Here is a 54,949-nt window from a genome sequence, read left to right as displayed (position 1 = left end):
TGGGCAGCTTGACCGGCGGTATCGTCGGCTTGGTGGTCAACCTGGCGGTCTTCCTCGCCGCTGCCGCGCTGATCGGCACCGACGACGCCGACAAGGCCCGGGTCGACGAGATGTTCGAAGCCGCCAAGACCAAGATGCGCATCGCGGCGCCTACCGCGCCGGTATCGCTGGAGGACCAGGTGCACGAACTGGCAGAAGAGAGCCGATGACCTCAGGCCTCACCGACTCCGGGTTTCTCGCCGATTTCGCCGCGCTGTCGGCGATCGGCGCGACCGCGGCAGGCGGGGTGGACCGGGAAGCGGCCACCACGGCCGACGGGCAAGCCCGGGAGTGGTTGCGCGACTGGTTCATCGAACACGGGCTGGATTGCCGTGTCGACGCCGTCGGCAACATGTACGGCTGCGCCGAGATCGTCCCGGGCGCACCGTATGTCCTGCTCGGCTCTCATCTCGACAGTCAACCGACATCCGGTCGGTTCGACGGCGCCTACGGGGTACTGGCCGGAGCCTATGCCGCGGCCTCGGCCGCGAACCAGCCTGAGGGAGCCCGCTACAACGTCGCGGCGGTCAACTGGTTCAACGAGGAGGGCTCGCGCTTCTCGCCGAGCCTGATGGGCAGCGCGGTGTACACCGGCAAGCTGACCGCCGACGCCGTCCTCGACACCGTCGGAAAGGACGGCGTCACGGTACGGGAAGCGTTGGACGCCATCGGTTTCCACGGCAGTGATGCCCCGCCGCAGGCCGGCGCCTTCGCCGAGATCCACATCGAACAGGGCCGCACGCTGATCGACCAAGGCCTCGATATCGGGGTGGTGACCGGCAACTGGGCGGCCTACAAGTACGCCATCACCGTGCACGGCGAACAGTCCCACACCGGCGCGACGCATATGCGCTACCGGCGTGACGCGCTGGTGGGTGCCAGCCAGGTGGTGCTCGCGGTCCGAGCCGTCGCCGACGAGTTCGGCCCCGACACGGTGCTCGGCTCGGTCGGCAGCTTCACCGTCGAGCCCAATTCTCCCGTGGTGGTGCCGGCGCGGGTCCGGCTCGCGGCGGATCTGCGCGCTCTCGACGGCGGAACCGTCGAAGCTGCGCACCAGTCGTTCCTGCAACGGGTTTCGGCGATCACCGAGGCCGGTGAGGTTCGGGTCGATATCGAATCGGCGACCCTGCGACCCTCCACCGGCTATCAGCAGGCCGGTATCGCCCTGGCCGGTGGCGTCGCCGACGATCTCGGACTGCGGTGGCGGACGCTCCCGACGATGGCCGGGCACGATTCGGTGAACCTCAAGTCGCTGGTGCCGACGGTCATGCTGTTCGTGCCCAGTGTCGACGGCGTGTCCCACAACGAGAACGAGTACAGCACCGATGCCCACCTGCTGGCCGGCCTGCGTATGCTGACGGCCACCGCGCAGAAGATGGTGACCGGAGCTCTCGAGGCGGCCGCACTCACATGAGCGATTCGATCCTGGACGCCCACGCCGATGCCCTCCGCGACGAGTACCGCAGCGGTGCAACGAGTCCGGTAGAGGTCCTGGAGTTGACGCTGGCGCGTGTCGAAGCCCGCAATCCGGCCGTCAACGCCATCGCCCACCTGGACACCCCGGGTGCGCACGCCGCGGCGCAGGCCTCGGCACGACGCTGGGCCGACGGCACGCCGCTGAGCCCGTTGGACGGTGTGCCCGTCACCATCAAGGACAGCGTCAACGCGATCGGGATGCCGTGGCGGCACGGCTGCGCCGCCAATGCGGACCTGCCCGACGCACGCGTCGACGCCCCGCCGGCTGCCCGGCTGAAAGAGGCCGGTGCCGTCATCCTCGGTAAGACCACCATGCCCGACTTCGGCATGATGGCCGCCGGTGTCAGCTCGTTGTACGGCATCACCCGCAACCCGTGGGACACGTCGCGCAGCACCGGTGGGTCCAGCTCCGGTGCCGGCGCCGCGCTGGCCGCCGGTATCGGGTTCGGTGCCGTCGGCAGTGATATCGCGGGGTCGGTCCGGCTGCCCGCCGGGCACTGCGGCCTGGTGGCTCTCAAACCCACCCAGGGCCGGATACCGCACACCGCGCCGTCGACCATGCGCTCCGCCGGACCGATGGGCCGCACCGTCGACGATGTGATGGACATGTTCGAGGTGCTGAGCCGGCCGGACACCCGTGACCTGTGGAGCCTGGCGCCCGAGACGTCTCCGGACTCACGGGAAGTGCTGTCGCCCAAAGGTCTCCGCATCGGTGTACTCACCGAGCTGGGGGCCGGCTTCGGCGCCGACGATCAGGTGCTGTCGGTGGTCGAGGATGCGGCGGCGATATTGCGCGACGCCGGCGCCGACGTGTCGGCGATGCCACCGGTGTTCTCCGATGACCCTTACCCGGCCCTGGACCGGCTGTTCCAGGTGCGCGCGGCGACCGAGCTCGAGTCGATCCGTGCCGATCTACAGCCCCTGGTGCATCAGGCGATCCGGCAGTGGTGCGCTCCCGCCGCCGGATACCGCGCAACCGACTTCGCCCGCGACGGTGAGGCGGTCGCCCGCTCGGCCGAGCGGATGCGGGTCGCCTGCGCGTCGTTCGACTACGTCATAGCACCGGTCCTACCGGTGGTGGGATTCGCCGCCGAGGACTGCGGTCTGGACCCGGCATATCCGCTGGCGCACTGCGGTTTCACCGCGTGGTTCAACCAGACCGCGCAGCCGGCCAGCGCGCTGTGCTTCGGTATGAGCACCGGTATGCCGGTCGGCATCCAGGTGATCGGCCCGCGTTTCGCCGACCGCGAGGTGTTGCGACTGACGAAATGGCTCGAACAGAACCGTCCCGTCACCATCGCCTGGCCTGCGCCTGTTGCGGCCGTTTCCACCGGAGGAGGCAACTGACATGAGCGCCACCGCACCGCCGATAGCGCGGCCGTTGCGGGCCATGGGCCTGTTCACCGGCGCCGTCACGGCCGATCCCACCCCCACGATGGCCAGCCCGAGTTGGTGGGGTGCCGACTCCGAATGTTTCGACGTGCGCGGCACCGACGAGTCCGGCTCGGTGTCAAGCGCTTTCGTGAAGTCGATGATCGGCCACGCGGGAGCCTATATCGACATACCGCACGCATTCGCCGCCGCAGCAGAGGCCGGACAGCGCGGCGTCGGTCCCGCGGTGTACGCGGCCGACCCCACTGCCGGAATCCTGGTCCTGGAGAACCTGGTCGACAGCTCCTCGACGGCGACCCTGGATGTCTTCGACGACGATGCCCGGCTGGAACAGCTGATCGCGCTGCGGGCGCAGGTACGCGAATTCGGCGCGATAACCCGCACGGCCACGGTGTTCGACGATATCCGTACCTTGACCGAACTGGCCACGACCAATCGGGTGACCCTGCCGGCCGACTTCGACTGGATGCTGCGCATGCTGGATCCGGCCGAGAAGCGGATAGCGGCAGCCGGTTTCGATCTGGTGGCATGCCACGGTGACGGCAACGTGTCCAACGTATTGCTTGCCGACGACGGCCGGATGCTGCTGGTGGATTGGGATGTCGCGGCGCTGATGGACCCGCTGCAGGATATCGGCGTTCTGCTGGCGGAGGTCCGTCCGTTCGACTCGACGGCGCGTGAGGCGTTCACCGCGGCCTGGGGGAGCTTCGATCAAGCGTTGTTCGATCGTGCACGGGTCTACGGTGTAGCCGACTGTGTCCGTTGGGGACTGATCGGGGCCTACGCGGACCACGCACGACCGGGCACCCTCGAATACTCGAAGCTCTCCGACTGGCAGTTCCTGCGGGCACGGGCCGGCCTCGGTGAGAGCGCCTTCTACGATCGGGTGAACAACTTATGACCGCCGCACCGACCACACGCGACACCACCGGTAACCGACTGCTCGGCAGCGCGCGCAACGACGTCGAACGGCGCGTGGAAGCCGCGTTGGCGGCGATCGAGATCTGGCGTGGCAAGCACGTCGAGTACGCCCCGGTGCTCGGTGGCCTGCAGAACAGCAACTGGCGCATCACCGTCGCAGGCAGCGACACCCGTTACTTCCTCAAGATCCCCGGCGACGGCAGCGACACGTTCATCGACCGGGTCCTGGCCAACGAAGCCGCGCGACGGGCCGGTGAAAAAGGGATCGGCGCGCAGCTGGTGTATTTCGATGTCGACACCGGTGTCGAGGTGATCGAGTTCCTGGAAGGCTATCGTGCCTGCACCAACGGCGATTTCAAGGATGTCGCCGTCGCCCACCAGATCATCGACATCTACCGGGTGCTGCACGACGGCGGGCTGCTCAGCGTCACCAAGACGATGTTCGACATGATCGACGAGCACCTGGCTCAGGCCGGTGAGCTCGATGTGCGGCTGCCCGCGGATGCCGAGCTGATTCTCGGCGAGTACCAGGTGGCCAAGTCGGCGCTCCTTGCCTCCGGGCTGGATCTTGTTGCCTGTCACAACGACCCGATGCCGGGGAACTTCCTCGTCGCCGACGACAGGCCGATGAAGCTCGTGGACTACGAGTTCGCCTCGAACAACGAGCGCGCCTACGAGCTGGCGTTGCTGACCACCGAGATGTTCTATACCGAGGAACGAATCATCGAACTCGTCGAGGACTTCTACGGCCGCAGCGATTTCGGCCTGCTCGCGCGGGTGCAGGTCTGCGGGGCGCTGGCCGACACCAAATGGGGTCTCTGGGCATGCGTCAACCAAAAGCTGAGTTCGGCATGGGATTTCGACTATCACAAGTACGGCTGCTGGAAACTGATGCGGGCCCGGTTGAAGATGGCGGACCCGCGTTGGCCGTTCTGGCTCAAGTCGCTCTAGACGGCCGGCCTGGTGTCGGCCCACGGCCGGGCCGCCTCGTAGTTGGCCGCGGCACGCAGGACGGCGGCATCGGCGCGGTGTGCTCCGGCGATCTGCAGCCCGACGGGCCGGCCGTCGGCGGTGAATCCCGCGGGCACGGTGATGGCGGGTGTGGTGGTCATGTTGTACGGGTAGGTGAGCAGCCAGCCGAGGAGCTGGCGTTGCAGCGACTGCCCGTCGAGCCACTGCGGGGCGAAGCGCTCCAGCGCAAATGTGGGGGTCGCCAGCGTCGGGCTGACCAGAATGTCATAGGTCCGCATGAATTCGCTGAAGGTGTCCCACATCCGGCCGCGGAATGCCTCCGCCCGGCCGATCTCCACAGCGGTGAGAGTCTCGGCCTGCTCGAAGATCTCGATCAGGTTGTCGTCCACCTGCCCCTGCTGGGATCTCCAGTCCAGGACGTCGTATTCGCACGAATACCCGGGAACCCACAGTCCCTTCCACATGGCCTCCTCCGGATCGCCCCATGCCGGGGTGGCCTCTTCGACGGTGGCGCCCAGAGATTCGAAGGCCCGCACCGCTTCCGCACACACCGCCACCACTTCCGGGTCGACGTGGCCCAGGCCGAGATCGGGCGACCAGGCAACCCGCCACCCCGTGACGTCACCGGACGTGGCTGCCGCATAGTCGATTCCGTCGGCGGGCACACTGTTCGGGTCGGAGTCCGACGGCCCCGCCATCACCGAGAACATCAACGCGGCATCGGCGACCGTGCGGGTAATCGGTCCGTGGAAGATGTGGGTGTAGTGCCGGCCGTCCAGCAGTGTGTGCGGGATGCGGCCCAGCGACGGTTTGAAGCCCACCACGCCGCACATCGCCGCCGGTATGCGCACCGATCCGGCACCGTCGGCACCTTCGGCCAGCGGCCCCAGGCCCGCCGCGACGGCCGCGGCCGCACCGCCACTGGATCCACCCGCGGTGTGTCCGTGCTTCCACGGGTTGTGCGTGGGGCCGTAGAGGTGACTGTCGGTGCCGCCGTAGTAACCGAACTCCGGGGCATTGGTCTTGCCCAAGAACAGCCCGCCGGCCTCCTTCAACCGTGTCACCACGGTGGCATCGTGACTGCCCACCTGCCCCGCCAGTGGTTTGAGCGAGGAGTCGAACGGCAGTCCCGCCATGGTGGTCAGGCCCTTGATGGAGAACGGGACGCCGTGCAGGGGCCCGCGCGGCGTGCCGTCGGCCAGCTCCTCCTGCAGTGTCGCGGCGTCGGCCAGTACCTGGTCACGGTCGAAGTGGATGTAGGCGTTCAGGCCGGGGTTCACCGACTCGATGCGGTCGGCGAACGCGGTCGCGATCTCGGTGGCCGTGATCGAGCCGGTACGGACGGCGTCGGCGAGTTCGGTCGCGGGGGTCCAGCACAATTCGTCATCGGGCATGCTGACAGCGTAGGGCGTGGACCGCCCATTCGCAGCACGAAAGATAGTGTCCGGCAATCGATTACGTTGTGCTTGCCGGGTCGTCGGGCTGCGCGCACACCCGCCCGTCGCAGGGCGGCGGTCCCCGTCTTCTACCCGCAGGCAGCGTGAGGCCCACCCCGGTGCAGCAGGGATCTTGGTTCCGCATGCCACACTTTGGCCATGCTCCGGCGACGAATCTTCGACGACCCACCGGTCGAACTGACATCCGCGCAGGAACTCTCCGCCCGGTACGCCGCCCAGCGTGCCGCGCGGGAGGCGCGGCGGTCGCTGCGGACCGCCCGTGGGCAGTACCGGCGCTACCGGGCTGGCGCCGGGACGGTCTACCTGGACTGGCCGCGGTGGCACGCCGAGTACGTCGCCGAGTACCGCGGCGATGGTGGCCCCTCGGGAAGCGGTTCCGATATCGGCACCACCGTGCCGGGTGACGCCATCTGAGACGTCCGTCACGTCTGCGTTTACCTAGCCCACCAAAACGGTATTCACGTTCCTGTTCAGCGTGTTTGGAGACAACCCGCTTGGAGAGGAACGATCGATGAGGATCAAGAACGTGTGCGCCGGTGCCGTCGTGGCTGCCGCCCTGTTCGCCGGGCCCGTCGTGCTGGCCGGCACTGCCAGCGCCGAGCCCGTCCCGCCGCCCCCGGTCCCGCCGGCCGGCCCCACCGTCGCCTCGCCGCCGGCGTGGGCACCGCCCAAGCCCGTCGATCCCGTCTGGGCCAACGGCAACCCGCAGGTGTGGGATGCCGGCTGGAACCACTGGGGTGTCTGGGTCAACGGCACCTTCATCCCCACCTTCTGACCACCTCCCGCGAGAAAAGCCCGGGCCGCCGACGCCCCGGGCTTTTCTTATGCCGTCAGGCGGGCAGCCGTCGGTTGCGCGTCAGCGACGTCACCGCCGACGCCACCGTCACCAGCACGGCCAGCCGCAGCCAGCCGGCGCTGGCGTCCCCGGGCACCGTTTGATACCCGATCTGCTGCTGCAGCGTGTCGTAGACCCCGTTGAGCTGGTCGAGGTTCGACGCGTGGAACATCTGCCCGTCGGTCAGTTCGGCGATCTTCTTGAGGGTGGCATCGTCGACCGGCACCGGCTGACGGATGCCGTTGAGCTCGACATAGCCGTCCGGGGTGCCGAACGAGATCGTCGAGATCGGCACCCCCTGGTCGCGGGCCGCCCGGGCCGCGGTGAACGCACCCCGCGGCTCATCGGGATCCGAGGGCACCGTCTCCTTGCCGTCGGACTCCAGCACGATGCGTGCCGGCGGTGGGCCGTCCCCACCGCCGATGACCGCATCGGCGGTCGAGATCACCTGCAGTGCGGTGAAGATCGCCTCGCCGGTGGCGGTGCGTTCCTCCGGCTTGAGACCGTCGATGGCGTTGCGCATCTTGGCGCGGTCGGTGGTCGGCGCCACCAGCACCGTCGCCGAACCGCCGTAGGCGATCAAGCCGAGATTGATGCCCGGGGTCAGTCCATCGGCGAACTTCTTACCGGCCGCCTGCGCGGCAGCCAGCCGGTTGGGCGCCACGTCGGTGGCACGCATCGACTCCGACACGTCGATCACCAGCATCACCACCGCCCGATCCCGGGGGATCCGCACATCGTGGGTGGGCCCGGCCAGCGCGCAGGTCAACAACAGCAGGGCGGCCACCAACAGCACCGCCGACACATGCCGCCACCGGTCCGGGCGTACCCGCGCCACCTGCTCCAGGATGTGCAGGTTCGCAAAGCGCAACACCCTGGTTCGCCGCCGGCGCAGCATCACCACGTACAGCACCGCCACCGCCGCGGCGACCAGTGCGAACAGGAAGAACCAGGCGTGGGCGAAACCCGCCAGCGTGATCGGGCCCAGGAATGGCAGCGTCATCGCTGCGCCAGGCTAGGGCGGTGGGCTGACGGTTGACTCCGGGGCGAGTGTCAACCGGCTGTGACCTCAATTCACGCAGGGCGTGCGGTCCCCGCTGACCGGCAGGCCATGGTCGGGGGTCGGGTCGTTGTCGGTGCCGTCCTCGGTGCCGAACCACGGCGAGTGCGACGCCGTGGTGGTGGTCGTGGACGTCGTCGAGGTGGTGCTGCTGCTGGAAGTTTCGGACTCCGACGCCGTCAGCTTGGCCGGCACCAGGTAGCCGTTGCCGATCACCACGCGGACCTGGCCGGCGGGCAGGTCCGTGCCGGGTACGGTGACCACGTCGCCGAGCAGCCCCGACAGCCGCTGGGCCACATCCCCGGCGCCGGCCCCGTAGCTGATGGTGGTCAGGGACGGCTTGTCCTCGAGCTGCACATCGGGCTTCTCCACCTGGAATCCGCGCTTCTGGAGCGCGCTCGCCACCGTGGACGCCGTCCAGTTGCTGTCGGCGTTGACCACCTGCACCGGGTTGGTCGGGACGTCCCCAGTGGTGGTGACCGGGTTGCCGTCGGAAAACGCTTCGCGCACCTGGGTTTTGATCGCGTCGGGATCGATGATGTTGACGTCCTGGCCGTTTCGGGTGTCATAGCGCAGCACCGGCAGCGTCTTGTAGACGACATCGGAGCCGCTGATCGCGCCCAGTCTGCGGAACAGGTCGGAGTCCCAGCCGCTGGACAACACGATGTCCTTGTGCGCGATGGCCATCAACTCGTTGAGCTTGCCGATATCGGTGAAGGCGCCGGAATCCTGCAGCTGGCGCATCACCGCGACCAGGAACGCCTGCTGGCGGTGGGTCCGGTCCAGGTCCCCGTTCTCCAGGCCGTGCCGCTGCCGGACGAAGGCCAGGGCCTGGGCGGCGTTCAGGGTCTGATGGCCTGCGGGGAAGTCGGCACCCGAATACTCGTCGTGCACAGCATGATTGAGGCACACCTGGATACCGTCCAAGCTGGAGGCCAGATCGTAGAAGCCGGCCAGGTTGATCTCGGCAAAGTAATCGATGGGCACGCCGACCAGGTTGCGCACCGCGCCCAGGGTGGCGGCCCGGCCCGCCTCGCGGCCCGCCATCTCCAACTGTTCGCGGTCGTCGACACCCTGTTCGGCCAGGTGCTGCTCGGTGTAGAACTTCGTCAGCCCGTACGCCTCTTTGATTTTGATGTTGGTGTAGCCGGGCAGGCGGTGGAATTCGACGTAATCGTCTCGCGGGATCGAGAACGCGGTGACCTTGTTGCCGGCGTCGATGTGCACCAGGATCAGCGTGTTGGTGTTGTAGCCGCCGGTCTCGGAGTCGCCGGCGTGCAACTGGTCCAGCACCTCTTGCGGTAGATCGTTGCCGTGCTGATCTTTCCGCGAGTCCAGGCCGATGAGCAGAATGGTGATCGGCCCGCCGTTGGTGTGAGCGGTATCGGCCAGCGCATGCGAGACGGTGAATCCGGTCAGCACGCCGCGCGTGGTCCACCATGCCGCCCCGGACACCGCCACCAGCACGGTGGAAATCACGGCAAGGACGACGCGGGCCCAGCGGAGCCGGCGCCGAGGCGGTTCGGGCATTCGGTGCCGGGCGGCGTCGGGCATATCAGGCGAAGTGTACGACCGAGGCCGCTCCCGCGATAACGCAATAGACGGCGAACGGCAGCAGGGTTCGGTGCTGGAAATAGCGTGTCAGAAAGCGCACCGACAGGTACGCCGTGGCCGCCGCGACGGCCGACCCGGCCAACACCTGACCGCCGATGCCATGCCCGGCTGGGCCGGCCAACTCGGGCAGCTTCAGCACGCCGGCGGCCAAGATTATCGGCGTGGCCAGCAGAAACGCGAACTTCGCGGCATCCTCGTGGTCCAACCCCCGCAGCAGTCCACCGACGATGGTGACGCCCGACCGGCTGATCCCGGCCAGCAGGGCCAGGCTTTGCGCCAGGCCGATCCCGGTGGCCTCCACCGCCCGCAACTCATCGATGGTGCGGGTACCCCCGCGCCGACGCTGCAGCACCTCGCCTATGGCAAGAATCACACCGTTGAGGGTGAGGAACACGGCGGCCACCAGCGGGGTGGCGAACAGCGTGCGCAGGGGATGCTCGAAGGCCAGCCCCAGCAGACCGGTCGGCACCGTGGCCAGCACCAGCAACCAACCCAACCGCTGCGCGGACGTGTCGATCCGGCGGGTGCGCACCGACGTGACCAGCGCGCCCACGATCCGCACCCAGTCCCGCCGGTAGAACACCAGCAGGGCCAGCGCGGTGGCCACGTGCAGCCCCACCACGAACGCCAGGTAAGGGGTGTGGCCGTTCGAATTTCCCTGGGTGACAAGGTCGCGCCACGACCCGCCGAGCCATGCCGGGACGAGCACCGAGTGCCCGAGGCTGGAGATGGGGAACAGTTCGGTGACACCCTGTAGGGCGCCGATGACGACGGCTTGGAGATAGCTGAGCATCGATGCCTATTCGGTTGTGCGGCGGTGGAATCGGTCCCGCAGCTGTGGATCGGCCTCCCACCACAGCGCCGGGGCGGCGGCCTCGGGCTCGGCGTCCAGTTCGGCGTCGATCACCGCGGCCTGTTTCTTTTCGTCGGAGGACATCGCGCGCATGAGCACCAGGAGGAACGGCACGCCCAGCACATCCCCGAGGATCCACAGGATGCCGGCGCCGACCGATTGGTCCACCCGCGGGCTCGGCCCCCAGGTGCGGTTGACGGCCAGGTAGTAGTCGGTGGCGATCAGCGGGCCCAGCCACAACACGATGCCGAGCAGCCCGTCGCCCAGTGTCTCGGCGATGCTGATCACCATCGACAGCACCTGCGGGTAGCGACGCGGCACGGGGTCGGCCTGGATGCGCGCATAGAAGTAGCCGAAACCGATGAGCACCAGAACGATTCGGGTCAGTGCGCCGAGTGTCGCGTTCTCCAGCGATGCGACATACCAGGGGGTCAGGTACAGCAGCCAGGGGGTGGCCAGCATCAGCACCGAGGTGGTGGCCGGGTGGGTGAGGGCCCGCGCGGTGCGCCCGGCGAGCACCCGGTCGACGGCGGCGGCACCGCCGGCCTGGCGCAGTGCCGTCAGCGGGGTGCCCAGCGCGAGCAGCATCGGGACCACGAACAGCAGCAACAGCACCTGCAGCGCCCGCACCCAGAACAGCACCGGGGCGTACACCCCGATCATGCTCATGGTGGCCACCACCCAGAGCGCGATGCCGGCCCAGAACGCCGCCCGTCGCGCGGCGGGCATGAACGCACGGTGGCAGCACCATGCGTAGGCGCCGCCCGCCAGCAGGAGCGGCGCCGCCGAAGCCGCGTCGACCGTCCACGAGGTGAACACGGTGGACAGCGTCAGCGGAGCCACCGCCGGATACATGGCGGCCAGTATGCGGGTGCTCGCTGTGCATCACCTGCGCGTTGCCGGGCAGTACGATGACTGCCCGATATGAGGTGGACCTGGTGACGACCGAACCCGCTGCGCCCGACTTCCGGCAGCGACTGCTCACGGCCTTCGAGGAGTCGATCGCCGAAACCGGTTATGCCAAGACGACGATCGCCGACATCGTGCGGCGGGCCCGCACTTCCCGGCGCACCTTCTACGAGCACTTCGCCAGTAAGGAGGAGTGTTTCGTCGGGCTGCTCAGCGAGGCCAATGCCGAGCAGGTGCGCCAGATCGCCGCGGCGGTCGACCCGGCGGCGCCGTGGCAGCGGCAGGCCCGCCAAGCCATCGAGGCGTGGATCGCCTCGGCCGAGGCCCGGCCCGACCTGACGTTGAGCTGGATCCGCGACGGCCCCTCACTGGGCGCCGCCGGGCGCCAACTCACCCGGGACGCCATGGAGCAGTTCGTCGGCATGGTGCACGGCCTGGTCGACAGCGAGATGTTCCGGGCCGCCGGCATCGGTCCCATCTCGCGGCAGCGGCTGATCATGCTCTTGGGCGGGCTTCGTGAGCTCACCGCGGTCACCGTGGAGAACGGCGGTGCGATGAGCGATTTCACCGAGGAGGCGGTGGCCGCCACCATCGCGCTCATCACGCCGGCGTCGTAAACTCCCGCTTGTGGGCCGCGGTACATCAGCGTACCGTGTTCGGTACATCGCAGTACCGACATGATGGATGTGAGCATCGTGAGCAGATCCCCGCGGAGAACCATCAGCGGCCGCACCGCCGTCATCAGCGGCGCCGCCTCCGGCATCGGACGCGCACTGGCGCAGCGCCTTTCGGCGCACGGCTGCCCGGTGGCGATCTCCGATATCGACGAGGCCGGGCTCAAGGAGACCGACGCCGCGCTGCCCGGCCCGGTGCTGAGCAGGGTGCTCGATGTCGCCGACGCGCAGGCGCAGCGCGATTTCGCCGCCGAGGTCGCCGACTGGGCGCCGGTGCCGATCGCCGCGGTGTTCAACATCGCCGGTGTGGCGGTGGCCTCCAGCGTGCTCGACGCCGACCCCGACGACGACAACTGGTTGTGGAACATCAACTTCCACGGTGTCGTCAACGGCACCCGGGCGTTCCTGCCCATCCTGGTCCGGCAGGATTCCGGCGTCGTCGTCAACACCTCCAGCGTGTTCGGCCTGGCCGGCATGCCGAACCAGAGTGCCTACTGCGCAGCCAAATTCGCGGTGCGCGGCTTCACCGATGCGTTACGTCAGGAACTGCGCGGCACCGGGGTATCTGCGGTCAACGTGCACCCGGGCGGCATCAACACCAACATCGTGCGCAACGCCCGCTTCCGAAAGGATCCCGACGGCCGCGGCCGCACGCACGATCAGATGGTGGCCGAGTTCGCCGCGCTCACCATGACCGAACCGGACAAGGCGGCCGCGATCATCCACCGCGGCGTGGAGGCCGGCAAGGCCCGGGTGCTGGTGGGCCCGGACGCGTACGTGTTCGACGCGCTCACCCGGATCACCCCGACGCACTACTACGACGTGATGGGCCGCATCGAGTCGGTGCTGCGCCGCCGCGCTCGCCGGTGAGCCGTCGGGCTGCCAAAGGGCGCCGTTTGTCACCTTGAGGTGCCGAGCTAGTGCTGCGGTACGTTGAAATGATGGTCCGGCCAGCTCAAACGGCGCGCAGCGAACGCACCCGCGAAGCGCTCCGGCAGGCCGCCCTGGTCCGCTTCCTGGCGCAAGGCGTCGAGGACACCTCGGCCGAGCAGATTGCCGCCGATGCCGGCGTGTCACTGCGGACCTTCTATCGACACTTCTCGTCCAAGCATGATCTGCTGTTCGTCGACTACGACGCCGGCCTGGAATGGTTCCGAGCAGCCCTTGCCGAACGATCCTCGGGCGAGTCGATCGTGGAGTCGGTGCACTCGGCGATCCTGGCCTCGCCGTACGACGTGGAGGCGGTGGCCAAGATCGCCGAGCTGCGTGCCGAGGAATTGGAACCGGGCCGGATCGTGCGCCACATCCGGCAGGTCGAGGCCGATTTCGCCGAGGTGGTCGAGGAGCATCTGCGCCGCGACCATCCGCCCCGGCCGGGAACCGATGACCAGCTGCGGGTGACGGTCGCGGCCCGGTGCATCGCGGCCGCGGTGTTCGGGGCCATGGAGGTGTGGATGCTGGGCGAGCGGTCGCTGCCCGAATTGGCACGGCTGTGCAAGACGGCGCTGAACTCGCTGGAAACGGGCATCCTGCCGACATAGTTTTGTCAATATTGACAAAACTTGCTCCGGCTGCGAGCCTCGATTGATGCCGGATTCCACGGATTTCGATGCCATCGTCATCGGTGCGGGCCACAACGGTCTGGCTGCCGCCGCGCTGTTGCAACGCGGCGGACTGCGCACGGTGTGCCTGGATGCCAAGCTCTACGCCGGCGGGATGGCTTCCACCGTCGAACTGTTCGACGGATACAAGTTCGAGATCGCCGGGTCGCTGCAGTTCCCGACCTCGGCGGTGGTCAGCGCCGAACTCGGGCTCGACGAGTTGGCCTGCGTCGACGTCGACGTGATGTCGGTGTCACTACGCGGGATCGGCGATGATCCGGTGGTCTATTACACCGACCCGATGCGGCTGCTGACCCACCTCAACGAGGTGCACGGCGCCGAAGCGGTCAACGGCATGGCCGGGCTGATGGCGTGGAGCCAAGCGCCCACCCGGGCGCTCGGCCGCTTCGACGCGGGCCGGCCACCGCGCACGCTCGATGAGATGTATGCCTGTGCCACAAACGAATTCGAGCGCTCCGCGATCAGCGACATGCTGTTCGGCTCGGTCACCGATGTGCTGAACCGCTATCTGCCGGACGGCGAGAAACACGGCGCGCTGCGCGGCATGTTGTCCTTTCTCGCCGTCAACACCACCTACCGCGGCCCCGCCACCCCGGGCAGCGCCGCGGCGCTGGCCTTCGGTCTCGCCGTGCCCGACGAGAACGCCGTGCTGATGAAGAAACTGCGCGGGGGTATCGGGGCGCTCACCGGCCACCTGCAGCGTCGGCTCACCGAGGCCGGCGGCGAACTGCGGCTGCGAGCCAAGGTCGACCAGATCCTGGTCGACCGCGGCCGCGTCACCGGGGTGCGGCTGGAGGACGGATCCACCGTCACCGCGCCGGTGGTGATCTCGGGTGTCGCCCCCGACCTCACCGTCAACGAACTGGTCGACCCCGCCGTCATGCCCGCCGATATCCGCGAACGCTTCGCCCGCATCGACCACCGCGGTAGCTACCTGCAGATGCATTTCGCGCTGGACGGCATCCCCACCTTCGCCGAGCCCTACGGCATTCTCAACGACCCCGAGATGCAGTCGGCCATCGGTCTTTTCAACACCCCTGAGGAACTGCAGCAGCAGTGGGAGGACAGCCGGCGCGGCATCGTGCCCGCCGACCCGGCGATCGCGATGCAGCTGCCGTCGGTGCACGACCCCGACCTCGCGCCACCGGGCAAGCATGCGGTGTCGGCGTTCTCGCTGTGGTTTCCCATCCAGGACGGCAGCGAGTCGACTTCGGCGTCCTACGGCGAACTCAAAGCCGAGATGGGGCGCCGCGTCATCGAGAAGCTCACCCGGATCGCACCGGATTTCGAGAAGCTCATCACCCGGCACACCACCTTCACGCCCAAGCACATGGGCACCATGTTCGGTGCGCCCGGCGGTGACTACTGCCACGGCCTCATCCATCCCGAACAGATGGGGCCCAACCGTCCCGGCCCGCGGGGTTACCTCGATCAGCCGATCCCGATCGAGGGACTCTATCTCGGTAGCGCGGGTTGCCACGGCGGGCCGGGCATCACCTTCATCCCGGGTTACAACGCCGCCATGGCGGTGTTGGGCTAACGGTTCTGTAGCTGCTCCATCCAGTCTCTGGGCACCCGCCCACGCGGGCCCGGCACCGGCTGATCGAGCGGATGGCTTTGCGGGGCAGCCAATTCCGGGCCGTCATAATAGGCGTTGGTGTCGTAGTTCCAGAACCAGTCCTCATCGGGCTCGAAGCTGCGGATGATCGGGTGGCCGGTGGTGCGCCAATGCGCCTGCGCATGCCGCGCCAGGGAGTCGTCGCAGCAGCCGATGTGCCCGCACGTGGTGCACCGGCGCAGGTGCACCCACCAGCCCCCGGCCTCGTCACACTCCACACATCCGGTACCGCTGGGTGGCACGTTCGGGTCGACGGCGGGCGTAGCAGGGTCCATGAGTCGAGCTTACTGGTGGGGTCAGCCGTCAGACGGCCGAACGTGACCTCGCGTGCGAACTCGACGCGAAACGTCCATCACAAGGCGACGTTCGGCCGTCGACGCTAGGTGTGGTTGTTCTCCCGCCACGCCCGCTCGAAGGGCAACCGCCACGCGTTCGGCGCGATCAATTGGTGGATGGCGTTGGGGCCCCACGTGCCGGGCTGGTAGATCTTGGCCGGCGGCGGGTCCTCCAGGAGTTGCACCGAACGCTCCCACAGCGATTCGATGCCCTCGGCGGTGGTGAACAGGGTGTGGTCGCCGCGCATCGCGTCCAGGATCAGCCGCTCGTAGGCTTCCAGCACGTCGCCACCGGTGGCGATTTCCCGCGTGGAGAACTGCATGGACATCTTGTCCAGCTTCATTCCCGGGCCGGGACGCTTGCCGTAGAACGACAGTGACACCTTCGAGTTGTCGGCCAGGTCGAAGGTCAGGTGGTCGGGCCCCTGCGCACCGACCCCGGACCCGGCCGGGAACATGGTGCGCGGTGCCTCCTTGAAGGCGATCGAGATGATCCGCATGCCCTCGGCCATCCGCTTGCCGGTGCGCAGGTAGATCGGCACACCGGCCCAGCGCCAATTGTCGATGCCGACCTTCATCGCGATGAACGTCTCCGTATCGGAATCCCTTGCCACCCCGTCGAGTTCGCGGTAGCCGACGAACTGGCCGCGCACCACGTCGGCGCACTTGATCGGCAGCATGGAGCGGAACACCTTGTTCTTCTCCTCGCTGATGGCCCGCGGCTCCAGCGCGGTCGGCGGTTCCATCACCACGAACGCCATCACCTGGAACAGGTGGGTGACCACCATGTCCTTGTAGGCGCCGGTGCTCTCGTAGAAATTGGCACGCTCGTCCAAGCCGAGCATCTCGGGGATGTCGATCTGGATGTGGTCGATGAAGTTGCGGTTCCAGATCGGCTCGAACAGCCCGTTGGCGAACCGGAACGCCAGGATGTTCTGCGCCGCTTCCTTGCCAAGGAAGTGATCGATGCGGAAAACCTGGCGTTCCTTGAAGGTCTCGTGCACGAAGTCGTTGAGCGCGACCGCGCTGGCGAAGTCGGTGCCGAACGGCTTTTCCATCACCACGCGGGAGCGATCCACCAGGTCGGCCTCCCGCAGCATGGTGATCACCGCGCGCGCGGCCTTCGGGGGTACCGAAAGATAATGCAGCCGTTGGGCATTACCGCCGAGTCGGGCCTCGGCCTCGGCCACCGCCGAAGCCAGTGCCGCCGGGCCGGCGCCCTGCGGCACATAGGTCACGATCTTGGCGAAGTTGGCCCATTGCTCGTCGGTCAGTTTGTGCGTGCCGAATCGCTCGATGGACTCCTTGGCCAGCGCGCGGAACTCGTCGTCGGTGAGGTCTTCCAGCGAGGTACCGACCACCTGGATGTGGGGTGCCAACTCCGACTGGTCCAGATACGCCATGCCGGGCAGCAGTTTGCGTTTGGCCAGGTCACCGGTCGCCCCGAACAGCACGATGACGTGGGGCTCGAGGGGATCGGTGTCTCGGCGATGCGGGCGAGCGCCCGGCGCTGGGTAGGCGATGGTCTGCGGGTTGTCTGGCTTGGAGGCGGCCACCCCGGTGATGTTTCCACCGGTAGGTGAACTCTGCACGACATCGAGGCGGTCAATTGCCGCTTGTGCGCCCCGCCCGGTGGTTACTGTCGGCCCATGGCAACCAGTGACTCCCGCGAAGTGGTCATCGAAGCGACACCGGAGGACATCCTCGCCGTGGTCGCCGACGTCGAGTCGACCCCGACATGGTCGCCGCAGTACCAGAAGGCCGAGGTCGTCGAGACCGACGACGAGGGCCGGCCCCGGATCGTGAAACAGACCGTCAAGACCGTCGGCATCACCGACGAGCTGACCGTCGAATACACCTGGGAGCCCGCCAAGGTCAGCTGGGTGCTGCTGAAAGCGAGCCAGCTGAAGGCACAACAGTGCAGTTACACGCTCACTCCGCAGGGCGACAAGACGAAAGTCCGGTTCGACATCACCGTCGAACTGGCCATTCCGCTGCCGGGGTTCCTGCTGAAGAAGGTGATGAAGGGCGCGCTCGACGTCGCGACCGACGGGTTGCGCAAACAGGTGCTGAAGGTCAAGAAAGGCTGACGAGCAGCATTTTGCATACCGTTTGATTCGACCGTCGACAACCGGCCCGTGGTGAACTGCGTCGAAACGTGATCGTCACCGTCGCTAACAAGCCCGCAATGCAGAACGGTATACCGTTTGCCGTGTGAGTCTTCCGATCCGCATCACGCGATGACGCGTCATACCCGGTACGCCGGTGCCGGCAGAGCAGGTGCGGCTGACGCCACGACGCCCTCTTCACGCGGCCTTCACGCAGATGTGCCCGCAGCCGAGGGCTGAAGCAGCCGCGAGGGTGCCATGACAGCGCTTGCCGTTCCGCGCCGCCGCCTCTCGCCGTTGCAGCTCGAACTGCACGGACGGTTCAACCACGCGATGGTGGCGCTCCTGGCAGTGGTCACCGTGCTGGTCCTGGTGGCGCCGTGGATCGCGCCGTATGACCCGGTGCAGCCGGTCGGCGGACTGAACCTGCCGCCGCTCAGCCCGGGCCATCTCCTGGGCACCGACGGGGTCGGGCGGGATGCGCTCAGCCGCACCCTGTTCGGTATTCGCACCAGTTGGCTGTCGGCGCTGCTCGTGGTGATCATCGGCCTGCTCGTCGGCGGAGCCGTCGGACTGGTCGCCGGGGCGACGGGGCGCTGGGTGGACGGGATCCTGATGCGGGTGACGGACCTGTTCCTCTCGCTGCCGGGAACGTTGGTCGCAATCGCCATCGTGGCCGCGCGCGGTCCCGGCTTGGCGAACACCCTGATCGCCATCTCGATCGTCTGGTGGCCGTATTACGCACGGGTGGTCCGCGGTGAGGTACGTGCCCTGGCGGTGCGTCCGCACGTCGAGGCGGCCAGACTGGCCGGTGCCGGACGGATCCGGGTGCTGCTGCGCCACCTGTTGCCCGGTGTGCTGCCGACCTCGGTGGTGGCGGCAAGTCTGGACATCGGCAACGCCGTGCTGTTGCTGGCGGGCCTGTCCTTCCTGGGGCTGGGCCAGCGTGAACCGGCACCGGAACTCGGCTCGGACACCGCGGCGGCCTTACCCCAGCTGCTCGGCGAATGGTGGGTACCGGTGATCCCGGCGGCCACCGCCCTGCTGCTCAGCCTGGCGGCCAACCTGGGTGGCGACGCGCTGGGCAAGATCCTCGGCGAGAAGTCATGATCCGCTTCGTCATTCGCCGCTTCTGCTGGGCCGTGCTGCTACTGGCGGTGCTGTCCGGGGCGGTGTTCGTGCTGCAGAAGATGAGCCCGGGCGACGGCGTCAAGGCCTATCTCGGCGGCAACGCCTCCCCGGACGCCGTCGCCGCCGCCCGGCACCGGCTGGGACTGGACCGGCCGATGCTCCAGCAGTACCTCGACTATGTGTGGCGGGCCCTGCACGGCGACTTCGGCACCTCGATGCGCAGCCGCGACGCGGTGTCGGCCGATCTGCTCACCTTCGCACCCGCCACCGCCGAACTCGTCCTGTGCGCCTTTGTGATCGCAGTGGCGCTGGCGCTGGTGTTCGCGCTCTCCGGTGCCGTCCGGATCCCGGGTACGGCGTGGTATCGCGGCGCGCTGTTGGTCGGCGGGTGTGCACCGCCGTTCCTGGTCGCGATGGTCGCCCTGATCGTGTTCTACCGCAACCTGGACTGGCTGCCCGGTGGCGGCCGCGGGCAGTCCGACGGGCCCACCAACATCGTTCTGCTGGACAGCATTCTGGCAGCCGACCCGGACCAGTGGTGGTCGGGTGTTCAGCACCTGATCCTGCCGGCCGCGACCCTGGCGATCGCGCCCGCGCTGGCCATGGGCCGGGTCCTGCGGACCAGTCTGGAGTCGACCATGAAGGCCGACTACATCCGCAGCGCGCAGATGAAGGGCCTGCGCCCGGCTTCGCTGCTGGTGCGGTACGTGCTGCGTAACGCCGTCAACCCGGCGCTGTCGATGGCCGGCCTGCAACTGGGCTTCATGTTCGCCGGTGTCGTTGTGGTGGAACAGATCTTCAACTGGGCCGGGATCGGCAACTACCTGGCCGCCAGTATCCCGGTCGACGACTTCCCGGCCATCGCCGGGGTCACCCTGCTGCTGGGCGCCATCTACATCGTCGCCAACGCCGTCGTCGACATCCTCCAAGCCATGGCTGACCCCCGAATCGCCCTGTGATGCGCGCCCGGAGAATGCCAAAGATCTTCGAAATCAAGGAGAATCGCGTGATATCGCTGACATCGGGCGGCGTGCGCGCCGTCGCCGCCGCGCTCTGTGCGGTCTCGGTGCTCGTCGCGGGCACCGCCTGTGGCGGCAAGAACGCCTCCGGTGGGGGCTCGAAGGCGCCCACCGACGGCGTGTTGGTGCTCGGGCTCAACGGCGATATCGGGCAGCCGCCCGACCCGGACATCTACTACGCCAACAACGGTGTGGCGATCATCCAGAATGTGTACGAGGGCCTGGTCAAGTACAAGGACGGCGCCGACAGCCCGGAACTCGCGCCGGCGCTGGCCACCGCATGGACGGTGAACCCACAGAACACGGTCTTCACCTTCCAACTGCGTGACGGTGTCACCTTCCACGACGGCACACCCTTTGATGCCTCGGCGGTCAAGGCGTCGTTCGATCGGCGCACAGCCGTCAACGGTGGACCCGCCTACATGGTGGCCGGTGTGCAGAGCATCGCGACCCCGGATGCCCACACCGCCGTCGTCACGCTCAAAGAACCCAACTCGGCCTTCCTGGACTACCTCGCTTCACCATTCGGGCCGAAGATGGAATCACCTGCGGGACTGGTCAAGTACGCCGGATCCGACCACGGCCAGGACTATCTGAGCAAGCATGACCTGGGTACGGGTCCGTATGAGCTGAGCAAGGCCGAGACCGGCCGGCAGTACGAGCTCACCGCATACCCGGGCTACTGGGGCCAGAAGTCGCCCTTCACCACGGTGCGGTTGACGGTCTACAACGATGTCTCGGCGCTGCAGCTGGCCCTGGAGCAGGGTGATGTGGCCGGCGCGGTGAATGCGCTACCGTCGTCGAATCTCAAGCGCTACCAGTCGATGTCGTCGGTGAACAATTACTTCCTGCCGACGCTGGGAGCTGCCCTGCTGACGCTCAACCCGAGCAAGGACTTCTTCCGGAACCAGCCGGCGCGGATGGCCTTCCTGCAGATGATCGATCAGCAGAAACTGGTCGGCGAGGTGATGGGGGAGACCTCGGAGGTGGCGACCACCATGTACGGCAAGGGCATGATCCCCGGCGGTGCGGACCACCAGCGCGTCAGCTACGACCCGTCGGTCATGGCGGCGTACGCCAAGACACTGCCCGCGGGTACCGAGATGACGCTCGGGTATGCGACCGGCAACGAGAACGCCCAGAAGATGGCCAATCTCATTGTCGCGCAGCTACAGACGATGGGAGTCCAGGCCGCGGCGCAGGCCTATCCGACCGCGACGGTGTTCTCCTGGCCGAACGACCCGACCAAGGGTCCCGATGCCTTCGTCGACGGCAGCAATGGCCCCGACGGCGGCAACCCGTACATGTGGGGTCATGTGTTCTGGGACAAGTCCGGCGGCATCAATTACTTCCTCTGCGACAGCCCGGAAGTGGACGGCATGCTCGACGACGCCGTGAAGACCGGGGACATCGCTACCTACGTGAAGGCCGGCGATTCCTACGGCGCTACCGGGTGCTACCTGAACCTCGCCTACAACAAGGACTGGGTGGTGGCACAGAAGTGGCTGGGCAACGTGGAGAAGGCCCACAACATCGGGTCCTTCGAGCTCAACTTCAACCAGCTCACCATCAACGGTTCGCAGGGCTGACCCGAAAGCCAGTGGAGGAATGACATGAACGACAACACCGCCGCGCAGATCAGCCCCAGCGCGGAGTACATGACCACCTCACGCATCGCGGAGGTGGCCAGCAGCGGCATCGTCGATGTCGAAACCGTCGACCTGACAGGCTCTCTGGGGGCCGGTGCCACCGAGGCCCGGCTCGCCGAGGTGGCCGACGAACTGGTGGCCGCGTTCGGCCGCACCGGATTCGCCGTCGTCACCGGGCACGGAGTTCCCCAGGACGTCTTCGACGACTTCTGCGCGACATCGATGGAGTTCTTCGCGCTGCCGGTGGCCGAGAAGATGAAGGTGGCCTTCCCGGCCCCGGAGATCATCCGGGGCTACGAACCGCTTCCCGACATCACCGGCGCGGTCCGAGCCCCGAACGCCATGGAATCCCTGCTGATCAACCGGCTCGACGCCGTCGGCGACTACCCGCCGGGCAGCCCGCAGGCCCGGTTGTGGCGGTGGCCGAACCTGTGGCCGGAGCGGCCGGTGAACCTGCGGCCGGTATGGGAGCGCTACTACCGCGAGATGGAGTCGCTGGGAAATCGGTTGCTGGAGTTGATCGCCGTCGGGTTGGGGCTGCCGCCCGACTGGTTCGCCGACAAGTTCGACCGGCATTTCAACAACCTGGCGTCGAACTTCTACCCGCCCCGCCACGATGTCGGTGACGGCTTCATGATCCCGAACGGCACCCATACCGACCACGGCGCGCTGACCCTGCTGTACCGACCCGCCGAGCCGGGCGGGCTGGAGGTCTTCGCGCAGGACAAGTGGTGGAACGTGCCGTACATCGACGGGTCGCTGGTGCTCAACGTCGGGGATGTACTGGAGCACTGGACCGGTGGACGGCTGCCGGCGACACCGCACCGGGTGGTGTGGGCACAGGGGCCGGCCGCGCGCCTGGGCCGCCAGTCCGTGGCGTACTTCCAGCAGCCCAATCCCGATGCCCCGCTGGCGGCCGCCCCGGGGCTGGGCGGCGCCGCCGGGCCGGGGGTGACGGCGGGCCCGCACATCTCACGCAAAGAACTCGGACAGGCCACGCTGGACGTCCTGGGTGTCTGAACGGGGCGACGGGTAGCGTCGAGCGACAGTCAGGACGGGAGAGATCAAGACGGGAGAGACAATGCCGAGCGTGAAAACCGAAGCCCCCCGGTCGTTGTCCTCGAAGATGATCTACGACTCGTTGCGGGAGGGCATCATCCGGGGCACCTATCCGCAGGGCGCGCGGCTGGCCGAACAGCGGCTGGCCGCCGAGTTCAACATCAGCCGGGTCCCACTGCGGGAGGCGGTCCCGCGGCTGGAATCCGACGGATTCGTGCGGACCCTGCCCAGGCGCAGTGCCGTGGTGAACTCGTGGACGGTGCAGACGGTGCACGAACTGTTCGACCTGCGGCTGTGTCTGGAGGTCGGTGCGGCCCGGTACGCGGCCCGCCAGGTGGCGGCCGGCGCGTCCACCGACCGGCTGCATCGCGCCCTCGACGACGCGACCCAGGGGCTGCAGACCCGCGACGTCTACCTGGTCGCCGAGCAGAGCACCGAATTCCACGAGGTGATCGCGGATCTCACCGGCAACGAGCTGATGCGCTCGATGATGCGATCGCTGGCAGGCCGGATGATGTGGCTGTTCTACATGACCTCCGACCTCGACAACGTGGCGGCCCATCAGGACCACGCCGATATCGTCACCGCCATCGAGACCGGCAACGAGCGGCTCGCCGAGAGCGTCGCCTACGCCCATATCGAGCGGGACCGGCAGGAGTCCGTGCAGGTGCTCAAACGGCACGGTCTGCTCGTCGGCTGACGCTGGCAGCAAAGTGATCGGCCGGCCTGGGCCGCGCTGTTGCGGACGCGTCGGCCGGGCGCCTGTCGCGGATCTCCCTCCGACGGCGTACAACCGGCCGGCGCGCCACCGTAAGCACGATGCCGACCGACCGGATCGCCCGGTGACGATTCGCCTACGTTTCGGACAAAATTAGCCCTCGGAAGCGCTGCAGGAGGCCGAATCGCGAATTAGATTTGCCGATATGGCCGTCAGGGCAACCCGGGAAGTCGTCTTCGACGCCCTTCCCGAGGAGATACTGGACGCTATCGCCGATATCGACGCGGTCCCGTCGTGGTCGTCGCTGCATCGGGAAACCGAAGTGGTCGACCGGCACCCGGACGGACGCCCGCACCACGTGCGGGCAACGCTCAAGATCATGGGCTTCACCGACAAGGAGCTGCTCGAATACCACTGGGGTGAGAACTGGGTGGTCTGGGACGCCTCGGATACCCTCACCCAGCGCGGCCAGCATGGTGAATACAACCTCACCCGCGAGGGCGACCGCACCCGGGTCCGCTTCGACATCATCATCGACATCGCCGCGCCGATCCCGGAGTTCATCATGCGGCGCGCCAAGAAGATCGTGCTCGACACCGCCGTGGACGGCTTGCGCCAGCAGGTGACGGATAAGTACTCAGCCTGAGCCGAACGGAATCTCCGCGGTCGGCGGCCGGTTGTGACCAGTATGCCGACCGGAGTTGTGCTCGATCCCGACCGTACCGCCCTCAACCACGTGGCCGCCGCCATCGACCAGGCCCGCCGCGCCTACGACGCGGGCATCCGGCAGTTGTGGATCGCCCAGCAGTTCGACCATGACGCCATCTCGCTGGCCGGCTATGTCGGGGCCGCCGTGCCGGGACTGGGCGTCGGCACGTTCGTGGTGCCCATCAACCCGCGCCACCCGCTGATCGTCGCCGCGCAGGCGCAGACCGCGCAGGCGGCCACCGGCGGCAACTTCAGCCTCGGGCTCGGGCTCGGCGCGCACGCGCCCGAGCAGGTGGCCTTCGGGACCGCCTGGTCGAACACCGTGGGGCGGCTGCGTGAGCACCTGCAGGTGCTGCGGTCCATCCTGGATACCGGCACCGTCGACTTCCACGGCGACCAGTTCACCGCGGCGCCGGAATGGCCGGTCGCGGTGGCGGGCGGTGCGCCGCTGCCGATCTACGTTGCGGCCATGGGGCCCAAGGCCTTACGCGTCACCGGCGAGCTGGCCGACGGCACGCTGCCCTACCTGGCCGGCCCGCGCACGCTCGAGGAGTTCATCGTGCCGACGATCTCGGCGGCCGCCGCCGACGCCGGCCGGCCGGCACCCAAGGTGATCGCCGCGGTGCCGGTGCTGGTGACCGACGACGTCCAGCAGGGACGGGCTGCCGCCGCCGAGGTCCTGGAGTTCTACGGCGCCATCCCGTCGTATGCGAAGGTCATCGAACGCGAGGGTGTCGATTCGGTCGTCGAACTGGCCGCCGTGGGCACCGCGGCCCAGGTGACTCGTCAGTTGCAGCGTTACCGCGACGCCGGGGCCACCGACATCGTGCTGAGCCCGCTGGCCCGGACCCGTATCGCGGTGCTGGAGCCGATCTGGGAGGTGGCGGCCGCGCTGTAAGCGGCAGGAAACAGGGCCGCAACACCGGTGTCCTACCCTGCGCTCATGCGGCCTCAACGGCGATCGGCGCTGCTCGACCATCTGGTGGCCGACCGGGCGGGCTCCTCACAGCAGGCCGTGCTGGGGGAATTGCGTCGGGCCATCCTCGACGGCGGTGTCCCACCCGGGACGCCGATCCCGCTGGCCGAGGTGGCCGAGGTGTTCGGTGTCAGCCAGATACCGGTGCGGGAGGCGTTGAAGACCCTGGTCGGTGAGGGGCTGGTGGGACAACGGCACAACGCCGGCTACGCCGTCGCGCTGCTGACCGCCCAGGAGCTGCGCGAGATGTACATCGTGCGGGAGACGCTGGAGTCGGCCTCGCTGGCGGCGGCCGTCGCCAACGCCACCGACGCCGATCGGGCCGCGGTGATCGCCGCCAACGACGTCATGGAACAGGCGGTTCGGGACGACGACGGGGTGGCCTACCACCGCGGCAGCCGCGCCTTCCATGCGGCGCTGACCAGGCCCTCGCGTATGCACCGGCTGCTGCACATGCTCGAAGCGGCATGGAATGTCACCGAACCCGTGCAGTCCATGGTGCACGTCGGGCGCGAGGACCGCGCGCAGTTGCACGCCGATCACGGCGCCATGCTGACGGCCTTCCTGGCCGGGGATACCGAACGGCTGCTGGCAACCTCCGAGGAGCACGCGGCGCGGCTCAACGCCGTGATCGCGACGCTGCCCACCGACACCGGGCTCCTGGCCTGAGATATATTTTCTTCGCAATCAATCCATAGTCGTTGTGAAACGCCAGGGAAACACCTGGTTTCTAGCGTCACCGACTATGACCGATACCGTCATCCCCAAGGACGACCTGCCCCCCGGCGCCGTGGTCGGCGCCGGTGACATCGTGGAAGCGGCCGGTCACCCGGTCGGCGGTGGTGAGATCAAGCCCGGATACGACCCGCGGCTGACCAATGAAGACCTGGCCCCCCTGCGCAAGCAGACCTGGGGCTCCTACAACATCTTCGCGTTCTGGATGTCCGATGTGCACAGTGTGGGTGGCTACGTCACCGCGGGCAGCCTGTTCGCGCTCGGCCTGGCCAGCTGGCAGGTGCTGGTCGCGCTGCTGGTGGGTATCAGCATCGTGTACTTCCTGTGCAATCTGGTGGCCAAACCCAGCCAGTTGGCCGGTGTGCCGTATCCGGTCATCTGTCGCACCGTGTTCGGCGTCCTGGGCGCCAACATCCCGGCCATCATCCGCGGCCTGATCGCGGTGGCCTGGTACGGCATCCAGACCTTCCTGGCCTCGGCCGCACTGGACATCGTGTTGGTGAAGCTCTTCCCGGCGCTGGCGCCGTACGCCAAGGTGGACGACTACGGGTTCGCCGGGCTGTCGCTGCTGGGCTGGGGCAGCTTCCTGCTGCTGTGGGTGCTTCAGGCGTGTGTGTTCTGGCGCGGTATGGAGTCCATCCGCAAGTTCATCGACTTCTGCGGCCCGGCCGTGTACGTCGTGATGTTCATCCTGTGCGGCTACCTGATCTTCAAAGCCGGTTGGGGTGCAATCGATCTCAACCTCGGTGACGTCACGTACACCGGATGGTCGTCGGTCCCGGTGATGCTCGGCGCGATCGCGCTGGTGGTGTCCTACTTCTCCGGGCCGATGCTCAACTTCGGCGACTTCTCCCGCTACGGCAAGACGTTCGCGGCGGTCAAGAAGGGGAACTTCCTGGGTCTGCCGGTGAACTTCCTGGTGTTCTCGGTGCTGGTGGTGGTGACGGCGTCGCTGACGCTGCCGGTGTTCGGCGAGCTGATCACCGACCCGGTGACCACGGTGGCCAGGATCGACAGCACCTTCGCGATCGTGCTGGGCGCGTTGACGTTCACCATCGCCACCATCGGTATCAACATCGTCGCCAACTTCATCTCGCCGGCGTTCGACTTCTCCAACGTCAGCCCGCAGCGCATCAGCTGGCGTGCCGGCGGCATGATCGCCGCGGTCGGTTCGGTGCTGATCACCCCGTGGAACCTGTACAACAACCCGGAGGTCATCCACTACACGCTGGAGACTCTGGGCGCGTTCATCGGCCCGCTGTTCGGGGTGCTGCTGGCCGACTTCTACCTGGTCCGCAAGCAGAAGGTGGTGGTGGACGATCTGTTCACCATGGAGGAGTCCGGAAAGTACTGGTACACCAAGGGTTACAACAGGTGCGCGATCATCGCCACGGTGGTCGGGGCGGTGCTGGCCATGCTGCCGGTGTTGCTCGGCGGCAGCGTCTACGGCATGCACACCGCGGCCCAGTACAGCTGGTTCATCGGTTGCGGTGTGGCGCTGGGCGTGTACTACCTGCTGGCGAAGCGCGACACGCTGGTGGCAGCATCGGTGGCATGAGCCGAATCTGGGTGATCAACCCGAACACCACCCGGGCCATGACCTCGACCATCGAGGCATGCGCCCGGGCGGTGGCCGGCCAGGGTACCGAGATCACCGGTGTGACATCGGAGTTCGGGCCACCGTCCATCGAGAGCCACTACGACGAGGCGATGAGCGTGCCCGGCCTGCTGGACGCCATCCGCCGCGGTGAAGACCAGGGTGTCGACGGCTACGTCATCGCGTGTTTCGGGGATCCCGGCCTGGACGCCGCCCGTGAGCTGGCCCGCGGGCCGGTGATCGGCATCGCCGAGGCCGCCATGCACACCGCCAGCCACCTGGGCCGCGGTTTCAGCGTGGTGACCACACTGGCCCGCACCATGGGCCGCGCCGCCGATCTGGCCGAACACTATGGCATGCACCGGTTCTGCCGCGGTATTCATGCCTGTGAGATCGCGGTGCTGGACCTCGACACCGATCCCGATGCCCGCAAGATCATCACCGAGGCCTGCCGGGAAGCGCTGGAAACCGACGACTCCGATGCCATCGTGCTGGGCTGCGCCGGGATGGCGGACATGTGCGCCGCGATCTCGGCGGACCTCGGTGTGCCCGTGATCGACGGGGTGGCCGCCGCGACGCTGACGGTGCAATCGCTGATCACCCTGGGGCTGCAGACGTCCACGCGCGGCGAGTTCGCCGCACCGCCGGAGAAGCAATACACGCAACGTTCGATGTGCTGATCGCGCAGTTGTCGGACCCACACGTCCGGCCTAACGGCGTGCTCTACCCGGGGGGTGGCGGACTCCACTCGTGGAGCGACCGCGACGGCCTGGTCAGCCACACGGTGCAGCTCGGTACCTTCGCGGGACCGGACCCGTTCGCGTAGCAGCACTCGAATGTGATTCCGCTGCGGCGGCTGGGCCGAATATCCGCAGACGACTCACACTCGCCGCGACTTCAGCGCCCGCAACGTCGCCAGGTCGGCGCTGGGCGCCTGCGCCAGCACGTCCGCGATCCCGAACGCACCGCAATCCAGTCCGCGCAGCACCACCGCGGCCAGCGCCTCGGCGGTGGCGGGCTCGTCGACCACGGCCCCGCCGCGGCGGTCCAGATACGCCTGCAGGCGCGGCGCGGCGGCGGCCAGCGCGGACCGGAAGAAGCTGAACGTCGCCAGCCACCGTGTCACCAGGTGCCCCGGATGCATATCCCAGCCCTGGTAGTAGCCGCGCTCCAAGGACCGGGTGACCAGCCGGTGATGTCGCCGGATCGCCTGTTGCACTTGGGTTTCGGAGCCCACCGGATTCACCTGGGTGGATCCGTCGGCGACCCACACCCCGGTCTGGGCGGCGGCGGTCAACATGACGGCCTTGGCGTGATCGGCCACCGGATGCTCCAGCGACTGGTGCTGCGGGGTGATACCGCATGCCGCGCTGTAGTCATAGGTGCCGTAATGCAGACCGGTGCACCGCCCCTCGGCCAGATGCAGCGCCCGGGCCAGTGTCGCGGTGCCGTCCGCGCCGAGCACCGCCTGCGGGCTCTCGATCTGCAATTCGAACCGCAGTGCCCCGGCGGGCAATCCGTGCGCATGCTCCAGCGCTTCACACACCCACACCGTCGCGGTGACCTGTTCGGCGGCACGCAGTTTGGGCACGGTGAAGACGAATCCGTCCGGCAGGCCGCCGTCGAGCACCAGTTCCAGGGTGCGCACCGCGCGCGGCCGGTCGGCCAGCGTCAGCCCCTTGAAGCGGATCCCGCAAGAATCCAGCCCCGCCGCCCGCAGTGTCCGCCCGGCGCGGCGCGCGTCGGCGTCCTCGACGGTGTCACCGCGGCGGCCGTACCCGTCCTCGAAATCCAGGCGCAGATCGGCGATCGGCGCCTCGGTCAGGCGCCGGCGCACCAGGTCCAGCACCTCGGCCGAGCCGAGTTCCTCGAACACCGCCGCATGCCGGTCCAGCAGCTCCACGGCGGCCGCACCCCACACCGTCGGGGTGTCCGCGGAGGCGTCCGCGGCGCTGATGTACACGGTGTGCACCGGCTGTGGTTGTGGGCGGTCCCCGGGATAGTGTGCGGCCAGGTCGGCGTCGATATCGGCCAGTAATGCGTCGATACGGGCCAGCGTCGGTTCGGGGATCGCGTTCACATCGACCATCGTTGCGTGTCAGCGCGTCCGGAGCACGTCCAATCGCCGGATCGCCTCGTCCAGCGTGTCGTCGCGCTTGCAGAACGCGAAGCGCACCAGGTGATTCCAGCTGTTGTCGGTGTCGGCGCAGAACGCCGACATCGGAATGGCCGCCACCCCCGCCTTGTGCGGCAATTCGGCGCAGAACTCGGCGCTGTCGTGGTAACCGAGCGGCCGCGGATCCGCGCACAGGAAGTAGGTGCCATGGCTGTCGTGCACCTCGAAGCCGAGATCGGTCAGCGCGCCGGCCAACCGGTCCCGTTTGCGGTGCAGGCTGTCGCGCAGTTCGTGCACCCAGGCGTCTTCGTGGTCCAGGGCGTAGGCCACCGCAGGCTGGAACGGCGCCCCGCCGACATAGGTGAGGAACTGTTTGGCGGCCCGCAGCCCGGCGATGAGTTCGGCCGGGCCGCAAGCCCATCCGATCTTCCATCCGGTCACGTTGAACATCTTGGCCGCGCTGGAGATGGTCACCGTGCGTTCGGCCATACCCGGGTAGCGCGCCAGCGGCAGATGCCGGAGGTAGTCGGTGTCGGTGTACACCAGCGCCTCGTACACCTCGTCGGTGATCACCAGCAGGTCGGCGGACACCGCCAGGTCGGCGATGGCGCTCAGTTCGGCGTCACTGAGCACCATCCCGGTCGGGTTGTGCGGCGAGTTGAGGATCAGCGCCCGGGTCTGCGGCCCGACGGCGGCGCGCAGCGCGTCGAGATCCAGGGCGAAGCCCCGGCCGTCGGGCACCATCGGCACCACTTTGCGGAGGCACCCCGCCATGGCGATGACGGGGGAGTACGAGTCGTAGAACGGTTCGAGCACCAGCACCTCGGAGCCGGGTTCCACCAGCCCGATGACGGCGGCGGCGATGGCCTCGGTGGCCCCCACGGTCACCAGCACCTCGGTGTCGGGGTCGTACTGCATGCCGTAGTGCCGGGCCCGTTGCCGGGCGATCGCCTCCCGCAGCGCCGGGATTCCGGGGCCGGGTGGGTACTGGTTGACCCCTTCGGCGATGGCGTCCTGGGCCACCTTGAGCATGCCGGCCGGCCCGTCCTCGTCGGGGAAACCCTGGCCCAGGTTCACCGCGCCGATCCGCGCCGCCAGCGCGGACATCTCGGCAAAGATCGTCACCGCATACGGCTGAAGCCGCGACACCGTCATGCCGTCCGAGCCTAGGCGTTCGAACGCCGCGCCGACTCCACCAGCGCGCGGATGGCCCAATGCCTGACCGTCCTGGCCTCGCTATCGTCCAGGCGCAGCACATCTTTGGTGACCACCATGGATTCGGTGCCGATGATCACGGCAAGGGCCCGGGTCAGCGCAGCCAGCGCGGTGGGGGTGAACTCGTGCCGGGCCGGCGCCAACGCGGCCTCGATCAGCGCGGTGCGCCGGTTCTGCCGGACGGGCACGTCATCGGCAACGGTGCGTTGCAGCGTCTGGGCCAACATCAACCGCAGGGCGGGTTCGTTGTCGGCGATCATGTCGTGGAGCGCGGCGTCCACCACGAGCAACCGCTCGACGGGGTCGGTGCTGGACACCGTCGCGAACAGGTCGCCCGCACTCGGTGTCACGCCGTCGACGGGGGCTTCCACCAGCAGGGCCTCCACACTGGAGAAGTAGCGATAGGCCGTGGCCCGCGATACCGACGCCTCGGCGGCGACGTCCTCGAGCGTGAATTTGTGGCCCTGCTTCATCAGCCGGGCGGCGGCGCGGAGCAGATCCTTGCGGGTGCGCGCGGTCTGGTTCGGCCGTGCCATCAGTCCTGCGGCAGTTGGTTGATCAGCGCGGCCATGTCGATCCAGACGTTCTCCCGGGCGATCGCGCCGTCGCCGTCGAACTGGAAGACGTGCAGCAGGCGGAACTCCAGCGGCCGACCGCGGCCGTCCAGACCGAACGGGTGACCGGAGGCGCGGCCGCGCCACAGGGATTCGTCGACGACGAAGTCCTCGCCGTAGAGGCGGCGGACCGTCTCGATGGAGCCGTCGGACAGGTCGGCGAACAACGTCTCGTAGAACGCGCCCGCGCCTTCCCGGCCGTGTGCCACCCCGGCGGGCCAGCCGACCACGTCGTGCTCGGCATCGGGGGCCAGGGTGGCCAGTACCCCCTCGAGGTCGTCGCGGGCCTCGAAGGCGAAGTGCTCGTCGAGCTTGTGATCCATCTCGGCGGGGGAGAGCGGCATGTCGGTCAAACTAAATGAGATAGCAGTCTCATGTCAAGATTTCTATCTCATGTGGAACTGCGCACAAGACGGAATGAATCACCGATCGACAGCGCTTACCAGCACATGGCTTTCACCCTCGCCCCCGACGCCGCCCTGCTGAAGCCGATCCGCGTCGGCGATATCGAAGCGCGGAACCGGATTTTCATGGCACCCCTGACCCGGTCCCGGGCGCAGGACGACGGCACGCCGTCGGACCTGGCCGCGCTGTACTACGCGCAGCGTGCCGGTGCGGGCGTCATCATCACCGAGGCCACCGCGATCTCCGAGGCCGCCAACGGCGCCTATATGAACACCCCCGGCAACTACACCGACCGGCATCAGGAGAAGTGGGCCGAGGTCGCCGACGCCGTGCACCACGCCGGTGGCCGGATCTTCATGCAGCTGTGGCACGTCGGGCGGATGGGTCACCCGGAGGTCAACGGCGGCATCGAGCCCGTCGCGCCCTCGGCCATCGCCGCGGACATGAGCACCCACACGCCGTCGGGCAAGCAACAGCTGGTGGTGCCGCGCGCGCTGCGCACCGACGAGATCCCCGGCATCGTCGCCGATTTCCGGGCCGCCGCGCGGCGCGCCGTCGACGCCGGCCTGGACGGGGTGGAGATCCACGGTGCCAACGGCTATCTGCTGCACCAATTCTCGTCCGACGTGGTGAACCAGCGGACCGACGCGTACGGCGGCTCCCCGGAAAACCGGGCCCGGCTGACCGCCGAGGTGGTCGAGGCCGTCGCCGCCGAGATCGGCGCAGGGCGGGTCGGGCTGCGCATCTCGCCCGGGAACACCGCGGGCGACATGCGCGAGAACGACACGGTGGCCGCGTACGAGGCCTTGCTGAACCGGATCGCCCCGCTGGGCATCGCCTACCTGCACGTGCTGATCGAGCCGAGCGCGCGGGAGTTCGGCGTGCTGCGTGCGCTGTGGTCAGACACCCTGGTGCTCAACACCGGGCGCAACACCGGCACCGACTTCTGCCAGCTGGAGAGCTACGCCGAGTGGGGTGCGGTCAGCGCCGTCGCGGTGGGCCGGGCGTTCCTCGCCAACCCCGATCTGATCGACCGGTTGGTGCTGGGCGCCGAACTCAACGAGCCGGATGTGGCCACGTTCTACGCCCCGGGTGCCGAAGGTTACATCGACTATCCCACCCTGGCTGAGCTGGAGGAACCGCGCGCGGTCTGACCGTGTAGCGGGTGATGGGGGGTCGGGCGGACGCCCAACCAACAGGTTGGTCTGCGCTTTTGTTAGGCTCGCGACCAGTGGACTTGCGTCCCCACGACGATCCCGTCACCCACCCGAAAGGGAACTACACATGTCCGAAGAAGCCTTCATCTACGAGGCCATTCGCACGCCGCGCGGCAAGCAGCGCGGCGGCGCCCTCAACGAGGTCAAGCCCGTCAACCTCGTGGTCGGCCTGATCGAGGAGATCCGCGGCCGGCACCCCGATCTCGACGAGAACCTGATCAGCGACGTCATCCTGGGCGTCGTCTCCCCGGTCGGCGATCAGGGCGGCGATATCGCCCGTACCGCCGGCCTGGTGGCCAAGCTGCCCGAGACCACCGGCGGCTTCCAGCTGAACCGGTTCTGCGCGTCGGGCCTGGAGGCCGTGAACCTGGCCGCCCAGAAGGTCCGTTCCGGCTGGGACGACCTGGTGCTGGCCGGTGGCGTGGAGTCCATGAGCCGCGTCCCGATGGGTTCCGACGGCGGCGCCTGGGCCTCGGACCCGGAGACCAACTACCGCCTCGGTTTCGTCCCGCAGGGCATCGGCGCCGACCTGATCGCCACCATCGAGGGTTTCTCCCGCGACGACGTCGACGCCTACGCGGCACGCTCGCAGGAGCGCGCCGCCGCGGCCTGGTCGGGCGGCTACTTCGCCAAGTCCGTGGTGCCGGTGAAGGACCAGAACGGACTGGTCATCCTGGATCACGACGAGCACATGCGCCCCGGCACCACCGTGGAGAGCCTGGGCAAGCTCAAGACCGCGTTCGACGGTATCGGCGCGATGGGCGGTTTCGACGATGTGGCGCTGCAGAAGTACCACTGGATCGAGAAGATCAACCACGTCCACACCGGCGGCAACAGCTCGGGCATCGTCGACGGCGCCGGCCTGCTGCTCATCGGTAGCGAGAAGGCCGGCCAGAGCCAGGGCCTGACCCCGCGGGCCCGCATCGTGGCCACCGCGACCAGCGGCGCGGACCCGGTCATCATGCTCACCGGTCCCACCCCGGCCACCCAGAAGGTGCTCGACCGGGCCGGGCTGACCGTCGACGACATCGACCTGTTCGAGCTCAACGAGGCGTTCGCGTCGGTCGTCCTGAAGTTCCAGAAGGACCTGAAGATCCCGGACGAGAAGCTCAACGTCAACGGTGGCGCCATCGCCATGGGCCACCCGCTGGGCGCCACCGGCGCCATGATCACCGGAACCATGGTCGACGAGCTCGAGCGCCGCGGCGCCCGGCGTGCCCTGGTCACGCTGTGCATCGGCGGCGGCATGGGCGTGGCCACCATCATCGAGCGCGTCTAGGGAGAACAGCACATGACCGAGAACACGATTCACTGGGACAAGGACGCCGACGGCATCGTCACCCTCACCCTGGACGACCCGACCGGTTCGGCCAACGTGATGAACCAGCACTACAAGGAGTCGATGCACACTGCCGTCGAGCGACTCTTCGCCGAGCAGGAGGAGATCACCGGTGTGGTGATCACCAGCGCCAAGAAGACGTTCTTCGCCGGCGGTGACCTCAAGGCCATGATCAACATCGGCCCGGACAACGCGGCCGACGCGTTCAACGAGGTCGAGACCATCAAACGCGACCTGCGCACCCTGGAGACCTTCGGCAAGCCCGTCGTCGCGGCCATCAATGGTGCCGCCCTCGGTGGTGGCCTGGAGATCGCGCTGGCCACCCACCACCGCATCGCCGCCGACGTCAAGGGTGTGCAGATCGGCCTGCCCGAGGTCACCCTGGGCCTGCTGCCCGGTGGCGGCGGTGTCGCCCGCACCGTGCGCATGTTCGGCATCCAGAAGGCCTTCATGGAGATCCTCAGCCAGGGCACCCGGTTCACCGCGGCCAAGGCCAAGGAGGTCGGCCTGGTCGACGAACTCGTCGGCAGCGTCGACGAGCTGGTCCCGGCCGCCAAGGCCTGGATCAAGGCCAACCCCGAGGGTGGCGTACAGCCGTGGGACGTCAAGGGCTACAAGATCCCCGGCGGCACCCCGTCCACCCCGGCGTTGGCGGCCATCCTGCCGTCGTTCCCGGCGCTGCTCAAGAAGCAGCTCAAGGGCGCCCCGATGCCCGCGCCGCGCGCCATCCTGGACGCCGCGGTCGAGGGTGCGCAGGTGGACTTCGACACCGCGTCGCGCATCGAGAGCCGCTACTTCACCCAGCTGGTCACCGGCCAGGTCGCCAAGAACATGATCCAGGCGTTCTTCATGGACCTGCAGGCAATCAACGGCGGCGCCTCGCGCCCCGAGGGCATCGCCCCGGTGCCGATCAAGAAGATCGGCGTGCTGGGCGCGGGCATGATGGGCGCCGGCATCGCGTACGTGTCGGCCAAGGCCGGCTACGACGTGGTGCTCAAGGATGTCACCATCGAGGCCGCACAGAAGGGTAAGGCGTACTCGGAGGGGCTGGAGGCCAAGGCGCTCAAGCGTGGCAAGACCACCGAAGAGAAGAGCGCGGCGCTGCTGGCCAAGATCACCCCGACCGCCGACGCGGCCGACCTCAAGGGCGTCGACTTCGTCATCGAGGCCGTCTTCGAGAGCCAGGAACTCAAGCACAAGGTGTTCCAGGAGATCGAGGACATCGTCGAGCCCAACGCCATCCTCGGCTCGAACACCTCCACGCTGCCCATCACCGGCCTGGCCAGTGGTGTGAAGCGCCAGGAGGACTTCATCGGTATCCACTTCTTCTCGCCGGTCGACAAGATGCCGCTGGTGGAGATCATCAAGGGCGAGAAGACTTCCGACGAGGCGCTGGCCCGGGTGTTCGACTACACGCTGGCCATCAAGAAGACGCCGATCGTGGTCAACGACAGCCGCGGGTTCTTCACCAGCCGCGTCATCGGCACCTTCGTCAACGAGGCGCTGGCCATGCTGGGTGAGGGCGTCGAGCCCGCCACCATCGAGCAGGCCGGATCGCAGGCCGGCTACCCGGCCGCGCCGCTGCAGCTCTCCGATGAGCTCAACCTGGAGCTGATGCACAAGATCGCCGTCGCTTCGCGCAAGGGCGTCGAGGACGAGGGTGGCACCTATGTGCCGCACCCGGCCGAGGCCGTTGTCGAGAAGATGATCGAAATCGGCCGTCCCTCACGGCTTTCCGGCGCCGGCTTCTACGAGTACGCCGACGGTAAGCGGGTGGGCCTGTGGCCGGGGCTGCGCGAGACGTTCAACTCGGGCAGCACCTCGATCCCGCTGCAGGACGCCATCGACCGCATGCTGTTCGCCGAGGCGCTGGAAACCCAGAAGTGCCTCGACGAGGGCGTGCTCACCTCGACCGCCGACGCGAACATCGGCTCGATCATGGGGATCGGCTACCCGCCGTACACCGGTGGCTCGGCCCAGTTCATCGTGGGTTACGAGGGACCGGGCGGGGTCGGCAAGGAGGCCTTCGTGGCCCGTGCCAAGGAGCTGGCCGCCAAGTACGGCGACCGTTTCCTGCCGCCGGCGTCGCTGGAGAGCTAGTCGTCTCACGCGAATCCCCCGGAACCACTGCGGTTCCGGGGGATTCTCGTATTCAGGCGGGCAGCGGCATGGTGTCGTACAGCCGGACTCCCTTGCTGTTGAGCCGGGCCACGGACTGTGTCACCCCCAACGGCAGCACGGTGATCAACTGCGCCACACCGATCAACGCGCGTACCCCCAGCCGGGATCCCGGCACCACGGTCTTGGCGTTGACCCGAGCCAGCTTGCGGGCGCCCGCCACGGGTGCGGCCATGGTGCGTTCATAAGCGGCGAATGCCGCCACATGATCACCACCGGCTTTCGCCAGCGCGTCGGCCAGCACGTAGGCGCCGTACACCGCCAGGCTGGTGCTGCCGCCGACCGCCGGCCCCGGGCAATACCCGGCGTCGCCGACCAGGGTCACCCGACCGCGCGACCACGTCGGCATCTCCAGTTGGGTGATGGCGTCGAAGTAGAAGGTCGGCGTGTGCTCGACCTCCGCCAGCCAGGTGTCCACCTCCGTCGACGTGCCCGCGAAGGCTTGCCGCAGTTGGGTTTTCTGCGCCGGCACGTCCCGGTGGTCGTAGTGGAATGCCGGCGTGTGCGGCGTGCGGAAGAGGAACACCGCCCGTGCGTCGCCGAGATGGTCGGCGGTGTAGAGCAGTGCGACCCGACCGGGCGCGTAGTAACCGGTCATCACGCCGTCTGCGGCAAGGGATTTCGGCACCGAGACGACGGCCAGGTAGCCGCCGAGGAAATGCTCGGTGACCTCGCCGAACACCAGTTGCCGTACCCCCGAATGCAATCCGTCGGCACCGACGATCAGGTCGTAGTGCCGCGCCGGGCCGTGCTGGAACTCGACGTCACCGTCGTCGGTGATGGCCGTGATCTGGTCGCCGAAGAGATACTCTGCGTCATCGCGCCCGGCGGTGTAGAAGATCTCGCTGAGGTCGTCGCGCATGATCTCCACGTGCCGGTCGGACATGGTGCCGACCAGTTTGACGTAGTCGACCGATGTCGGCCGCGCTGTCCACGGTTGGTACAGGTTCAGCCGGGTGGTCCCGGTGGCATGCGCCATGACCTCGGGCAGCACACCCATGCGTTCGGCGATCGCCATTGCGGGCCGGAACAGGTCGATGGCGTGGCCACCGGTCTTTCGCAATGCGGGCGCGCGTTCCACCACGGTGACGTCGATGCCTTGCCGGGCCAGCCAATAGGCGAGCACCGGGCCCGCGATGCTGGCACCGGAGATCAGAGCCTTCATGTCGGCCTCCTTACTTAACGATCGGTAAGTGTACGTCGCGCAGCTTACCGCCCGTTAAGTCAGCTAGGGTGGCTACGTGACAAGGCCCCCGTCGGAGACCCGTCAGCGCATCCAGGAGGCGGCGCGCGAGTTGTTCGGCCAGAAAGGGGTGCAGCGCACCAGCCTGCAGGACATCGCCGACCGGCTGGGGATCACCAAACCGGCGCTGTACTACCACTTCCGGTCACGAGAAGACCTGGTCCGCAGCATCCTGACGCCACTCATCGACGAGGGTGAGGCGTTCGTGGCCGGACACGAACGGCTGCGCGGATCGGCGCGGACCGGGCCCCGCGAACTACTGGAGGGCTACTTCGACTTCCACCACCGGCACCGCGCCGACCTGTTCCTGATCGTCGCCGAGCTGACCACGCTGGCCGACCTGGGGCTGATCGACGTGATGCTGGCGTGGCGGGAGCGGCTGGGCAAGCTGGTGTTCGGCAGCCGGCCCACGCTGGCGCAGTCGGCACGAGCGGTCATCGCCTTCGGCGGCGTGCAGGATTGTTGCCTGCAGTTCCCCGACACCCCGTACGAACCGCTGCGCCGCGCGAGCGTCGACGGCGCGATGGCCGCCCTCGGACTCTAGTTCGCGACGTCGAAGCCGGCATGCACCTTCGTCGGGCGCACCCGCACCACCAGTTCGCCGGGCACGCCGTTACGCCGGCCGAACTCCTCGGCCCGGTCGGCGCCCATATAGCGGCCGCCGAGCCGGGTTGCGGTGTCGACCAGTTCGGCGGGGTCCTCGCTGAGCGTCGCGACCCCCTGAACCTGGACGAACGAGAACGGAGGCTGCGAATCATCCACGCAGAGAACCACTCTCGGGTCGCGGGCGAGCGCCTTGCCCTTGGCGGTGTCCTTGCCGGTGTTGAACACCAGCTCGTCACCGTCGACCAGGAACCACACCGGCGCGGCCAGCGGCCGGCCGTCGGCGCCCACCCAGCCGAGCACCGCGGTGCGGGTGCCCTCGGAGAGAAACGCCACGACGCGTTCGGTCAGTGCGGTCACACCGAACCCAGATCCGCGGAGATCCAGTGCTCGGGCTTGAGGAACACCGCGATGTTCTCCCCGTGCTCGCGCCGAGAGAACTGCAGATACGGTTCCACCTTCTCCGGAGCCAGGTAGCGCTTGGTCATCTCGACGAGCTGCTCGTCGGTGCTGGGCTCGATCCGGTCGACCGCACCGTCGACGGCGACATAGCGCACCGTGGGCTCCAGCCGCTCGACCATCAGCGAGAAGTGCCCGGCAGCCTCGATCAGCTTGTGCTTGCGGGAGCCCTTCCCGGTCAGCAGCCACGGTTGGCCGCCGGGGGAGTACTGGTACCAAATCGGCACCGTGAGCGGTCCGCGCTTGTCACCGGCAAATACCGACAGCGCGGCGATGTGCGGCTCGGCGAGAAACTGTTCGCGTTCTTCTTTGGAGAGGCCCATGTCAACAGCCTAGCCACGAAAGGCAAACACCTTGTGCATCGCCGCTTTTCACGCCGCCAGTGGTGTGGTTGCCGGTGCCGGATTGGCCGCCGGGTTGGCCGCCAGCGCGCCGAGCACCGCATCCCAGGTCGGAGCGGCGAACACGATGCCCAGGTGTCCGGCGTTGAAGTTGGGGTAGCGGTCTTGCAGGATGATGTTGGTGACGTTCGGCCCGTCCAGCGCCTGATTGGTGTAGGGCGTGACGATCCAGTCGTCCTTCGTGGTGATGGTCGTGTACAGCACGCCGGGGCGGGTGTCGCCGTTGCCGTAGATCTCGTCCAGCAGCGGGGAGCCGACCGCCTGCTGCAGCCATGCCGGCCCCAGCAGGTTCATCAGGTTGAAGATCGGGCGGCCGATCACCGGGATGTTCTGGATGTAGGCCAGCCCGCTCAGATCGGCGCCGTGATTGCCCGGCGCGATCCCGATGAGCTGCGACACCTTGGCCGCCCCGTCGAGATTGTTCAGGTAGTACTGCGGAGTCATTCCGCCGCCCTGGGAGTGGCCGATCAGGATGACCTTCGGCGCGCCGGTCTCGGCGAGCACCCGGTCCACCTCGTCGGCGAGTTCCTGTGCCGATTCCCGGATGTCGCCGGTGCCGCGCACCGGCCAGTTCGGATTGTTCGTGACATTGCCGTAGTTGAAGGTGAACACCTTGTAGCCGGCGTTGGCCAGCACCGGTGCGCCGACACTCCAGTTGAAGGGCGCGTTGGCGGCGGTCCCGGCGATCAGGATGATCGGCAGCGGATGCTCGGCGGTGAGCTCGATCGACGGATCGTTGGCACCGGCCGGCGGCTTGTTCACGTTGAGGTAGCCGAGAAGGTTACCGACGCCGAAGGTGACCTTGAACCGCCCGATGCTGGTGGCGTCGGCGTCCAGCGGTGTTCCGGTGAGCAGCTTGCCCGCGGTGGCCGCGGTTCCGGCGATGGCGTTGGCCACGTGGTAGGGCACGCCGAAGAACGGCTTGGGTCCGATGGTGGCCGCCGCCGCGGCGGCGATGTTGTTGACCACGGTGGCCGCGAGAAGGCCGATGTCGTTGGCCAGGCCGGTCATCTGCCGGACGAACTGAAGGGCCTGCTTGACCGGGTTGGGTGTCGTCGCGGTGGCCGACGGTGTCACCGACGGGGTGGCAAGTTTCAGGGTGGCGGCCGAAGTGGTGCTGGCGGTGGTGGCCGTCGGCTTCTTGGTGGCCGTGGTGTCGGCCTTGGTGTCCTGCTTCGAGTCGGACTTGGTGTCAGGCTTGGTGTCTGGCTTGGAATCGGACTTCGTGTCCTGCTTGGAATCGGACTTGGTGTCCGGCTTCGTGTCCGGTTTGGTTTCTGAGGCGCCCGTCTGGCCGGTGGTGTGCTTGCGTGCACCGCGCGGTTTCTTGACCGGCTTGTCCGTGTCGGGTGTATCGACCTTGTCGGTCGCCGGTTTGTCCACCGAGGTGCCCGGCTCGGCCGGCTTCTGATCGGGCTTGCCGGGTTTGCCGGATTTGTCCGTGTTGGCAGTAGACGTGCCGGACTGGGTGCTGCCCTGCGATGCCCCGTGGGAGGCGGTGTCATCGGCGTAGGCGACGCCGGCGGTCAGCCACAGCATGGCGGACGCCCACAACGTGACCAGCAGCGCCGCCGTCACCCGATGTGTCCGCGCGCCAACACGATTCAACGACACTGATTTGCCTCCCCGACCCCGATGATGAAACCCCGGTACGAGTTATAGCCGAGGACCCGGGCCCGCCGCGGGCTTTTCGTGTAACAAACGGCCGTTGATGTCAATTTGGTGGCCGGTGTCAGGCGGCCAGCGCGGTGGCGGGCAGCGGGTTGGCTTCCGGGTTGGCCGCCAACGCACCGAGCACGGCGTCCCACGTCGGGGCGGAGAACACGATGCCCAGGTGCCCCGCGTTGTAGCCCGGGTACAGATCCTGCAGCACGATGTTGGTGACGTTCGGCCCATCCAGCGCCTGTTGGGTATACGGCGTCACCACCCAGTCGAACTTCGACGAGATGGTCGTGTACAGCACCCCCGGCCGGGTATCGCCGTCGCCGTAGACCTCGTCCTGCAGCGACGACCCCATGGCTTGTTGGGTCCACGCCGCCCCGAACAGGTCGACGATGCGGAAGACCAGCGGCCCCAGCACCGGGATCCGCTGCACGTAGGTCAGGCCGTTCACGTCGGTGCCGTGGTTGCTCGGGGCGATCCCGATGAGTTGGGAGACCTTGGCATCCCCGCCCAGATTGTTGATGTAGTACGACGGCATGATGCCCCCGCCCTGGGAATGCCCGATCAGGATCACCTTGTCCGCGCCCGTCTCGTCGAGCACTCGCTGCACCTCGTCGGCGAGTTCCTGTGCGGATTTGCGGATGTCGGCGGTGGCCTGCACGGGGAAGTTCGGATCCGTGGTGGTGTTGCCGTAGTTGAACGTGTAGACCTTGTAACCGGCGTTGGCCAGCACCGGTGCCCCGACGCCCCAGTTGACGCCCTGGGTGGCGGTGGTGCCGTTGAGCAGGATGATCGGCAGCGGGTGCGCCGGGGTCACCGTGATGGTCGGATCATTGGCTCCCGCAGGCGGTTTCGTCGGGTTCAGCCAAGCCAGCAGATCGCCGACGCCGTAGTCGACCGTGAACGGCCCCTCGCTGGTGGCATTCAGCGGGGTGCCGTCGAGCAGCTTGGCCGCGGTGGCGGTGGTGCCGGCGACGACCCTGGCGATGTTGTAGGGCACCCCGAGGAACGGCTTGGGTCCGATGGCGGTCGCTGCGGCCGCGGCCAGGTTGTTCACCAGCGACACGGCGATCAACGCCAGATCGTTGGCCAGTCCCACCATCTGACGGACGAATTGGGTGGCCTGTTTGACCGGGGTGGGCACGGCCGCGGTGGCCGATGGCGCGACCGACGGGCTGACGACCTTCAGTGCGGTCGGAACCACGGCAAGGTTGGCCGTCGTGCCGGCGACCGTGGCGGTCTTCGCCGTGCTCGTGGTCTTGACCGAAGTTTTTGGGGCGTCGGCACTTTCGTCCGGTGACGTGGCCGGCGCAGGGCCGGGCTTGGTGTCCGCCTTCGATGCCGTCGTGGTCTTGGCCGTGGCCACGGCGGTGTGCTTGCGTGAGCCGCGGGCCGGTTTGGCCGTATCGGCCTTATCCGGTTTGTCGGCCTTGGCCGGTTCGTCGGGTTCGTCGTCGGCGGTGGTGCCCGGCTTCGGGTCGATGCCCGGTGTCGCGGACGTGTCCGATTTGTCGGTCGCCTCGGTCTTGTCGGGCTTGGCCGGCTTGTCGGGCTTGTCGGTCTTGCCGGGGGTGGCGTCGCCGCCCGAGTGCGCACTGCTCGCCGACGAGCCCTTCGTCGAGGTGTCGTCGGCGTGGGCCACCCCGCCGGCCATCCACATCGTCGCCAACGCCCACAACAACGTGCACAACGCCGCCACCGCGCGCCGCGGCAAAACATGACCGTGCTGCACCGACATCCGTCCCCCCACCCGATAAGCGATACCAGCGGTCCTGTGTATACCGAACCGAGCCGGGTCCGCGTGGGGTTTTCGCGTGACTGCCGCTGCGAAGCGCCGTCAGCCGCGGCAAAGACCGCCGGCCAGGAACCGTGGTTCCTGGCCGGCGGGCGAAAGCGGGATCAGATGCAGGGACGGAAGAAGACGAACTTCACCGGCAGGCAGTTCTGGAACAGCTTGGGCATGCCGATCTTGGGCAGCCCCACCTTGGGCAGGCCGACCTTGGGCAAACCGATCTTCGGCGACGGCAGCGCCTGTGCGGCGTCGGCAATGGCGCCCATGGCGTTGAACGGTGCGGCTGCGGACCGGGCGCTGGCACCACCGGCTCCGCCCAGGAACTGCCCGGCGAAGTACAGCGCGTCCGCGGTATCGCTCAACCCGCTGGCCACACTGGTCGGCACGTCGATGGCGGAGTTGACCACGCTGAACACGTCCTTGGTGGCCTGGACGCCCGACGGCAAACCGGCGTACTGCTGGCCGATCTGATATGCCTGACCCCACTGCTCGGGGGTGACCTGGGCGCTCATCGGAGCCTGCGCCTTACCCAGCGCGGCGGACAGTGCGTTGCGGCACTCGCCGGTGGTGCCGTCGCGCACCTCGCTCTTCTTGCAGTTCGAGTCGACGCAGTTGCCGTTGAAGGTGGTCTGCCCCTCGGTGCACTCGGCCGAACTCGGCGCCGCGGTGATCACCGACACCACAGCCAGTGGTGCGAAGGCAGCCGCCACGGCCGCCGCATAGCGGCGTGTCGAGTTGGTCATGGCCAGTCCTCACCCTAAGTTGCAGCGAACAATTTCCTCAGAGTGTAGACGAGATAACAAATCCGTGGGCCTACAGTTTGTAGGCATGCGCTTCGGACTCTTCATCCCGCAAGGTTGGCGTCTCGATCTCGTCGGCATCCCCACCGAGCGGCACTGGCCGCTGATGAGCGAATTGGCCGCTCACGCCGATGCCGGCCCGTGGGATTCGGTGTGGGTGTACGACCACTTCCACACCGTCCCGGTGCCCACCGACGAGGCCACCCACGAGGCCTGGTCGCTGATGGCGGCGCTGGCCGCGACCACCAGCCGGGTCAAGCTGGGCCAGATGTGCACGGCCATGAGCTACCGAAATCCGGCCTACCTGGCAAAAGTCGCCGCCACCGTCGACGTGATCTCCGGCGGGCGCACCCAGATGGGTATCGGCGCCGGGTGGTACGAGCACGAATGGCGGGCCTACGGCTACGGCTTCCCGCCCGCCGGTGAACGGCTGGCCCGCCTCGACGAGGGCGTGCAGATCATGCGCGACGCCTGGCGCGACGGCCGGGTCACCTTCGATGGCAAGCACTACCAGGTCAACGACGCCATCGTCGCCCCCAAACCGCTGCAACCGGGCGGGCTGCCGTTGTGGATCGCCGGCGGCGGGGAGAAGGTGACACTCAAGATCGCGGCGAAATACGCGCAGTACACCAACTTCAGTTCGACCCCCGACGACTTCGCCCGCAAATCGCAGATCCTGGCCGAGCACTGCCGCGCCGTCGGCACCGACTACGACGCCATCGTGCGGTCGGCCAACTTCAACGCCGTGCTCGGTGAATCGAAGGCCGACGTCGAGGACCGACTGTCCCGGATCCGGGAGCGCCAGGTCGGTGTGGCCGGCGAGGCCGCCGTCGACGGGATGCTGGCCAATGTCTCCTCACCCGACTCGGCCACCGGCACCCCCGACCAGGTCATCGAGCGGCTCCGGCGGCTACGCGATCTCGGGTGCGAGTACGCGATCCTGTACTTCCCCGAGGCCGCGTACGACCGGTCCGGTATCGACCTGTTCGAGCGTGAGGTCATTCCGGCGCTCAGCTAGGCACGGAGCTGACCTGGTACTGCTGGATCCGCCACGCGTCGCCGGTGCGGATCACCACCACCCCGAGCATCAGCGGGATGGCGGTGCCGTCCGCCAGGGTGAAGTCGGCCCGGCCGTAGCCGAGCAGCACCCCATCGGCCGGCCGGCGGACCTCCTCGACCCGGTACTCCACCGTCAGTCCCTGCGGCTGACCGTCGTAGTAGGCGAACACCCCGTCGCGGCCCACGGTGTACGGGTGCAGGCCCTGGAACACGGCGTCCTCGGTGAAGACCGCGGCCACCCGGGCCGGGTCGTGCGCGTCGATCCCGGCCTTCCACTCGTCGAGGACCCGGCGCACGATGCCGTGATCAGTGCCCGGCACTTTGACCACCGTCGACGTGCAGGATCTCGCCGGTGACGAATCCCGCGTTCTCCAGGTACAGCACCGCGTCCACCACATCGTCGAGTGTGCCCAGTCGGCCGACCGGGTGCAGCCCGGCCAGGAAGTCATGGGTCTCCGGCTGGTGCATCGGGGTGTCGATGATGCCCAGCGCCACCGCGTTCACCCGCACACCGCGTTCGGCGTATTCGACGGCCAGCGATTTGGTGGCGGCGTTCAGGCCGCCCTTGGTCAGTGCGGCCAATACGGCGGGCACCTGCTTGTTGGCCTGGTCCACCAGGCTGGTGGAGATGTTCACGATGTGCCCACCCTCCTTGAGCACCGCCAGCGCCGCGCGGGTCAGTTCGAAGAAGCCGCGCAGGTTCACCCCGGTGATGGCGTCGTAGTCGGCGTCGGTGTATTCGGTGAACGGCTTGGAGATGAAGATGCCCGCATTGTTGACGACGGTGTCGACCCGGCCGAACCGCTCGATGGCGGCATCGATCACCTGCTGGCCGACGCCCGGCCGGCCGATGTCACCGGCGACCGTCAACACCATCGGATCGTCGCTTTCGGCGATGCTGCGGGAGTTGGCGACGACGGCGTAACCGAGCTTGCGGTAGCCCGCCACCAATGCTGCGCCGATACCTTGGGACGCGCCGGTGATGACCGCTACGCGGGGTGTGGTGACCATGTCCGTGCCTTTCTGTTGATGCTGTCGCTCTGATGCCTTGCTCAACACGGCGGCGGTGGGTGTCATGTCCGCTGCTCGGGACGGGAATCCTCGCTCGTGAGAGCAAATGCCTATTACGCTTTCGCAGGTGGAACTGCGCCAGCTGCGGTACTTCGTCACCGTCGCCGAGGAGTTGAACTTCGGCCGCGCTGCCGAGCGGCTGCGCATCGCCGGTCCGTCGCTGTCCCAGCAGATCAAGGCACTAGAGCGCGACCTCAAGGTGCAGTTGTTCGACCGGGACCGGCGTTCGGTGGCGCTCACCCCGGCGGGCGCGGCATTGGTGGCCGATGCGCGGGCGCTCATCGAGCAAGCTGACGCATTACGAAGGCGGGCAACCGGATTGGCGGTGTCCGATCCGGTGCGCATCGGCTGTGTGAGCTGGTGTCCCACCGATTGGGCCGAGCGTGCGGCCGGCGTGGCGCAGTTACGGGTGGACACCTGGGTGATGCCTTCGCACGCCCAGGCCGCGCGGGTGGCCGACGGGGCGCTGGATCTGGCGATCTGCTGGGTGCAGAACGACGACCTCGAGGAGTTGTCGCTGCAGGCCGGTCTGATCGGTGTGGACCGGCTGGCGGCCCTGTGCCGCGGCACCGACGAATCACCGGTATCTGCGAAAGATGTTGTGGTGCTGGTGGATACGGATACCGCCAGCTGGTCGTCGTGGAACCGCTATGCCGAGCGGTTCGCCGCCGATACCGGGGCCCGGGTGATGCGCACCGACGACGGCGGTGTCACGGGACCGACGTTCTTCGAACATGTCCGCCGGCTGGGCCGCCCGGTGCTGATCAATCCGCGCGGCCAGCAGGACCAGGAGCCGCGCGGCCTGGTGCGGCGTCCGGTGGTCGGTCCCGCCCCGCTGTGGACGTGGTCACTGGTGTGGCGTACCGGTGAAGACCGGCCGGCCGTGCGGGCCGTCATCGACGAATTCACACGTGATACAGGTCCGTTGGGAGTGGACGACGCGGACACCTGGCTGCCTGCCGAGGACCCACACCGCGGCCAGTGACACCGCGAGCACGGTGGCGGATTGCTCACAGCTGGAAGGTATTTCCTCACACCGGCGGGGACTGAACACGACACCGAGCGTGTTGACGGCGGTATGACTGAGAACATCACGGCGCTGGTCACCGGCGCCAACCGCGGGCTCGGCAAGCAGCTCGCCACCGAATTGGTCGCCCGCGGCGCGAAAGTGTATGCCGCCGCGCGGCGCCCGGAAACCGTCGATCTGCCCGGTGCCATCCCGGTGCAGCTGGACATCACCGACCCCGAGTCGGTGCGGCGGGCGGCCGAAGTCGCGTCCGACGTCACCGTGCTGGTGAACAATGCCGGGGTATCCACCCGGGCCAACCTGCTCACCGGTCCCATCGAAGACGTCCGGCTGGAAATGGAGACGCACTACTTCGGCACGCTCAACGTGATCAGGGCCTTCGCGCCCGTCATCGAACGCAACGGGGGCGGCGCGATCCTCAACGTGCTGTCGGTGCTGTCGTGGGCGCACCCGCCCACCTCGGGAGCGTATGCCTCGGCGAAGGCCGCGGCCTGGGCGCTCACCGACGCTGTGCGCACCGAACTGGCGCCGCGCGGGGTGACCGTATCGGCGCTGCACGTCGGATACATGGACACCGACATGGTCGCCTACATCCCGGCCGACCAGAAAACCGATCCCGCGTTGGTGGCACGACAGGCCGTGACGGGGCTGCTGGCCGGTGAGCCGGAGATTCTGGCCGACGAGATCACGCGCAATACCAAAGCGGCGCTGTCGAATTCATTCAGCGTACCGGCCGCTGGGTGACGATCAGCTGCGTCGCCCGGAAGGCGACGTCCAGCGAGGTCGGCAGCACCGGCACTCCGAGCCCGAACTGCACGCAATAACTCCATCTCCGGTGCACGACCATCCCGAAGTGGAAACATCGGGTGTCATGGAGAAGATCTCATTGACCGCTCTCGCGCGCCAGGAACTGGCGGCGGCCCGGTCGGCCAGCAGCGGGCGCAGCGCACACACCGTGTACGGCGGACATGAACACGCGCTCCGGCAGACCCTGATCGCGCTGACCGAGGGCAATGGCCTGGACGAGCACGAGAGCCCGGGCGAGGCGACACTGCAGGTGCTCGAGGGACGGGTGCGGGTGAACAATGCCGACGCCGGCTGGGAAGGGTCCCCGGGCGATCACATCGTGGTCCCCCGGACCCGGCACAGCCTCACGGCACTGGCCGATTCGGTGGTGCTGCTGACCGTCGTCAAACCGGTCGGCCCGCACGTCTGAGCGTCAGAACGGGCTGGAGTTCGCCTGCCACTTGGCCGACTCCGGGCGGGCACCGTAGCGGCGCGCGTAGTCCTCGTGCAGGCGGGCATTGCGTTCGCGGTTGGCCGCGTCCACCAGGTTGGGGTCCAGGCCGTGCTGGGCCAGTCGGTGTCTGCGCCAGATCTTGTTGAGCACGAACGCCATCACCACGGCCCAGAAATAGATGGGCACCGTCATTTCCATGTGTACGTACAACGACGCGGGCAGCAGCCACAGTGGGGCCAGGATGAGCAGCGGCGGAATCGAGTACCGGATCATGTGCCGGCGGATGGCGCCAGGGCCGGTCAGGTCGGCGGCGACGAAGTCGCGCATCGAATCCGGCAGGCGCCGCCCGTAGGCGTACGCGAGGTACTGCAGCGGGGTGGGGCGGGACACGGCCATGGTGTGGCTCCTGGGGGTGGTGCCGACGGTTCTAATTAGATAGTACGCTAATCATTAGGGTCCTATTCAATAGTATGCTGTGAGCATGCCCACCGTGACCGAAGATGTCGATCCACTCGCCCTGGAACGCCAGGTGTGCTTCGCGCTGGCGGTGACCAACCGTGCCGTGCTGGCCGTGTACCGGCCGCTGCTGGAACCCCTCGGGCTCACCCATCCGCAGTACCTGGTGATGCTGGCGCTGTGGGACAACGCCAATGCCGACGGTCCCGCGCTGTCGGTGAAGCAGATCGCCGCGCTGCTGCAAATGGATTCGGCGACGACATCGCCCATGCTCAAGCGGCTCGAGGCGCTCGGCCTGATCACCCGCACCCGCAGCAGCGCCGACGAACGCACCACACACGTCACCCTGACGGCCGAAGGCACCGCCCTGCGGCAGCGCGCGCTGGGCATCCCGCCCGCGGTGGTGGCGCGCCTCGGTGTGGAACTGTCCGAACTCGAGCACCTGCACACGGTGCTCACCCGGATCAACGCGGCGGCCGTGGCCGCCGGGGCGTTTCGGGGCGAGTGACGCCAGGGCCGGTCAGATGGCCGGGCCCAGCAGGTCGTCGGCGTCCTTGATGATGTACCCATAGCCCTGCTCGGCCAGGAACCGTTGCCGGTGCGCGGCGTACTCGGCGTCCAGGCTGTCGCGGCTGACCACCGAGTAGAACACCGCCCCGCCGCCGTCGGCCTTCGGGCGCAGCAACCGGCCCAGGCGCTGAGCCTCCTCCTGGCGGGACCCGAATGTCCCCGAAACCTGAACGGCGACAGATGCTTCCGGAAGGTCGATGGAAAAGTTCGCGACCTTGCTCACCACCAATGTGCGGATCTCGCCGCGCCGGAACTGGTCGAACAACGCCTCGCGTTCGGCGTTCTTGGTCGACCCCTGGATCACCGGCGCGTTGAGCTCCTCGCCGAGCTCGTCCAGCTGGTCCAGGTAGGCGCCGATCACCAGCGTCGGCTCATTCGGGTGGCGCTCCAGGATCGACTTGACCACCGCGATCTTGGTGTGCGCCGTCGAGCAGAGCTTGTAGCGTTCCTCCGGTTCGGCGGTGGCGTAGAGCATCCGCTCGTTGTCGGTCATGGTGACCCGCACCTCGATGCACTCGGCGGGCGCGATCCAGCCCTGCGCCTCGATGTCCTTCCACGGGGCGTCATACCGTTTCGGGCCGATCAGGCTGAATACGTCGCCTTCGCGGCCGTCCTCGCGGATCAGCGTCGCGGTCAGTCCCAGCCGGCGCCGGGACTGCAGATCGGCGGTCATCCGGAAGACCGGCGCGGGCAGCAGGTGCACCTCGTCGTAGATGATCAGGCCCCAGTCCCGGCTGTCGAACAACTCGAGATGCTTGTATTCACCCTTCGTGCGCCGGGTGATCACCTGATACGTGGCGATGGTGACCGGGCGGATCTCCTTGCGCTCGCCCGAATACTCACCGATCTCGTTCTCCGTCAACGACGTTCGGGCGATCAGTTCACGCTTCCACTGCCGTCCGGCCACGGTGTTGGTGACCAGGATCAGCGTCGTCGCCCCGGCCTTGGCCATCGCCGCGGCACCCACCAGCGTCTTACCGGCGCCGCACGGCAGCACCACCACGCCGGAGCCGCCGGCCCAGAACGACTCGGCGGCCATCTCCTGGTAGTCGCGCAGTTCCCAGCCGTCCTGGTCCAAGGTGATCGGGTGCGCCTCACCGTCCACGTAGCCGGCGAGGTCCTCGGCGGGCCAGCCGATCTTGAGCAGCATCTGCTTGACCCGGCCGCGTTCGCTGCCGTGCACGATCACGGTGTCGTCGTCGAGGCGGGCGCCCAGCATCGGGGCGATCTTCTTGTTGCGCAACACCTCTTCGAGCACCGCGCGGTCCAGGCTGACCAGGGTCAGGCCGTGGGCGGGGTGCTTGACCAGTTGCAGCCGGCCGTACCGGGCCATGGTGTCGACGATGTCCACCAGCAGCGGCTGGGGCACCGCGTACCGCGAGAAGCTGACCAGTGCATCGACCACCTGCTCGGCGTCGTGGCCGGCCGCGCGGGCGTTCCACAGCGCCAGCGGGGTGATGCGGTAGGTGTGGATGTGTTCGGGGGCGCGCTCTAGCTCGGCGAACGGGGCGATGGCGGCGCGTGCCGCGCCGGCGAGTTCGTGGTCGACCTCGAGCAGCACGGTCTTGTCCGACTGGACGATCAGCGGGCCCTCAGTCATGGGAGTGGCCCTCGGCGGTATTCATCCCATCCATTATCCAGAGTCCGCCGACACCACCGAGGTCACACGATGGATGGCGAACTCCCGCACCCGGCCGGCCGCCGGGTCGAACGCCGTCAGCTGCCCGCCACGGATGTTGATCGGTTCCACCACGCGCTGGGTGGCCACCCCGGCCGGATCCACGTAGCCCATCACCACCGGCTGCTGGTTGAGCGCGGCCTGTTGTAATTCGGCGATCAGCCCGGCCGGGTCCAGTCGCTGACCGGCCGCCGGCGCGGAGGACACCTTGCGCAGCACGGCGACGATGGCGGCCAGCGTCTGGGCGTTGGGTGCGCTCAGCGGCCGGTAGGTCCGGCGCTTGCCCTGCACCGGCACGCGGGAACCGCGGGCGCTGATGTCGACGACGGCCCCGGAGGAATCCTCCGCGGCGGGGACGAACCCGGCGGTGCGCAACACGGTCAGCACGTCACCGATCTGGTGCTGTGAGACGGCCACCGTCGGCGCCAGGATGCGCAATTCCAGCGGCTCGACGGCGGGACTTGCCACCGCCTGGGCCAGCAGCGCCGGATCCTCACACCGCACGAACGAGGCGGCCATGCCGACGCGCAGCTGCCCGTGCCGGCGCGCCACGTCATCGATCAGATACGTCAAGCCTTGCGGCACCGGTGTTTTCGAATGACGTTCGAAGAACGCGTGTAGTTCGCCCGCGGTGCGCCCGGAATCCAGCGCGTGCCGGATGGACGGCTCGCTGATCCGGTACACCATGGCCGCGCCTGCCGATTCCACGGTGGCCACCACTGCCAGTTGTTCGGCCAGGTCGCGCTGCAGCGGCCCGGGCACCACGACGGTCAGGTCGGCCTGCAGCAGGAAATGATCCAGCGGGGCCGGCAGCACCTTGTCCATCGAGGCGACCACCTCGTCATCGGTGCCGCCGGCGAGCAGCACCCGGGCCGGGGAGGCGATGGCGCCGCGCCCCACCGCCCCCACCGCGTGCGCCTCACGCAGCAGGTCGGTGACCGGGTCGAGCTGCAACCGGGCCGCCCAGCGGGGTCGGTGCCAGATCATCGCCGCGGCCGCCGACCCGGCGTCCACCCCGGCACCCGGTTTCAGTTCGGCCAGCATCTGCAGCAGCAGCCGCCGGTCCAGGGGTGCCGCGGTGGAGTACAACGCGTCCGACAGGGCGCCATAGGGTTTCCCGTCGGGCCCCCGGGTGCCCACCAGGCCCGGGCGCGACGGCAGGTCCAGCCAGGTGGACAGCATCAACTGCCAGCGGGTGGCGGTGCTCGCCTCGACGAACCGGTCGGCGGCCACGGTGGGTGCCCAGTACGGGGCGGTACCGTCCGGCGGCAGTGGATCCGGCACACCGGACGCGATCAGGCCGGCGCCGGCGGCGATGTCGAGGATCAGCCCGAGCCGTTGTTCGTCGATACCGGTCAGCTTGGTCAACCGCTTGACGTCGCGCACTCCGAGCCCGCCGGCGCGCAATTCGGAAATCGGTGTCGCCGAGAGGGTTTCGATGACCAGGTCGATCTCGCGGAGCAGGTCGATGGCCGCCCCGGCGGCCACCGAGTCGACGTCGGCCTGCATCGTGGTGGACACGGTGGGGTCCGGGAGGTGCAGCCCGACCGGCCCGGGCAGCTCGTCGCGTAGCAGCTGGCCGACCAGCCGGGGCAGGATCACGGTGTCGGTGTCGACGCGGTGCAGCAGCCCGGACGCCAGCAGCCGCGGTACCGGGCGATCGGCGGGAGCGCCGGGCATCGCGTCCCGGGTACGCCCGACCGGCGCCCCCTGCGACAGGCGGGTGAGTAGCTCGCGTTGCGGCTCGTCGATCTCGGCGAGCAGGGCCGCGATCGCGTCGGTGCTCAGTTCGGGCTCGGCCCGCACGGCCTGCCCGGGGAACCACGGCAGGCCGGAGGCCACCTCGGGTGTCACCCGCAGGGTGTCCTCGCCCCACACCAGCGCCCGGTCGGTCAGATCGGCCAGCGCCGCCTGCACCGCATCGGCACTGGCACGCGAACCCAGGAACTCCACCACCGTCTCTGCGAGCACCGGCCCCGCGTCGGCCTGCAGCGCGAGCATGGCGTCCAGCACGGCCAGATGCAGGAAGTCCAGCGCGTCGGTGGCAGCCTTGACCGACTGGCGGGCCTGGGCGCGCGCGGCAAGTGCGGCCAGCGTGCCCGGTGGCGGCTGGGTGAGGTCGGGCCGCAACTCCAGCAGACGGATCAGACGATCGTCGGGAAGGTCGGCCAGCCAGACACCCAGGGGCACGCTAGACGGTGCATGTTGGGTCATCGCTGACCAGCGTAAAGCAGCTCCCTGCCGGGCCGAGTCGCGAGATCGTGACCGGCCTCGCCCCCGCGGGCGGTACCTGCCACAATGTCAGTCGTGGCTGACAAGAAGAACCAGTACGTCGACAATGGCTGGCCCGAGGTGGCCGACGGTGATCACGCCGTCAGTGAGCTCGCCACTGACCGTGTCGGCGCGTTGTCGCCGTTCGGCGATGTGACCTTCCCGCTGCCGGCCGACGAGCTGCCGTACACGCACCCGGTCACGGTCGTCAACAAGTAGACCGGTGAGCGGGCTCTCGCACCTGGACGAGTCAGGCGCCGCCCACATGGTCGACGTCACGGCCAAGGAATCCACCAAACGCACCGCCGTCGCCGTCGGTGCCGTGCGGACCCGCCCCGACGTCATCGAACTGATCGCCGGCGGTGGGCTGCCCAAGGGTGATGCCCTGGCCACCGCGCGGGTGGCCGGCATCATGGCCGCCAAACGCACCAGCGACCTGATCCCGCTGTGCCACCAGCTGGCCCTGACCGGAGTCGACATCGAGTTCGCCATCGGCGACGCCGACGTGACCGTCACCGCCACCGTGCGCACCACCGACCGCACCGGCGTCGAGATGGAGGCGCTGACCGCGGTGAGCGTGGCCGCGCTGACGCTGTACGACATGATCAAGGCCGTCGACCGGGCCGCCCGGATCGACGGTATCCAGGTGGTGCACAAGGAGGGCGGTAAGACCGGCACGTGGACGCGCACCGATGTATAGCGCCGTCGTCGTCATCACCTCGACCCGCGCCGCAGCCGGCGTGTACGAGGACCGCACCGGCCCGGTCATCGTGGACTGGTTGACCCGGCGCGGTATCACCGTGGGTACCCCGCGGGTGGTGCCCGACGGCGCCTCGGTGGTGCAGGCGCTGAGCCAGGCCATCGAGGAACGGCCCAGCGTCATCATCACCTCGGGCGGTACCGGCATCTCGCCGACGGACGCCACCGCCGACGCCACCGAGCACCTGGTCGACTATCAGATCCCCGGACTGGCCGACGCCATCCGGCAGGCCGGCTTGCCGCAGGTGCCGACCTCGGTGCTGTCCCGCGGTGTGTGCGGGGTGCGCTCCGGCGTGCTGATCGTCAACCTGCCCGGTTCCACGGGCGGGGTGAAGGACGGCCTGGGCGTGCTCGACACGGTGCTGGAGCACGCGCTGGACCAACTGCGCGGCGGGGACCACGCCCGATGACTGCCCAGGTGCTGCGGGTCGCGCTGACCGAGGAACCCATTGCGTTGTCCGAACACGAAGAGCTGGTGGCGCACGCGGCGGCCGGTGCCGTGGTCGGTTTCTCCGGGGTGGTGCGCGACCACGACGGCGGGCGCGGCGTCACTCGGCTGGAGTACTCGGCCCATCCGTCGGCGTTGCAGACGCTCACCGAGGTGGTCGAGGAAGTGGCCCGTGACGCCGCGGGCGTGCGCGCGGTCGCGGTGAGTCACCGGATCGGGGTGCTGCACATCGGTGACGCGGCCCTGACGGTCGCCGTGGCCGCCGATCACCGCGGCGCCGCCTTCACCACCTGCGCACTGCTCGTGGACACCGTGAAGGCCCGGCTGCCGGTGTGGAAGCACCAGTTCTTCGGTGACGGCTCCGACGAATGGGTCAACTCGGCGTAATCGCCTGCCCCCAACGCAGAAACTGCACTCCGGCCGGAGTGCAGTTTCTGCGTTCGAGATGTGGAGACGCTACGGCGTGGGCAGTAGCGGGGCCGGAGCCGGACCAGGAGCCGGCGCGGGGGCCGGAGCCGGGGCGTTCGGCGGAGCCGGGATGTCCTCCGGGATGGGGCTGTTCATCGACCGCTGCGTGGTGATGGCGATCAGCGCATCCTTGCCGGTGATGTCCTGGTTCTGCACGGCGTGCCAGAGCTGACGCAGGTAGCTGACATTCGGGCTCTCGTTCGGGACCGCGTTGGGATCCATCGTCGACCCCGGCGGCAGGTTGTCGGGGCTGATCAGGTGCGGGACGCCGTCGGCGAGCGGATCGGGCGCGGGCGCCGCGACCGGAGCGTCTGCCGGTGCCGCAACCGGGGCATCCGCCGGGGCGGGAGCCGGGGCCGGGGCGGGCGCCGGGACCGGCAG

General features: G+C 68.1%; 57 protein-coding genes and 1 pseudogene (1 of these 58 cut by a window edge). 35 read left to right on the top strand and 23 right to left on the bottom strand.

The genetic code is table 11. The annotated features are described in order from the left end of the window. The 5 genes in view from AWB94_RS12735 to AWB94_RS12715 are tightly spaced (at most 1 nt apart) and all read left to right on the top strand, a layout consistent with a single transcriptional unit that may run on beyond the window. Positions 1-209 carry the final stretch of a sodium:solute symporter family protein gene (locus tag AWB94_RS12735; protein WP_062655673.1) on the top strand. It extends 1,348 nt beyond the left edge of the window, so only the last 209 of its 1,557 coding nucleotides appear in the window; its start codon lies beyond the left edge, outside the window; its stop codon occupies positions 207-209. Beyond that, positions 206-1,453, top strand: a complete 1,248-nt coding sequence (locus AWB94_RS12730) for a M20 family metallo-hydrolase (protein ID WP_062655672.1) — start codon at positions 206-208, stop codon at positions 1,451-1,453. The genes AWB94_RS12735 and AWB94_RS12730 overlap by 4 nt, the downstream gene beginning before the upstream one ends. Continuing rightward, positions 1,450-2,862, top strand: a complete 1,413-nt coding sequence (locus tag AWB94_RS12725) for an amidase (RefSeq protein WP_062655671.1) — start codon at positions 1,450-1,452, stop codon at positions 2,860-2,862. The genes AWB94_RS12730 and AWB94_RS12725 overlap by 4 nt, the downstream gene beginning before the upstream one ends. Position 2,863: 1 nt before the next feature. Continuing rightward, positions 2,864-3,808 carry a phosphotransferase gene (locus AWB94_RS12720; RefSeq protein ID WP_062655670.1) on the top strand — a complete coding sequence of 315 codons (945 nt, stop codon included), beginning with the start codon at positions 2,864-2,866 and terminating at the stop codon, positions 3,806-3,808. After that, complete coding sequence (locus AWB94_RS12715) at positions 3,805-4,779, top strand: choline kinase family protein (protein WP_062655669.1); 975 nt, start codon at positions 3,805-3,807, stop codon at positions 4,777-4,779. The genes AWB94_RS12720 and AWB94_RS12715 overlap by 4 nt, the downstream gene beginning before the upstream one ends. Here AWB94_RS12715 and AWB94_RS12710 read toward each other — a convergent pair. Continuing rightward, complete coding sequence (locus AWB94_RS12710; protein WP_062655668.1) at positions 4,776-6,194, bottom strand: amidase; 1,419 nt, start codon at positions 6,192-6,194, stop codon at positions 4,776-4,778. The two genes, AWB94_RS12715 and AWB94_RS12710, sit on opposite strands and share 4 nt — an antisense overlap. 201 nt (positions 6,195-6,395) lie before the next feature. On the opposite strand from AWB94_RS12710, the gene AWB94_RS12705 reads away from it, so the two are divergent. Then, a complete protein-coding gene (locus AWB94_RS12705; protein WP_062655667.1) occupies positions 6,396-6,671 on the top strand; it encodes a hypothetical protein in 276 nt (91 codons plus the stop codon). A gap of 97 nt (positions 6,672-6,768) precedes the next feature. Then, a complete protein-coding gene (locus AWB94_RS12700) occupies positions 6,769-7,032 on the top strand; it encodes a hypothetical protein (RefSeq protein ID WP_062655666.1) in 264 nt (87 codons plus the stop codon). Positions 7,033-7,087: 55 nt separating this feature from the next. Here the strand turns inward: AWB94_RS12700 and AWB94_RS12695 are convergent, their stop codons facing one another. The 4 genes from AWB94_RS12695 to AWB94_RS12680 form a co-directional block, all read right to left on the bottom strand. Then, positions 7,088-8,095, bottom strand: coding sequence for a VWA domain-containing protein (locus AWB94_RS12695; protein ID WP_062655665.1), 1,008 nt, complete (start codon positions 8,093-8,095; stop codon positions 7,088-7,090). A gap of 66 nt (positions 8,096-8,161) precedes the next feature. Next, the gene (locus AWB94_RS12690) at positions 8,162-9,706 is read right to left on the bottom strand and encodes an LCP family protein (RefSeq protein ID WP_062655664.1); all 1,545 of its coding nucleotides are present in this window, start codon (positions 9,704-9,706) and stop codon (positions 8,162-8,164) included. A 1-nt stretch (position 9,707) separates the two neighbouring features. Next, positions 9,708-10,559, bottom strand: a complete 852-nt coding sequence (locus AWB94_RS12685; RefSeq protein ID WP_062655663.1) for an undecaprenyl-diphosphate phosphatase — start codon at positions 10,557-10,559, stop codon at positions 9,708-9,710. A gap of 6 nt (positions 10,560-10,565) precedes the next feature. Continuing rightward, positions 10,566-11,474, bottom strand: a complete 909-nt coding sequence (locus AWB94_RS12680; protein WP_062655662.1) for a cytochrome c oxidase assembly protein — start codon at positions 11,472-11,474, stop codon at positions 10,566-10,568. A gap of 83 nt (positions 11,475-11,557) precedes the next feature. On the opposite strand from AWB94_RS12680, the gene AWB94_RS12675 reads away from it, so the two are divergent. The 4 genes from AWB94_RS12675 to AWB94_RS12660 all read left to right on the top strand — a co-directional run bounded on the left by AWB94_RS12675 (position 11,558) and on the right by AWB94_RS12660 (position 15,364). Next, positions 11,558-12,145: a TetR/AcrR family transcriptional regulator gene (locus tag AWB94_RS12675; RefSeq protein ID WP_234811727.1), complete on the top strand. Its 588-nt coding sequence runs from the start codon at positions 11,558-11,560 to the stop codon at positions 12,143-12,145. Positions 12,146-12,223: 78 nt separating this feature from the next. Beyond that, on the top strand, positions 12,224-13,072 hold the full coding sequence (locus tag AWB94_RS12670; RefSeq protein ID WP_234811726.1) for an SDR family NAD(P)-dependent oxidoreductase: 849 nt from the start codon (positions 12,224-12,226) through the stop codon (positions 13,070-13,072). 71 nt (positions 13,073-13,143) lie between these two features. Next, the gene (locus AWB94_RS12665) at positions 13,144-13,743 is read left to right on the top strand and encodes a TetR/AcrR family transcriptional regulator (RefSeq protein WP_024450004.1); all 600 of its coding nucleotides are present in this window, start codon (positions 13,144-13,146) and stop codon (positions 13,741-13,743) included. Between the two features lie 46 nt (positions 13,744-13,789). Next, complete coding sequence (locus tag AWB94_RS12660; protein WP_062655660.1) at positions 13,790-15,364, top strand: phytoene desaturase family protein; 1,575 nt, start codon at positions 13,790-13,792, stop codon at positions 15,362-15,364. Here AWB94_RS12660 and AWB94_RS12655 read toward each other — a convergent pair. Both AWB94_RS12655 and zwf read right to left on the bottom strand, forming a co-directional pair. Then, positions 15,361-15,717 (bottom strand): UBP-type zinc finger domain-containing protein, encoded by a 357-nt coding sequence (locus AWB94_RS12655; protein WP_062655659.1) that lies wholly within the window; start codon positions 15,715-15,717, stop codon positions 15,361-15,363. The two genes, AWB94_RS12660 and AWB94_RS12655, sit on opposite strands and share 4 nt — an antisense overlap. A gap of 104 nt (positions 15,718-15,821) precedes the next feature. Continuing rightward, a complete protein-coding gene (gene zwf / locus AWB94_RS12650) occupies positions 15,822-17,333 on the bottom strand; it encodes a glucose-6-phosphate dehydrogenase (RefSeq protein WP_062656113.1) in 1,512 nt (503 codons plus the stop codon). 93 nt (positions 17,334-17,426) lie between these two features. Here zwf and AWB94_RS12645 point away from each other — a divergent pair, with 93 nt between their 5' ends. The 11 genes from AWB94_RS12645 to AWB94_RS12595 all read left to right on the top strand — a co-directional run bounded on the left by AWB94_RS12645 (position 17,427) and on the right by AWB94_RS12595 (position 28,157). After that, complete coding sequence (locus tag AWB94_RS12645; protein ID WP_062655658.1) at positions 17,427-17,867, top strand: SRPBCC family protein; 441 nt, start codon at positions 17,427-17,429, stop codon at positions 17,865-17,867. Positions 17,868-18,143: 276 nt separating this feature from the next. Next, complete coding sequence (locus AWB94_RS12640; RefSeq protein WP_062655657.1) at positions 18,144-18,995, top strand: ABC transporter permease; 852 nt, start codon at positions 18,144-18,146, stop codon at positions 18,993-18,995. Next, positions 18,992-19,975 carry an ABC transporter permease gene (locus AWB94_RS12635; RefSeq protein ID WP_062655656.1) on the top strand — a complete coding sequence of 328 codons (984 nt, stop codon included), beginning with the start codon at positions 18,992-18,994 and terminating at the stop codon, positions 19,973-19,975. Before AWB94_RS12640 ends, AWB94_RS12635 begins: the two co-directional genes overlap by 4 nt. Positions 19,976-20,022: 47 nt before the next feature. After that, the gene (locus tag AWB94_RS12630) at positions 20,023-21,624 is read left to right on the top strand and encodes an ABC transporter substrate-binding protein (protein ID WP_201029512.1); all 1,602 of its coding nucleotides are present in this window, start codon (positions 20,023-20,025) and stop codon (positions 21,622-21,624) included. 24 nt (positions 21,625-21,648) lie between these two features. Then, the gene (locus AWB94_RS12625) at positions 21,649-22,704 is read left to right on the top strand and encodes an isopenicillin N synthase family dioxygenase (protein ID WP_062655654.1); all 1,056 of its coding nucleotides are present in this window, start codon (positions 21,649-21,651) and stop codon (positions 22,702-22,704) included. Between the two features lie 70 nt (positions 22,705-22,774). Further along, positions 22,775-23,443, top strand: a complete 669-nt coding sequence (locus AWB94_RS12620; protein WP_201029511.1) for a GntR family transcriptional regulator — start codon at positions 22,775-22,777, stop codon at positions 23,441-23,443. A gap of 223 nt (positions 23,444-23,666) precedes the next feature. Further along, positions 23,667-24,107 carry an SRPBCC family protein gene (locus AWB94_RS12615; RefSeq protein ID WP_062655652.1) on the top strand — a complete coding sequence of 147 codons (441 nt, stop codon included), beginning with the start codon at positions 23,667-23,669 and terminating at the stop codon, positions 24,105-24,107. A gap of 42 nt (positions 24,108-24,149) precedes the next feature. Then, a complete protein-coding gene (locus tag AWB94_RS12610) occupies positions 24,150-25,067 on the top strand; it encodes a TIGR03564 family F420-dependent LLM class oxidoreductase (protein WP_062655651.1) in 918 nt (305 codons plus the stop codon). Between the two features lie 45 nt (positions 25,068-25,112). Beyond that, positions 25,113-25,814, top strand: a complete 702-nt coding sequence (locus AWB94_RS12605; RefSeq protein WP_062655650.1) for a GntR family transcriptional regulator — start codon at positions 25,113-25,115, stop codon at positions 25,812-25,814. 76 nt (positions 25,815-25,890) lie between these two features. After that, positions 25,891-27,438 (top strand): NCS1 family nucleobase:cation symporter-1, encoded by a 1,548-nt coding sequence (locus tag AWB94_RS12600; protein WP_062655649.1) that lies wholly within the window; start codon positions 25,891-25,893, stop codon positions 27,436-27,438. Next, complete coding sequence (locus AWB94_RS12595) at positions 27,435-28,157, top strand: aspartate/glutamate racemase family protein (RefSeq protein WP_062655648.1); 723 nt, start codon at positions 27,435-27,437, stop codon at positions 28,155-28,157. The genes AWB94_RS12600 and AWB94_RS12595 overlap by 4 nt, the downstream gene beginning before the upstream one ends. 200 nt (positions 28,158-28,357) lie before the next feature. Here the strand turns inward: AWB94_RS12595 and AWB94_RS12590 are convergent, their stop codons facing one another. Genes AWB94_RS12590 through AWB94_RS12575 form a run of 4 tightly spaced genes read right to left on the bottom strand, consistent with a single transcriptional unit; the run spans position 28,358 to position 31,766 of the window. After that, positions 28,358-29,566, bottom strand: coding sequence for a DUF6986 family protein (locus AWB94_RS12590; protein WP_062655647.1), 1,209 nt, complete (start codon positions 29,564-29,566; stop codon positions 28,358-28,360). Between the two features lie 9 nt (positions 29,567-29,575). Further along, positions 29,576-30,748: a pyridoxal phosphate-dependent aminotransferase gene (locus tag AWB94_RS12585; RefSeq protein ID WP_062655646.1), complete on the bottom strand. Its 1,173-nt coding sequence runs from the start codon at positions 30,746-30,748 to the stop codon at positions 29,576-29,578. Between the two features lie 11 nt (positions 30,749-30,759). Then, on the bottom strand, positions 30,760-31,344 hold the full coding sequence (locus tag AWB94_RS12580) for a TetR/AcrR family transcriptional regulator (protein ID WP_062655645.1): 585 nt from the start codon (positions 31,342-31,344) through the stop codon (positions 30,760-30,762). Beyond that, a complete protein-coding gene (locus AWB94_RS12575) occupies positions 31,344-31,766 on the bottom strand; it encodes an ester cyclase (protein ID WP_062655644.1) in 423 nt (140 codons plus the stop codon). The genes AWB94_RS12580 and AWB94_RS12575 overlap by 1 nt, the downstream gene beginning before the upstream one ends. Positions 31,767-31,871: 105 nt before the next feature. Here AWB94_RS12575 and AWB94_RS12570 point away from each other — a divergent pair, with 105 nt between their 5' ends. The 3 genes from AWB94_RS12570 (at position 31,872) to AWB94_RS12560 (ending at position 36,483) form a co-directional block, all read left to right on the top strand. Then, positions 31,872-32,981 carry an alkene reductase gene (locus AWB94_RS12570; protein ID WP_062655643.1) on the top strand — a complete coding sequence of 370 codons (1,110 nt, stop codon included), beginning with the start codon at positions 31,872-31,874 and terminating at the stop codon, positions 32,979-32,981. A gap of 130 nt (positions 32,982-33,111) precedes the next feature. Next, positions 33,112-34,323 carry an acetyl-CoA C-acetyltransferase gene (locus tag AWB94_RS12565; RefSeq protein ID WP_062655642.1) on the top strand — a complete coding sequence of 404 codons (1,212 nt, stop codon included), beginning with the start codon at positions 33,112-33,114 and terminating at the stop codon, positions 34,321-34,323. A 12-nt stretch (positions 34,324-34,335) separates the two neighbouring features. Continuing rightward, complete coding sequence (locus AWB94_RS12560) at positions 34,336-36,483, top strand: 3-hydroxyacyl-CoA dehydrogenase NAD-binding domain-containing protein (protein WP_062655641.1); 2,148 nt, start codon at positions 34,336-34,338, stop codon at positions 36,481-36,483. A gap of 52 nt (positions 36,484-36,535) precedes the next feature. Here the strand turns inward: AWB94_RS12560 and AWB94_RS12555 are convergent, their stop codons facing one another. Beyond that, positions 36,536-37,726 (bottom strand): FAD-dependent monooxygenase, encoded by a 1,191-nt coding sequence (locus AWB94_RS12555; protein WP_062655640.1) that lies wholly within the window; start codon positions 37,724-37,726, stop codon positions 36,536-36,538. Positions 37,727-37,802: 76 nt separating this feature from the next. On the opposite strand from AWB94_RS12555, the gene AWB94_RS12550 reads away from it, so the two are divergent. After that, positions 37,803-38,348, top strand: a complete 546-nt coding sequence (locus AWB94_RS12550) for a TetR/AcrR family transcriptional regulator (protein ID WP_062655639.1) — start codon at positions 37,803-37,805, stop codon at positions 38,346-38,348. Here the strand turns inward: AWB94_RS12550 and AWB94_RS12545 are convergent. From AWB94_RS12545 to AWB94_RS12525, 5 genes are all read right to left on the bottom strand, one after another. Beyond that, complete coding sequence (locus tag AWB94_RS12545) at positions 38,345-38,767, bottom strand: PPOX class F420-dependent oxidoreductase (RefSeq protein ID WP_062655638.1); 423 nt, start codon at positions 38,765-38,767, stop codon at positions 38,345-38,347. The two genes, AWB94_RS12550 and AWB94_RS12545, sit on opposite strands and share 4 nt — an antisense overlap. After that, positions 38,764-39,189 (bottom strand): pyridoxamine 5'-phosphate oxidase family protein, encoded by a 426-nt coding sequence (locus AWB94_RS12540; RefSeq protein WP_062655637.1) that lies wholly within the window; start codon positions 39,187-39,189, stop codon positions 38,764-38,766. Before AWB94_RS12540 ends, AWB94_RS12545 begins: the two co-directional genes overlap by 4 nt. A 48-nt stretch (positions 39,190-39,237) precedes the next feature. Beyond that, positions 39,238-40,881 (bottom strand): lipase family alpha/beta hydrolase, encoded by a 1,644-nt coding sequence (locus AWB94_RS12535; RefSeq protein ID WP_131805227.1) that lies wholly within the window; start codon positions 40,879-40,881, stop codon positions 39,238-39,240. Positions 40,882-40,999: 118 nt separating this feature from the next. After that, positions 41,000-42,667 (bottom strand): alpha/beta fold hydrolase, encoded by a 1,668-nt coding sequence (locus AWB94_RS12530; protein WP_062655635.1) that lies wholly within the window; start codon positions 42,665-42,667, stop codon positions 41,000-41,002. A 161-nt stretch (positions 42,668-42,828) separates the two neighbouring features. Further along, positions 42,829-43,464: a hypothetical protein gene (locus AWB94_RS12525; RefSeq protein ID WP_062655634.1), complete on the bottom strand. Its 636-nt coding sequence runs from the start codon at positions 43,462-43,464 to the stop codon at positions 42,829-42,831. Positions 43,465-43,549: 85 nt separating this feature from the next. Between AWB94_RS12525 and AWB94_RS12520 the strand changes: the two genes are divergently transcribed. Continuing rightward, complete coding sequence (locus AWB94_RS12520; RefSeq protein WP_062655633.1) at positions 43,550-44,539, top strand: LLM class F420-dependent oxidoreductase; 990 nt, start codon at positions 43,550-43,552, stop codon at positions 44,537-44,539. On the opposite strand, the gene AWB94_RS12515 is transcribed toward AWB94_RS12520, so the two are convergent. Then, positions 44,532-44,900 carry an SgcJ/EcaC family oxidoreductase gene (locus tag AWB94_RS12515; RefSeq protein ID WP_062655632.1) on the bottom strand — a complete coding sequence of 123 codons (369 nt, stop codon included), beginning with the start codon at positions 44,898-44,900 and terminating at the stop codon, positions 44,532-44,534. The two genes, AWB94_RS12520 and AWB94_RS12515, sit on opposite strands and share 8 nt — an antisense overlap. Then, positions 44,887-45,591, bottom strand: coding sequence for an SDR family NAD(P)-dependent oxidoreductase (locus AWB94_RS12510; RefSeq protein WP_062656112.1), 705 nt, complete (start codon positions 45,589-45,591; stop codon positions 44,887-44,889). Before AWB94_RS12510 ends, AWB94_RS12515 begins: the two co-directional genes overlap by 14 nt. Positions 45,592-45,718: 127 nt before the next feature. On the opposite strand from AWB94_RS12510, the gene AWB94_RS12505 reads away from it, so the two are divergent. The 3 genes from AWB94_RS12505 (at position 45,719) to AWB94_RS12495 (ending at position 47,894) form a co-directional block, all read left to right on the top strand. Further along, entirely contained in the window at positions 45,719-46,636 is a 918-nt protein-coding gene (locus AWB94_RS12505) for a LysR family transcriptional regulator (protein ID WP_062655631.1), read from the top strand. 93 nt (positions 46,637-46,729) lie between these two features. After that, entirely contained in the window at positions 46,730-47,422 is a 693-nt protein-coding gene (locus AWB94_RS12500; protein ID WP_062655630.1) for an SDR family oxidoreductase, read from the top strand. 127 nt (positions 47,423-47,549) lie between these two features. Beyond that, positions 47,550-47,894 (top strand): cupin domain-containing protein, encoded by a 345-nt coding sequence (locus AWB94_RS12495; RefSeq protein WP_062656111.1) that lies wholly within the window; start codon positions 47,550-47,552, stop codon positions 47,892-47,894. A 3-nt stretch (positions 47,895-47,897) separates the two neighbouring features. On the opposite strand, the gene AWB94_RS12490 is transcribed toward AWB94_RS12495, so the two are convergent. Then, positions 47,898-48,314, bottom strand: a complete 417-nt coding sequence (locus tag AWB94_RS12490) for a DUF5313 domain-containing protein (RefSeq protein WP_062655629.1) — start codon at positions 48,312-48,314, stop codon at positions 47,898-47,900. 85 nt (positions 48,315-48,399) lie between these two features. Between AWB94_RS12490 and AWB94_RS12485 the strand changes: the two genes are divergently transcribed. Beyond that, positions 48,400-48,882 carry a MarR family winged helix-turn-helix transcriptional regulator gene (locus AWB94_RS12485; protein WP_062655628.1) on the top strand — a complete coding sequence of 161 codons (483 nt, stop codon included), beginning with the start codon at positions 48,400-48,402 and terminating at the stop codon, positions 48,880-48,882. A gap of 12 nt (positions 48,883-48,894) precedes the next feature. On the opposite strand, the gene AWB94_RS12480 is transcribed toward AWB94_RS12485, so the two are convergent. Both AWB94_RS12480 and AWB94_RS12475 read right to left on the bottom strand, forming a co-directional pair. Beyond that, positions 48,895-50,544, bottom strand: a complete 1,650-nt coding sequence (locus AWB94_RS12480) for a DNA repair helicase XPB (RefSeq protein WP_062655627.1) — start codon at positions 50,542-50,544, stop codon at positions 48,895-48,897. Positions 50,545-50,577: 33 nt separating this feature from the next. Beyond that, positions 50,578-52,836 carry a helicase-associated domain-containing protein gene (locus tag AWB94_RS12475; RefSeq protein WP_062655626.1) on the bottom strand — a complete coding sequence of 753 codons (2,259 nt, stop codon included), beginning with the start codon at positions 52,834-52,836 and terminating at the stop codon, positions 50,578-50,580. A gap of 84 nt (positions 52,837-52,920) precedes the next feature. Between AWB94_RS12475 and AWB94_RS12470 the strand changes: the two genes are divergently transcribed. The 4 genes from AWB94_RS12470 to AWB94_RS12455 are packed head-to-tail and all read left to right on the top strand — an operon-like array spanning position 52,921 to position 54,487. Next, on the top strand, positions 52,921-53,112 hold the full coding sequence (locus tag AWB94_RS12470; protein ID WP_024449957.1) for a hypothetical protein: 192 nt from the start codon (positions 52,921-52,923) through the stop codon (positions 53,110-53,112). A gap of 46 nt (positions 53,113-53,158) precedes the next feature. Then, on the top strand, positions 53,159-53,593 hold the full coding sequence (gene moaC / locus AWB94_RS12465) for a cyclic pyranopterin monophosphate synthase MoaC (RefSeq protein ID WP_062656110.1): 435 nt from the start codon (positions 53,159-53,161) through the stop codon (positions 53,591-53,593). Next, positions 53,586-54,062 (top strand): MogA/MoaB family molybdenum cofactor biosynthesis protein, encoded by a 477-nt coding sequence (locus AWB94_RS12460; RefSeq protein WP_062655625.1) that lies wholly within the window; start codon positions 53,586-53,588, stop codon positions 54,060-54,062. The genes moaC and AWB94_RS12460 overlap by 8 nt, the downstream gene beginning before the upstream one ends. After that, the gene (locus AWB94_RS12455; protein ID WP_062655624.1) at positions 54,059-54,487 is read left to right on the top strand and encodes a molybdenum cofactor biosynthesis protein MoaE; all 429 of its coding nucleotides are present in this window, start codon (positions 54,059-54,061) and stop codon (positions 54,485-54,487) included. The genes AWB94_RS12460 and AWB94_RS12455 overlap by 4 nt, the downstream gene beginning before the upstream one ends. Positions 54,488-54,556: 69 nt before the next feature. Here AWB94_RS12455 and AWB94_RS35105 read toward each other — a convergent pair. Further along, positions 54,557-54,949, bottom strand: a pseudogene (locus AWB94_RS35105) (transglycosylase family protein); the annotation flags it as partial.

Source organism: Mycolicibacterium canariasense (assembly GCF_002101555.1).
GTDB lineage: Bacteria > Actinomycetota > Actinomycetes > Mycobacteriales > Mycobacteriaceae > Mycobacterium > Mycobacterium canariasense.
Note: the sequence above shows the minus strand (reverse complement) of the source record. Positions and strands in the feature narration are given on the sequence as shown.

Excerpts from the sequence above, each read along its gene's own strand:
- AWB94_RS12485 (WP_062655628.1), top strand. The coding sequence starts at position 48,400 with ATGCCCACCGTGACCGAAGATGTCGATCCACTCGCCCTGGAACGCCAG.
- AWB94_RS12585 (WP_062655646.1), bottom strand. The coding sequence starts at position 30,748 with ATGACGGTGTCGCGGCTTCAGCCGTATGCGGTGACGATCTTTGCCGAG.
- AWB94_RS12490 (WP_062655629.1), bottom strand. The coding sequence starts at position 48,314 with ATGGCCGTGTCCCGCCCCACCCCGCTGCAGTACCTCGCGTACGCCTAC.
- AWB94_RS12570 (WP_062655643.1), top strand. The coding sequence starts at position 31,872 with ATGGCTTTCACCCTCGCCCCCGACGCCGCCCTGCTGAAGCCGATCCGC.
- AWB94_RS12680 (WP_062655662.1), bottom strand. The coding sequence starts at position 11,474 with ATGTATCCGGCGGTGGCTCCGCTGACGCTGTCCACCGTGTTCACCTCG.
- AWB94_RS12720 (WP_062655670.1), top strand. The coding sequence starts at position 2,864 with ATGAGCGCCACCGCACCGCCGATAGCGCGGCCGTTGCGGGCCATGGGC.
- AWB94_RS12555 (WP_062655640.1), bottom strand. The coding sequence starts at position 37,726 with ATGAAGGCTCTGATCTCCGGTGCCAGCATCGCGGGCCCGGTGCTCGCC.
- AWB94_RS12540 (WP_062655637.1), bottom strand. The coding sequence starts at position 39,189 with ATGGGCCTCTCCAAAGAAGAACGCGAACAGTTTCTCGCCGAGCCGCAC.
- AWB94_RS12615 (WP_062655652.1), top strand. The coding sequence starts at position 23,667 with ATGGCCGTCAGGGCAACCCGGGAAGTCGTCTTCGACGCCCTTCCCGAG.
- AWB94_RS12655 (WP_062655659.1), bottom strand. The coding sequence starts at position 15,717 with ATGGACCCTGCTACGCCCGCCGTCGACCCGAACGTGCCACCCAGCGGT.
- AWB94_RS12665 (WP_024450004.1), top strand. The coding sequence starts at position 13,144 with ATGGTCCGGCCAGCTCAAACGGCGCGCAGCGAACGCACCCGCGAAGCG.
- AWB94_RS12455 (WP_062655624.1), top strand. The coding sequence starts at position 54,059 with ATGACTGCCCAGGTGCTGCGGGTCGCGCTGACCGAGGAACCCATTGCG.
- AWB94_RS12730 (WP_062655672.1), top strand. The coding sequence starts at position 206 with ATGACCTCAGGCCTCACCGACTCCGGGTTTCTCGCCGATTTCGCCGCG.
- AWB94_RS12500 (WP_062655630.1), top strand. The coding sequence starts at position 46,730 with ATGACTGAGAACATCACGGCGCTGGTCACCGGCGCCAACCGCGGGCTC.
- AWB94_RS12660 (WP_062655660.1), top strand. The coding sequence starts at position 13,790 with ATGCCGGATTCCACGGATTTCGATGCCATCGTCATCGGTGCGGGCCAC.
- AWB94_RS12610 (WP_062655651.1), top strand. The coding sequence starts at position 24,150 with ATGCCGACCGGAGTTGTGCTCGATCCCGACCGTACCGCCCTCAACCAC.
- moaC (WP_062656110.1), top strand. The coding sequence starts at position 53,159 with ATGGTCGACGTCACGGCCAAGGAATCCACCAAACGCACCGCCGTCGCC.
- AWB94_RS12645 (WP_062655658.1), top strand. The coding sequence starts at position 17,427 with ATGGCAACCAGTGACTCCCGCGAAGTGGTCATCGAAGCGACACCGGAG.
- AWB94_RS12605 (WP_062655650.1), top strand. The coding sequence starts at position 25,113 with ATGCGGCCTCAACGGCGATCGGCGCTGCTCGACCATCTGGTGGCCGAC.
- AWB94_RS12460 (WP_062655625.1), top strand. The coding sequence starts at position 53,586 with ATGTATAGCGCCGTCGTCGTCATCACCTCGACCCGCGCCGCAGCCGGC.
- AWB94_RS12700 (WP_062655666.1), top strand. The coding sequence starts at position 6,769 with ATGAGGATCAAGAACGTGTGCGCCGGTGCCGTCGTGGCTGCCGCCCTG.
- AWB94_RS12530 (WP_062655635.1), bottom strand. The coding sequence starts at position 42,667 with ATGTCGGTGCAGCACGGTCATGTTTTGCCGCGGCGCGCGGTGGCGGCG.
- AWB94_RS12520 (WP_062655633.1), top strand. The coding sequence starts at position 43,550 with ATGCGCTTCGGACTCTTCATCCCGCAAGGTTGGCGTCTCGATCTCGTC.
- AWB94_RS12710 (WP_062655668.1), bottom strand. The coding sequence starts at position 6,194 with ATGCCCGATGACGAATTGTGCTGGACCCCCGCGACCGAACTCGCCGAC.
- AWB94_RS12595 (WP_062655648.1), top strand. The coding sequence starts at position 27,435 with ATGAGCCGAATCTGGGTGATCAACCCGAACACCACCCGGGCCATGACC.
- AWB94_RS12565 (WP_062655642.1), top strand. The coding sequence starts at position 33,112 with ATGTCCGAAGAAGCCTTCATCTACGAGGCCATTCGCACGCCGCGCGGC.
- AWB94_RS12635 (WP_062655656.1), top strand. The coding sequence starts at position 18,992 with ATGATCCGCTTCGTCATTCGCCGCTTCTGCTGGGCCGTGCTGCTACTG.
- AWB94_RS12695 (WP_062655665.1), bottom strand. The coding sequence starts at position 8,095 with ATGACGCTGCCATTCCTGGGCCCGATCACGCTGGCGGGTTTCGCCCAC.
- AWB94_RS12495 (WP_062656111.1), top strand. The coding sequence starts at position 47,550 with ATGGAGAAGATCTCATTGACCGCTCTCGCGCGCCAGGAACTGGCGGCG.
- AWB94_RS12705 (WP_062655667.1), top strand. The coding sequence starts at position 6,396 with ATGCTCCGGCGACGAATCTTCGACGACCCACCGGTCGAACTGACATCC.
- AWB94_RS12580 (WP_062655645.1), bottom strand. The coding sequence starts at position 31,344 with ATGGCACGGCCGAACCAGACCGCGCGCACCCGCAAGGATCTGCTCCGC.
- AWB94_RS12625 (WP_062655654.1), top strand. The coding sequence starts at position 21,649 with ATGAACGACAACACCGCCGCGCAGATCAGCCCCAGCGCGGAGTACATG.
- AWB94_RS12590 (WP_062655647.1), bottom strand. The coding sequence starts at position 29,566 with ATGGTCGATGTGAACGCGATCCCCGAACCGACGCTGGCCCGTATCGAC.
- AWB94_RS12510 (WP_062656112.1), bottom strand. The coding sequence starts at position 45,591 with ATGGTCACCACACCCCGCGTAGCGGTCATCACCGGCGCGTCCCAAGGT.
- AWB94_RS12525 (WP_062655634.1), bottom strand. The coding sequence starts at position 43,464 with ATGACCAACTCGACACGCCGCTATGCGGCGGCCGTGGCGGCTGCCTTC.
- AWB94_RS12560 (WP_062655641.1), top strand. The coding sequence starts at position 34,336 with ATGACCGAGAACACGATTCACTGGGACAAGGACGCCGACGGCATCGTC.
- AWB94_RS12685 (WP_062655663.1), bottom strand. The coding sequence starts at position 10,559 with ATGCTCAGCTATCTCCAAGCCGTCGTCATCGGCGCCCTACAGGGTGTC.
- AWB94_RS12470 (WP_024449957.1), top strand. The coding sequence starts at position 52,921 with ATGTCAGTCGTGGCTGACAAGAAGAACCAGTACGTCGACAATGGCTGG.
- AWB94_RS12725 (WP_062655671.1), top strand. The coding sequence starts at position 1,450 with ATGAGCGATTCGATCCTGGACGCCCACGCCGATGCCCTCCGCGACGAG.
- AWB94_RS12575 (WP_062655644.1), bottom strand. The coding sequence starts at position 31,766 with ATGCCGCTCTCCCCCGCCGAGATGGATCACAAGCTCGACGAGCACTTC.
- AWB94_RS12600 (WP_062655649.1), top strand. The coding sequence starts at position 25,891 with ATGACCGATACCGTCATCCCCAAGGACGACCTGCCCCCCGGCGCCGTG.
- AWB94_RS12690 (WP_062655664.1), bottom strand. The coding sequence starts at position 9,706 with ATGCCCGACGCCGCCCGGCACCGAATGCCCGAACCGCCTCGGCGCCGG.
- AWB94_RS12475 (WP_062655626.1), bottom strand. The coding sequence starts at position 52,836 with ATGACCCAACATGCACCGTCTAGCGTGCCCCTGGGTGTCTGGCTGGCC.
- AWB94_RS12480 (WP_062655627.1), bottom strand. The coding sequence starts at position 50,544 with ATGACTGAGGGCCCGCTGATCGTCCAGTCGGACAAGACCGTGCTGCTC.
- AWB94_RS12640 (WP_062655657.1), top strand. The coding sequence starts at position 18,144 with ATGACAGCGCTTGCCGTTCCGCGCCGCCGCCTCTCGCCGTTGCAGCTC.
- AWB94_RS12715 (WP_062655669.1), top strand. The coding sequence starts at position 3,805 with ATGACCGCCGCACCGACCACACGCGACACCACCGGTAACCGACTGCTC.